The following is a 57,671-nucleotide window of genomic DNA, read 5'->3' on the forward strand; positions in this document are numbered from 1 at the left end:
GGGTGGCACGGTCGACGTCCTGGAGGGCCGGGTAGCCGTTCCAGTCGCTCTTGGTGCGCCACACGATCCAGGCGACGTAGGCCGCCAGCATGAACAACACCGGGATGCGGAGGAGGAGTTTGCGCGACTCGAAGCGGGCCAGGGCGAAGATCGCCGACCATGACTCGCGGGCGGGTGCCGTGTGTGTCTCGGCGGGGGTCTGGGTCAGTACGGTGCTCATGCCGTCGCCTCCGCGTGCATACCGTCGAGGGTGAGCAAGTAGCCGTCCTCCAGGGTGGGTTCGACGAGTTCGGCGCCGGGCGGCGGGTCGCCCACGTTACGGAAGACGCCCAGGCCGGTGCGCCAGCCCGCCTTCGCGTTCGGGTCCCGTTCCGAGCTGCTCCAGACGCGGCCCGCGGCCCGTGCGGTGAGTTCGGCCGGGGTGCCGTCGAAGCGGACGCGGCCGGCGGCCATGACGACGACGCGGTGGCAGAGCATCGCCACGTCCTCGGTCTGGTGGGTGGACAGGAGAACCGTTCGCCCCTCCCCTGCGCGGGCGATCAACTCCCTGAAGCGCATACGCTGTTCGGGGTCGAGGCCGACCGTCGGCTCGTCCAGGACCAGGAAGCCGGGGTCGCCCACCAGCGCCGCCGCGAGCGCGACCCGCTGGCGCATACCGCCGGACAGCTTCTTGATGCGCTTGCCGCGTACGTCCGACAGGTCGACCTCGGCGAGCACCCGCCGTACCTCGTTGTGGCGGGCGGTGCGGTCGGTCAACTCCTTGAGGATCGCGACGTAGTCGACGAAGTCGAAGGCCGAGAAGTCCGGGTGGAAGCCCGGCGTCTGCGGGAGGTAGCCGAGCACGCGCCGGGTCTCCTGGCGGCCCGCGGGCGTGCGGGGGTCGTGGCCGAGGACGGTGAACGTGCCCTCGTCGGCGGGGACCGCGGTGGCCAGCACCCTCAACAGGGTTGTCTTTCCGGCCCCGTTGGGGCCGAGCAGGCCGGTGACACCTTCGGTGAGCCGCAGCGACACGTCGTCGAGGGCGGTCGTCAGGCCGTAGCGCAGGCTGAGCCCGGCCGCGGAGACGGTGGTGGTCATGACGTACTCCAGTCGGAAAATGGCATGAAGTGGCGTTGAGCCGGGTGAAGTTGCTTTTGGTGGCGTGAAGTCGCGTGAAAAGTCAGGTAGTTGGGTGGAAACCCGGGGTCTTGGTGTCGAAGCGGTCGCGGGCCAGGTAGAGGAGGCCCGCGGCGAGGACCGCCACCGCCGCTGCCACCGTCTGGCCGGTCGCGGTGAACGGGGCGAGCGTGCCGCCGTGGATCGCCCGCTCGTGGGCCGTCACCAGCAGGGCCGTCCAGGCCCCGCCGACCACACCCGGCGCGAGGACCGGGCCCAGGCGCGGGGTCAGCGCGAGGCTTGTCGCGGTGAGGGCGAGCGCGGGGAGCAGCCAGGCCAGGGCGGCGAGGCCGTATCCGGGCAGGGCCAGGGTCGCGATGCCGTTGAGGCCGAGTCCCGCGACCAGTACGGCGGTTGTGCGGATCATGAGGAGCTTGAAGCCGTGCATGGGGGACACGACGGTCATCTCGTAGGTCGGGTCGAGCACCGGGCCGTACGCCATCGCCACGCCCACGAGCGGCAGCAGCGGGGCGAGGGCGAGGAAGACGTTGGGTGTCGCGACGTTCGACGCGTCGGTCACCAGGACCGTCATCACGAGCAGCAGGGCCACCGCGCCGAACCACGAGCGGCGCAGTACCGGCGTCGCCGCCAGCAGCCGTGCCGTGTGGTCGGCCACGCCGATCCGGACGAGCAGGGATTCCACCAACCCCCTTCTGGGGGCGTCGAGTTCGGCGTCGAGGCGTTCCCAGCCCGCGTCCAGCGCCACCGGGTCGGTGACGGACGCCAGCAGGGCCCGGCACTCGGCGCACTGGGCGAGGTGGGTGTCGGCGGACCAGAGCATGGGCGGTGCCAACTCGCCCCGCGCATAGGCGCGTACGTCGTCTTCGGCCACATGCCAGGTCATGCCAGCTCCTCCCGCAGTTGCTTACGGGCCCGCATGGCCCGTGTCTTGACCGTGCCGGCCGGGATGCCCAGCAGCACGGCGGCCTCCCGGGTGGTCAGCCCGTCGATCACGGTGGCCTGGAGGACCGCCCGCAGCTCCGGCGAGAGCCGGACCAGCGCGCCCGCGAGGTCCCCGTGCTCGACTCCCGCGAGCACGCGTTCCTCCGCCGATGCCTCGTCCCGGTGCCGCAGCCGCGCCAGCGCCTGCCGCATCCGGCCGCGCGCCCCGTCGCCGCGCAGCACGTCGATCAGCCGCCGCGACCCGATCCGCCACAGCCACCCGGCCACGTCGCCGTCCTCGCGGTAGCGGGCGCTGCCCCGCCACACCGCGAGAAACGTCTCCTGTACGACGTCGTCGACCATCCCGGCGTCGGCGCACCGGCCGCGCAGCCGCGCGGTCAGCCAGGGCGCGTACCGCCGGTACAGCTCCTCGAACGCGCGCCGGTCGCCGTCCGCCGCGATGGCCCGCAGCAGCTCCCCGTCGCTTCCCGTATCGCTCACATCTCCTCATCGGACGAGCCCCGCCGATCGGTTCACGGACCGGCACACCGATCTCGATCGATCTCAATCAATCTCGATCGATCTCACTTGACTTTCTCAGGCCCCTTGCACCACCCTTTCACTACTCAATTAGTGAAAGGGTGGTGGAACCCCAGTGGTCGAGTACCGCATCGACCGGCACAGCGGCGTGGCCACCTATGTCCAGATCGTCCAGCAGACCAAGCAGGCCCTGCACCTGGGAATGCTGGAGCCCGGCGACAAGCTGCCCACGGCCCGCGAGGTCGTCGAGGCCACCGCCATCAACCCGAACACCGTCCTGAAGGCCTACCGCGAGCTGGAGCGCGAAGGGCTGGTCGAGGCCCGCCGCGGACTCGGCACCTTCATCCGCAAGGGGCTGAGCATCACGCCCGCCGACTCGCCCCTCCGCTTAGAGCTCGACGACTGGGCCGCGCGGGCCCGGGAGGCCGGCCTGGGCCGGGACGACGTCGCCGCGCTCTTCACCGCCGTACTCGACAAGCACTTCCAAGGAGAAGACTGATGACAGGCACCGCCGCGATAGAGGCCGCCGCTCTCGGCAAGCGGTTCGGTCGGCGGGGAGGGTGGGCCCTGCGGGACTGCGCCTTCCGGCTGCCCGCCGGGCGCGTCTGCGCGGTCGTGGGGCCGAACGGCGCGGGCAAGTCCACGCTCCTCGCCCTGGCCGCCGGGCTGCTCGCGCCGACCGAGGGTGCGATATCCGTCCTCGGCACGGTGCCGGGCGCGGCCCGCGAGCGGGTCGCCTACGTCGCGCAGGACAAACCCCTCTACCCGCAGCTCACCGTCGCCGAGACGCTGCGCATGGGCGCCGACCTGAACACCGACCGCTGGGACGCCTCCGTCGCCCAACGCATCGTGTCCGACGGTGACTTGAACCCGAAGTCCCGCATCCGCACGCTCTCCGGCGGCCAGTGCACCCGCGTCGCCCTCGCCCTCGCGCTGGCCAAGCGACCCGAGCTGCTGCTCCTGGACGAGCCGATGGCCGACCTGGACCCGCTGGCCCGGCACGAGATGATGGGCCTCCTCATGGCGCAGGCCGCCGAGTCCGGCACCACGATCGTGATGTCCTCGCACGTCGTGGCCGAACTGGAGGACTCCTGCGACCACTTGCTGCTGATCGGCGGCGGCCGGGTCCGGCTCGCCGGTGAGATCGACGAGCTGCTCGCCGCGCACGTCCATGTGTCCGCGCCCGCGCACGCGGTCCTCGCCCCGCACACGGTCGTCGAGTCCCGCACCACCGGCCGCCAACTCAGCGCCCTGGTCCGCCCGTCGAGCACCCTCGACACCGACTGGCGTACCAGCACCCCGTCGTTGGAGGAGCTGGTCCTCTCCTATCTGCGCAACCCCGAGGCCGGCAGCGCGCCCGCCGCCAAGACCGAGGAGACCGCCGTATGACCGCCCTCGCCACACCGCCGGTCACCGGGCGCCCGGCCGGCTCCTCGCCGCATCTGCTCCGCTGGCTGCTGCGCCTGCACCGCCCGGCCCTGCTGGCCTGGACCGTGTTCGTGCTCGTCCTCGCCGGACTCCTGCTGTGGGTGGGCGGGCCGCTCACCGACGGGGCGGTCGAGGGCTGGAGGCAGTACAACGCCTGCGAGTCGGGCGGTTGCGTGTACGACCCGAGCGCGGTCGGCCGCTACAAGGACTGGTACACCTACACGACCCTCGCCGTCCTCGCCGCCCCGTTCCTGGTCGCCGCCTGGGCGGGCGCCACGCTGACCAGCCGCGAACTGGAGCACGGGACCGCGCAGTTGGCCTGGACCCAGTCGGTCTCCCCGGCCCGCTGGCTGGCCGCCAAGCTCGCCGTTCCGGCCGTCCTCGTCGCCGTCGGCTCCGGGCTGCTGGTGGGGCTGCACCACTGGGCCTGGTCGACGGGCCAGGGCCGGATCGACTCGGCCAAGGACTGGTTCGACATCGGCACCTACGCGGCCAACGGCCCGGCCACCGCCGCCATGGCCCTGGCCGGCCTGGTGATCGGCGCCCTGTTCGGCCTGCTCAAGCGCAACTCCCTTGCCTCGCTGGTCGGTTCGCTGTTCGCCACGGTGTTCCTGTGGAGCGTGATGGCCCTCGCCACGCCCTATCTCTGGCCGACCGTCACCAAGGTCAGCAGCCTCAAGAACACCGTCCCGGCCGGCTCCGGCATCGTCGTCGACCAGGGCCTGCTCACCGCCACCGGCGCCCACCTCACCAACCCGCACTGCGCGAGCACCGACTGGGCGCAGTGCCAGACCCTCTACACCAAGCTCGGCGCCGTCGGCTACTACAACGACTACCACCCCCAATCCCACTACTGGCCCCTCCAGTTGACCGCGACCGCGATCATCCTCGCCGTCACCGCGCTCCTGGCCCTGGCCGCGTTCCGACTCCTCGAGCGCCAGACCGGTCCGTCGGCGCCCGCACGTAAGGCAGCCGCCGTATGACCGCCCTGGCCCTGAGCCCCACCACCCAGCCGCAACGTGCCGTACTGCGCCTGCACCGACCGGCGTTGACCGTCTGGGGCGCGTTCCTGCTGCTCGCCGTGGGCGCGCTGCTCTGGGTGCATCTGTTCCGGGCACCCGCCGAACGGCACCCGGTCGACCAGTACTTCGTCCTCACCGACGTCAACAACGTCATGAACTTCCTCGGCGAGGTGCTCAGTTACGTCTCCATAGCCGTGGCCGCCTGGGCGGGCGCCGCCCTCGTCGGCCGCGAGCTGGAGACCGGCACCGCCCGCCTCGCCTGGACCCAGTCCGTCACCCCGGTCCGCTGGCTCACCGCCCAACTCGGCGCGGCGGCCCTGCCGTTGACCGCCGGCACCACCGTGCTGGGCCTGGTCTACGCCTGGGTCTGGACCGGCGACCAGGACGTCCTGGTCACCGACTGGTCCTACGACCGCGTCCTCGTCCCGGCGGGCCCGCTCTCCGTGGCCCTGGTCCTCTTCGCCCTGGCCGCCGGCACCCTCGCCGGAGTCGCCCTCGGCCGCGCGCTGCCCGCCCTCGCGGTGGCCGCCGGGGTCACCTACGCGGCGCGGTACTTCTTCGGCCGCGAGTGGGACGACATCTGGCCCTCCCGCCACTTCTGGCCGGTCCAGCTCACGGCGACCGCCGTGCTCCTCGCCCTCACCGCCCTCGCCCTCGCGGCCGCGTACGCGCTGCTCGGCCGCCGTACGAACATCAAGGGAGCCGCCGTATGACCGCCCTCGCCGTGGACCCGACGGTCCGCCCGAGACCGGCCCGCATGTGGCGCACCGTGCTGCGCCTGCACCGGGCCGCCCTGATCGGCTGGGCGGTGCTCGTCGCCGCCGTCTCCGGGGCCCTGCTGTGGGCCTATGGCCCCGGGGCGAGCGCCGCGCGGGCCGACTGGCAGCGCAGGTGCACCGCCCACGGCTGCGACTGGAGCAGCGCGATCAGCCTCTACCACACGGCGTACACCGCCGCCGAGGCCATGATCGGCTGGGTCCCCTACCTCGTCGCCGCCTGGGCGGGCGCCGTCCTCGCCCGCGAACTGGAGCGCGGCACCACACGCCTCGCCTGGACCCAGGGCGTCTCCCCGACCCGCTGGCTGGCCACCACCCTCGCCCTGCCCGCCGTCCTGGTCACCGCGGGCAGCACGGTGATGGTCCTGCTGCACCGGCTGCTCTTCGACGCCCACAAGGTGCCGATGAGCTGGAACTGGTGGAACGACGAGACCTTCACCGCCAACGGCACCCTCGCCGTCGTCTACCCCCTCCTCGGCTTCGCCGTCGGCGCCCTCGCGGGCCAGCTCCAGCGCCACACCCTGACCGCGGCCGGCCTCGCGATCGCCGTCATGGGCCTCGCCCGCACCACCCTCGCCTTCGCCCGCCCGTACCTGTGGCCCTGGGCGACCAGCACCGGCGCCGACTACGAGACACCGCGGAACGTCCTCTACGGCGAGGGGGGTGCCGTCACCTCCACCGGTGCCCACATCGCCGACCCGATGTGCCGCGACAGCACGGCGTGCCTGAAGGCCCACGACGTCACCGGCTTCTACAGCGAGTACCACCCGGCCTCCCACTTCTGGCCCCTCCAGCTCGTGGAGACCGGCATCACCCTGGCCCTCACCGCCCTGGTTCTCGCCGCCGCCTTCACCCTGCTGCGCCGCCGCACGGCCTGACCGGTTCCCCCCTGCCCGCGGCTCCCAGGCATCCGATACGTTCGTTTCCGTGCCGTAGACGTCCGGGAGCCGCCCCCCGATATCCCGCACGCCATGTCGCCGTAACCAACGGTTCAGACGGGCTTGCGAGGCTCGGCGAATGAAGCCCGTCGTGCCAGAGCCTTCGCCGCCTCCCGAGGTGAACGGGAGCAACGGAGCCGTCCTCCCGCTCCTTCCGGCGCTGTCCGACGCGCCCGTATCGCCGGTGGCGCGGAACAATGGGCACATGAGCAGCCAGCCCAACGCCCAGGCCCAGGTCCAGCACGCGCAGCCCTCCGTGGGCTCCATAGCCGCCCACCGCCCGCACACCGTGTCGGCGGCGGTCTCCGATCTGGAACCCGACATCGACGCCGACCTCGACGAGTACGAGGAGTCGCCGTACGACGGGCCCCAGCTTCCGCAGGGCCGTTTCCTGGACCGGGAGCGCAGCTGGCTCGCGTTCAACGAACGGGTCCTGGAGCTGGCCGAGGACCCGAACACACCCCTCCTGGAGCGGGCGAACTTCCTCGCGATCTTCGCCAGCAACCTGGACGAGTTCTTCATGGTCCGGGTGGCCGGCCTCAAGCGCCGTATCGCCACCGGTGTCGCCACCCGCTCCGCGTCCGGCCTGCAGCCGCGCGAGGTGCTGGAGATGATCTGGGCCCGCTCGCGCGAGCTCATGGCCCGGCACGCCGCCTGCTACCACGAGGACATCGCCCCGGCGCTGGCGGAGGAGGGTATCCACCTGGTCCGCTGGAACGAGCTGACGGAGAAGGAGCAGGCCCGCCTCTTCACGCTGTTCCGGCACCAGATCTTCCCGGTGCTGACCCCGCTGGCCGTCGACCCCGCGCACCCCTTCCCGTACATCTCGGGACTCTCGCTGAACCTCGCGGTCGTCGTACGGAACCCGGTCACCGGACACCGCCACTTCGCGCGCGTCAAGGTGCCGCCGCTGCTGTCCCGCTTCCTGGAGTCCTCGCCGGGCCGGTACGTCCCCCTGGAGGACGTCATCGCCGCCCATCTGGAGGAACTCTTCCCGGGCATGGAGATCCTGGAGCACCACGCGTTCCGGCTGACCCGCAACGAGGACCTCGAAGTCGAGGAGGACGACGCCGAGAACCTGCTCCAGGCCCTGGAGAAGGAGCTCATGCGGCGCCGCTTCGGGCCGCCGGTGCGCCTGGAGGTCGAGGAGTCCATCGACCGCGAGGTGCTCGACCTGCTGGTGCGCGAGCTGAAGATCAGCGAGGCCGAGGTGTACCCGCTGCCGGGTCCGCTCGACCTGACCGGCCTGTTCCGCATCGGCTCGCTGGACCGGCCGGAACTGAAGTACCCGAAGTTCATCGCGGGCACCCACCGCGACCTCGCCGAGGTCGAGTCCGCGTCCGCGCCCGACATCTTCGCCGCGCTGCGCAACCGGGACGTGCTGCTGCACCACCCGTACGACTCGTTCTCCACGTCCGTCCAGCGGTTCCTGGAACAGGCGGCGAACGACGACGACGTCCTCGCGATCAAGCAGACCCTGTACCGCACCTCGGGCGACTCCCCGATCGTCGACGCGCTGATAGAGGCGGCCGAGGCCGGCAAGCAGGTCCTCGTCCTGGTCGAGATCAAGGCCCGCTTCGACGAGCACGCCAACATCAAGTGGGCGCGCAAGCTGGAGGAGGCGGGCTGCCATGTCGTCTACGGCCTGGTCGGTCTCAAGACCCACTGCAAGCTGTCCCTCGTGGTCCGCCAGGAGGGCGACCTGCTGCGCCGCTACAGCCATGTCGGCACCGGCAACTACCACCCGAAGACGGCCCGCCTGTACGAGGATCTCGGCCTGCTGACGGCGGACCCGCAGGTCGGCGCCGACCTCTCGGACCTCTTCAACCGGCTGTCCGGCTACTCGCGCCGCGAGACCTACCGCCGCCTGCTGGTCGCCCCCAAGTCCCTGCGCGACGGCCTGATCGCCCGGATCAACAAGGAGGTCCAGCACCACCGCGCCGGGCGTCCCGCGTTCATCCGCATCAAGGTCAACTCGATGGTGGACGAGGCGATCATCGACTCGCTCTACCGCGCGTCCCAGGCGGGCGTCCCGGTCGACGTGTGGGTGCGCGGCATCTGCGCGGTACGGCCCGGTGTCCCCGGCCTGTCCGAGAACATCCGCGTACGGTCCATCCTCGGCCGCTTCCTCGAACACTCCCGCGTCTTCGGCTTCGGCAACGGAGGCGAGCCCGAGGTGTGGATCGGCAGCGCCGACATGATGCACCGCAACCTCGACCGACGGATCGAGGCCCTCGTCAGGGTCACCGACCCGGCCCACCGCGCCACGATCAGCCGGCTGCTGGAAACCGGCATGTCGGACACCACGTCCTCCTGGCACCTGGGCCCGGACGGCGAGTGGACCCGGCACGCGACCGACGCGGAAGGCCAACCCCTGCGCAACGTCCAGGAGATGCTCATAGACGCCCGGAGGCGCCGGCGTGGCACAGCAACACCTTGACCCGACGGATCCCACGGCCAGGGCCGTGCCAGGTGACGCCCTCGCGCGCTACCTGCGCGGACAGGCCACGGAGTTCCTCCGCGCCCTGCGGCTGCACCGGGAGACCGGCAGTGGCAGCGGGCAGAACGGCATGGAGGATTCCGTCGACGCGGCGCGCGCCCTGCGCCACTCGGCCCGCCGGATCAGCGGCAGCCTGCACACCTTCCGTCCACTGCTGGACGCCGACTGGTCCGAGGAGATGCGCCCCGAACTGGCGTGGCTGTCCGGCACGTTGGCCCTTGAGCACGCCTGCGCGGCCCGCCTGGAGCGGCTGCTGCTCGCCCTGCACCGGCTGTCGGGCTCGGCGGCGTTCCCCGCCCAGTCGGCGGCCTCGGCGGTGGGCGGCCGGGTCACCGGCGCGGGCCGGGGCGTCCCGGGACCCGGCACGGCCGGCGGCGCCCGGGGACCGGCCACGCCCACCGCCGATCGCGGCAACCTCACCGTCGGCGCGGCCAAGGCGGGCGCCCTGCTGGAGCGCCAGCTCACCCTGGCCCGGACCCGGGCCCACTCCACGGCCCTCCAGGCCCTCGGCTCCTCCCGCTTCCACGCCGTCGCCGACAAGGTCGCCGTACTGGCCAGCGAGGTCCCACTGACCCCGGCCGCCGCCATGGCCGACCTGCGCCCGCTGGCCGCCGCCGCCGGGGAGCGCCTCACCGACGCGGTCACCGCACTGCCGCTGATCACCGCCGGGCACCCGTACAACGCGGAGGCGCTGATCCACGGCCTCTCCCCCGACCCCGCCCCGCACCCCCAGGACGGCCCCTGGCACCAGGTCCGCCTGCTGCTGCGCCTGCACCGCTACGCCGGCGAGGTCCTGCACGGGAACGGCGCGCCCTTGGACGTACGCCTTCTCACGGCGGGCCAGGCCCTCAACCTCCACCGGGACGCCTCCGAGGCAGCGGCGGCGGCGGCCTCGGCGGCCCGCACCCCCCGCATCGCCCCGGCGACCGCGTACGCGCTCGGAGTGCTGCACGCCGACCAGCGCCACGAGGTGGAGGCGGCCCGCTTCGCCTTCCAGCAGTCCTGGCAGAAACAGGCGGTGGGCACGCTCTGACGCCCCGCACCACCCCCACGCAGAGGAGACGGTGAACGACCAGTGACTTCCTCCACGCACGACACCACCGTCCAGGCGGCGGGCTGCGTCCTGTGGCGCCACCGGCCCGCCGGAGGGCTCGAACTGGCGCTGGTCCACCGGCCCAAGTGGGACGACTGGTCGTGGCCCAAGGGCAAGCTCAAGCGCGGCGAGACCTTCGAGGACGCGGCCCGCCGCGAGGTCCTGGAGGAAACCGGCTACACGTGCCGGCTGGGGACGAGACTCCCGTCGGCCCACTACATCGACCATCACGGGCGGCCCAAAGAGGTCCGCTACTGGGCGGCCGAGGCGACCGGCGGAGCCTTCGCGCCCAACGACGAGGTGAACACGCTGCGCTGGCTCCGGCCGGCCGAGGCCCACCGCCGACTCACCCACGAGCGGGACCGCGACCTGATCTCCCTCGTCCTCATCGCGGTCGGCACGGACGAGGACCCTCTCGACTGAGGCTCGGCTCGACTAGGGGGTGTCCTCGCGGCTTTCCGCCGTGCCGACGACAACGAGCTCTCCGCTCTCCAGCAGCTCCGCGAGTACCCGCGGCGCGCGCTTGAAGTGGCAGTGGTCCCGCTGTGCGCGGCCGATCACCCAGTCCGGGTGTCCGAGCGCCCCCAGCACGTCCCAGTGCAGGCCCTGCGCCCAGACGTACCCCGGCTCCCCGTCGACGTCCATGTCCCTCTCGTCGAGTGGGGTGTCCGCGAGCGCGCAGGCCAGCCGGTACCCGTCCACGGGCCCGGCGGCGAAGTCCAGGAACGCGGCGGGGTCCGCGTCCGCGGGTGTGCCGTCGGCGGGCTCGTCGTCCTGGACGCCCGGCCAGGAGTCGTAGCGGTAGGCGCGGACGCCGTCCCGCCAGACCTCCAGCTCCAGCCGGTCGCCGTCGTACTGGAAGGCGGCCAGCACCGGAACGCCCAAGGCGGCGCTGACCGGCCCGGCGACCGAGAAGGCACCGTTGCCGTCGATGAACCGGTCCGGATGGACGAGGCAGAATCCCGGCCCGGCGGGCGCCGCGTAGGCGGACACGCAGACCTCGCGCAGAACGGGGGCCGCCCGGTCGAGCGGCAGGGGAATCAACAACGTGCCGTACGTGGCCACGGCCTCACCTCCAGGAACGCCGTGAACCTACGTGCCCATGACACCGCGAGGCCACCGAAATACGCCCGCTGGTCCGCGGGTGCCGTACCGCCCACCTCGCGTTACGTTGCGAACGAGGGGCCGGAGCAGGTCCCTCACCCGGCCGGGGGACCGCCCCCTCGTGGACCCGCTGAAGACCGCTCCACACCTGGCATAGTCCGGAATCAGCCCGTGTCCTCGACGTGAGCGTTCCGTGACCTAACCGCACCGCCCACAGGGGTTCACCCTCCGTTCACTTATGCCCATAGGCGCCTTCACCTGATCTGCCTACTTTCGGCCTTACGCGATGCGAGCCGCGACCTGGGGGTCGCACCCGCGTCACCCACGTCTTCGCACGCCGCCGTAATTCAGGACGGCGGCTCTCGGAAGGAACACTTTCAAGTGAAGCTTCAGCGCATGAACCGGCGGGCCCTCACCCTCGGTGCTCTCGCCGTCTCCGGCGCCCTGGCCCTCACGGCGTGCGGCTCGGACGACAACGGCGGCACGACGACCGGCACCAGCTCCTCGTCGGCCAACGCCAGCTCGATCAAGTGCGACAACGCCAAGGGTCAGCTGCTCGCCGACGGCTCGTCCGCGCAGAAGAACGCGATCGACGCGTGGGTCAAGGCGTTCAGCCAGGCCTGTGGCGTCCAGATCAACTACAAGGGTGGCGGCTCCGGCGCCGGTGTCACCTCCTTCAACCAGGGTCAGCTGGCCTTCGCCGGTTCCGACTCCGCGCTGAAGCCCGAAGAGGTCACCGCCTCCAAGCAGGTCTGCTCCGGCGGCCAGGGCATCGACCTCCCGATGGTCGGCGGCCCGATCGCGCTCGGCTACAACGTCCCGGGTGTCGACAACCTGGTCCTGGACGCCCCGACGCTCGCCAAGATCTTCGACAGCAAGATCACCAAGTGGAACGACGCGGCGATCAAGAAGCTGAACCCGTCCGCCACGCTGCCCGACCTCAAGATCCAGGCGTTCCACCGCTCGGACGAGTCCGGCACCACGGACAACTTCACCAAGTACCTGATCGCCACCACCCCGGCCAACTGGAAGTACTCCGGCGGCAAGGCCTGGCAGGCCAAGGGCGGCCAGTCCGCGGCCGGCTCCGCCGGCGTGGCCGCGGGGGTCAAGCAGACCTCCGGCGCCATCGGCTACTTCGAGCTCTCCTACGTCGGTGACGGCGTCAAGGCCGTCAGCATCAACACCGGCGCCGCGGCCCCGGTCGCGCCCAGCACCGACAGCGCCACCAAGGACATCGCCGCCGCCCAGGTCGTCGGCACCGGCTCGGACCTGACGCTGAAGCTGGACTACAACACCAAGGCCGAGGGCGCGTACCCGATCACCCTGGTGACGTACGAGATCGTCTGCGACAAGGGCAACAAGGCCGCCACGCTGCCCGCCACGAAGGCGTTCCTCACCTACATCGCCAGCGAGGACGGCCAGAAGCTGCTCAGCACCATCGACTACGCGCCGATCCCCGACGCGATCATCACCAAGGTCCGCAGCACCATCGCGGGCCTGAGCTAGTCCGAGTGTGCGGCCGGGTCCCGAACCAGGGACCCGGCCGCACCGTCCGGTGCACCGCCGCCACGGACCGCACACAGCACGTGTGGACCCGCAGACCGGAGAATCCTGATGGATATATCGACCAAGAACCCTGAAGAGGCACCGCCTCCCACCCCCGAGCCCTCCGCCGCCGCGCAGCAGCGCACCGCACGCGGCGCCACCCGACCCGGTGACCGGATCTTCCTCGGTCTCTCCCGCGGGTCGGGCATCCTGCTGTTGGTGATCATGGCCGCGATCGCGGTCTTCCTCACCTATCGCGCCTCGCTCGCGATCAGCAAGGACCACGCGAACTTCCTCACCACCTTCGAGTGGAACACCAACCTGCTCCCGCCCAAGTTCGGCATCGCCGTCCTGGCGTTCGGCACGGTGGTGTCCTCGATCATCGCCATGGTCATCGCGGTCCCGATCGCGGTCGCCATCGCCCTCTTCACCACGCACTACGCCCCGCGCAAGCTCCGCGGCCCGGTCTCGTACGTCATCGACCTGCTGGCCGCCGTACCGTCCATCGTGTACGGCCTGTGGGGCGCCCTGATCCTGGTCCCGCACATGGTCGGCCTCTTCGGCTGGCTCAACGACTTCTTCGGCTGGACCGGGATCTTCTCCTGGGACCAGGGCGCGCCCCGCTCGATGCTCACCGTCGGCATCCTGCTCGCGATCATGATCCTGCCGATCATCACCAACGTGAGCCGTGAGGTCTTCCGCCAGGCCCCGCAGATGATCGAAGAGGCGGCCCTCGCCCTCGGCGCCACCCGCTGGGAGGTCATCCGCATGGCGGTGATCCCCTTCGGCCGCTCCGGCGTGATCTCCGCCTCGATGCTCGGCCTCGGCCGCGCGCTCGGCGAGACGATGGCCGTCGCCACCGTGCTCTCCCCGGACTTCATCATCCACGCCAGCCTGCTCAACCCGGGTGGCGGCACCTTCGCCCAGAACATCGCCAGCAAGTTCAGCGAGGCGACTCCGGACGGCCGTGACGCGCTGATCGCCTCCGGTCTGGTCCTGTTCGTCATCACCTTGCTGGTCAACGGCGCGGCCCGGCTCATCATCGCCCGCCGCGCGGAGTACTCGGGGGCCAACGCATGAGCAACGCAGTCGCAGCCGAGAAGCCCGCGAGCACCCTCCAGGGCGCCACCCTCCCCAGCTGGTCGCCGTACGCGATCGCCGGCGGCTCCGTCGTCCTGGCCGTCCTCATCGGCCTGGTCGGCAGCCTCGACAGCAAGATCCAGTGGGGCCTGATCGCGGCGATCCTCTTCGTCGTCGGTACGTACGTCATCGCGGCGCGCGTCGAGGGCAGCCGCCAGGCCAAGGACCGCATCGCGACCAGCCTGGTCTGGGTCGCCTTCCTCCTCGCCGTCGTCCCGCTCGTCTCGCTCCTCTGGACGACGATCTCGCGCGGCGTGAAGGTCCTCGACATCTACTTCCTGAGCCACTCGATGGGCGTGGTCGGCGACACCGAGCCCGGCGGCGGTATCTACCACGCGATCATCGGCAGCCTGGAGCAGGTCGGCCTCGCCACCCTGATCGGCGCCCCGATCGGTGTGCTCACCGCGATCTACCTGGTCGAGTACGGATCGGGCGCGCTGTCGAAGTCGGTCACGTTCTTCGTCGACGTCATGACCGGTATCCCGTCGATCGTCGCGGGTCTGTTCATCCTGTCCCTGATGCTCATGTGGGACCTGGGACCCTCCGGCTTCGCCGGTTCCTGCGCCCTGGCCATCCTGATGATGCCGGTCGTGGTCCGCTCCACCGAGGAGATGCTGAAACTCGTCCCGAACGAGCTGCGCGAGGCCTCCCTCGCCCTCGGCATCCCGAAGTGGCGCACGATCCTCAAGGTCGTCCTCCCGACCGCGATCGGCGGCATCACCACCGGCATCATGCTGTCGGTGGCACGTATCGCCGGTGAGACCGCGCCCGTACTGCTGCTGGTGTTCGGCAACCCGTTCATCAACAACGACCCGTTCTCGGGTGCGCAGGCGTCGCTGCCGCTGTACATCTACCAGCAGTTCGCGCAGAGCGCGGGTTCCGGTGCGGCCTACGACCGTGCCTGGGCCGCGTCCCTCACGCTGATCGCCTTCGTGATGATCCTCAACCTGGTGGCCCGCGGCATCGCCCGCTGGAAGGCCCCCAAGACCGGTCGCTGACCGCGACCTCCTCAGCGACCGTTCTGAAGTCTGGAAGTGAAGTAGACATGTCCAAGCGAATCGACGTCAGTGGGCTCACCGCCTACTACGGCTCACACAAGGCAATCGAAGACATCTCGATGACGGTCGAGCCCCGCTCGGTGACGGCCTTCATCGGCCCCTCCGGCTGCGGCAAGTCGACGTTCCTGCGCACGCTCAACCGTATGCACGAGGTGACGACCGGCGGCCGCGTCGAGGGCAAGGTGCTCCTGGACGACGAGGACCTCTACGGCCACGGCATCGACCCGGTGTCGGTACGCCGCGAGATCGGCATGGTCTTCCAGCGCCCGAACCCGTTCCCCACGATGTCGATCTTCGACAACGTGGCGGCGGGGCTGCGGCTGGCCGGCTCGTACAAGAAGAGCGAGCTGAACGACGTAGTGGAGAAGTCGTTGAAGGGCGCGAACCTCTGGAACGAGGTCAAGGACCGCCTGAACAAGCCGGGTTCGGGCCTGTCGGGCGGCCAGCAGCAGCGCCTGTGCATCGCGCGGGCGATCGCGGTGGAACCGAAGGTCCTGCTCATGGACGAGCCCTGCTCGGCCCTGGACCCCATCTCCACGCTCGCGATCGAGGACCTGATCGGCGAGCTGAAGGAACGGTTCACGATCGTCATCGTGACGCACAACATGCAGCAGGCGGCGCGCGTCTCGGACCGTACGGCCTTCTTCAACCTCGCGGCGGTCGGCCAGCCCGGCCGGCTGATCGAGATCGACGACACGGAACGCATCTTCTCCAACCCGTCGGTCCAGGCCACCGAGGACTACATCTCGGGCCGCTTCGGCTAGACCCCGGCCGCCTCAAGAACCCCTCGCGGTGCTGCATGGCGGTGCCACCGCGAGGACGAAAAGGGCCCGCCCCCGGCTCCCGGGGGCGGGCCCGTTCGTTTGTTTGTTTGCCCACCCGCCCACCCGCCCACCCGACTCGGTCGGTCGAGAGGTGGCCCACGGGGGGCTCGTTTCTGCGGGTGAGTGGGGGTGCGCGTTCCTGCTCTCCCACCCACCCACCCACCCGTTTACGGTCGGCCGAGAGGTGAAGCGCTCAGGAGCCCCGGGCCCATCCGTTCTGCTTCTACGGCACCTTCTCGGCCGACCGCAAACGGGTGGGTGGGTGGGAAGCGGGGGGCCAGGGGGCGCAGCCCCCGGCATACAGCGTCTACAGGAACGCCAGATCCACAACCCAGAACGAGCACGCAGCCACCACCGCCGCCGCCGGCATCGTGATGAACCACCCCAGCACGATGTTCTTGGCAACACCCCACCGCACGGCCTTCACCCGCTTCGTCGCCCCGACACCCATGATCGCCGAGGTGATGACATGCGTGGTCGAGACCGGCGCCTTGAAGAGATACGCGGTGGTGAACATGATCGCCGCACCGGTCGTCTCCGCCGCGAACCCCTGCGGCGGATCCAGCTCGATGATCTTCCGCCCCAGCGTCCGCATGATCCGCCAACCGCCCGCGTACGTCCCCAGCGACAGCATCAACGCGCAGACGATCTTCACCCAGACCGGGATCGGATCGCCGTAGGTCGAATGTCCGGAGATCACCAGGGCCATCACCACGATGCCCATGGTCTTCTGCGCGTCCTGGAGACCGTGCCCGAGAGCCATACCGGCCGCGGAGACGGTCTGCGCGATCCGGAACCCCCGCTTGGCCTTGTGCGGATTGGCCCGCCGGAAGATCCACATGATCGCCGTCATCACCAGATAGCCGCCGACCAGACCGACGACCGGCGACACGAACATCGGCACGACGACCTTGTCGACGACCCCGTGCCAGATGACATCCGTACCGCCCGCGAGCGCGGCCCCCACCATGCCGCCGAACAACGCGTGCGAGGACGACGAAGGCAGCCCGAAGTACCAGGTGACCAGGTTCCAGGTGATCGCGCCGATCAGCGCGGCGAAGAGGATGCCCATCCCCTTCGACCCCTCGGGCGTCTCGATCAGCCCCTCACTCACCGTCTTGGCGACCCCGGAACCGAGAAACGCACCGGCGAGATTCATGACGGCGGCCATCGCGAGCGCCGCGCGCGGAGTCAGCGCCCGCGTCGAGACGGACGTGGCGATGGCGTTCGCAGAGTCGTGAAAACCGTTCGTGTACGTGAAAAAGAGCGCGACCAGAATGGTCACGACCAGAGCGAAGGTGTCCATGGAGAGGTCAGGACTCCTTGACGGCGATGGTCTCCACCGTGTTCGCCACGTGCTCGAACGCGTCCGCCGCTTCCTCCAGCACATCCACGATCTGCTTGAGCTTCAGCACCTCGATGGCCTCGTACTTGCCGTTGAAGAGCATGGCCAGCAGCTTGCGGTGGATCTGGTCGGCCTGGTTCTCCAGCCGGTTGACCTCGATCCAGTACTCGGTGAGGTTGTCCATCGTGCGCAGGTTCGGCATGGCCTCAGCGGTGAGCTCCGCGGCCCGTGCCAGCACCTCGATCTGCTGCTCGACGCCCTTGGGCAGTTCCTCCACGTTGTAGAGGACGACCAGGTCGACGGCCTCCTCCATGAAGTCCATGATGTCGTCGAGGCAGGAAGCGAGGTTGTAGATGTCCTCGCGGTCGAAGGGCGTGATGAAGGAGGAGTTCAGCTGATGGAAGATCGCGTGCGTGGCATCGTCACCGGCGTGTTCCGCGGCCCGCATACGCTCTGCGATCTCGGCCCGGCCGGCGGTGTCCGCCCCGAGCAGTTCCATGAGGAGTTTCGAGCCCGTGACGATGTTGTCCGCGGACGCGGCGAACATGTCGTAGAAGCTCGTCTCCCTGGGGGTCAGACGAAAGCGCACAAGGGGTCCTCGGGAAGCATGGGTTTCGGTCAGGCTGATGCTAAGTGCATCATCCGGCCACGGCTAATGGGCCGTCCCCCAGTGTCGCCCATCAGGCACAGTGATCCGCACGGGGGCGTACCAAGGGCCCTATACCCAGCAAAGTTCGTTACGATATACCCACTAGGGGTATACGTCTGGAGGACGCGATGGACGCCATGACGACCACCGAGGCCGGCGCGGCGGCGGCGCCCTCCGAACCGACGCGGGAGCCGGTCCAGGAATCGGCCCAGGAACCGGTCACGCACGGTTACCACCACCAGAAGGACGAGCACCTCAAACGCCTGCGCCGCATCGAGGGCCAGATCCGCGGACTTCAGCGCATGGTCGACGAGGACGTCTACTGCATCGACATACTCACCCAGGTGTCCGCCTCCACGAAGGCCCTGCAGTCGTTCGCGCTGCAACTTCTGGAGGAGCACCTGCGGCACTGCGTCGCCGACGCGGCGGTCAAGGGCGGCGAGGAGATCGACGCGAAGGTCGACGAGGCGACGAAGGCGATCGCCCGGCTGCTCCGCACCTGAGCCCAACCACTCACCCGGCTAACGGGGACCGCCGGAGACATCCCGTTCCTCGGCGACCTTCAGCACCTCGTCGATGCTCTCCAGGCTGAGCCGGTCCTCGGCGGCCGAGGCCGCGATGATCAGGTCTCCGCACAGCTCGATCTCGGCGAGGGCCACGTGGTCCTGAACTGCCGTACCGCCGACCGGAGCCACGTGCATCACCTCTTCTCTGCCGTCACCGACTTCCTAGAGTAGGGAGCGGTCTACACAACGCGCATGGCACGGACGGGCTAGTCCTCACCGCGCCGCACACCGATCGTTTCAGGTCACTTCTCGGCGATCTGCCCGGCGTAGATGTCCTTCGACGCCGGAAGCCGTACGTCCACGGGGGCCCCGAAGTCGTACAGCAACGTCGTCGAGGTGACCGCCACCGGGTTGTGCCGCTGCCCGTTGACGAAGCTGAACCGCTGCCCCAGCTTGCGGACGCGCCCCTGGTCGTCGAGGTAGACGTCGAAGGGCACCCGGGCGGTGGCGAACCCTTTCGCCGCCGCCCTCAGAGCCGCCTCGTTCCCCGCCGACGCGCTCCGCGCGGCGACGGCGAGATCGGCGACCCCCCGATAGTGACGCACGGAGGCCCCGGCCACCTCCGTCTTCCCGAGATACGTCGCGCCAGTCGTCCCGCGCAGCAACTCGGCGGCGGCGTACGGGTCGGTGGCCCCGCCGGTCACGAGGTTGCCGTCGGACAGCGTCCCGGTGTCGACCCGTACCCATTTGTCGGCGGGCACTCCGGCGCCCCGGTTCTTCATGAACAGGGCGCCGGGCGCGAGGAGTTCGGTGATCGGGCGGTGTTCGCTGGCACCGGCCGGGTCCTGCGGCAACTGCACCTTCAGTCGGCCGAGTTGGCGACGGAAGTCGTAGACGCCCTCGCCGCGGATGGTCACGCGGGTGCCGCCGGTGGCCATCTCCATGGACGTACGGGCCTGTGAACTCCCCGCCGCGACAAGGGTGTCGGCCGCGCGCCGCACCACCGCGGACACGTCCCCGGCGCCTCGCGCGTCCGCGGTGGCCGCCCCGTCACCACCGCCGCACCCACCGGTGCCGACACAGACCCCGACCATGAGTCCCGCCGCGGCGACCGCCCCGCCGGTCCGCCTGTGCTGCCGCTCCATAGCCTGCCGTACCCCCGTACGTCGTCACGGGCCCTGTCGTTCCGCTTAACGACGGGTAGATGGGCCCGTCACGCGCTGTCGCGGCCGTACAACCGCCCTATGACCGTCGCGCGACCGCCATACGAGCGCTTTACCCGGGCTCGGTACCTTGGTCGATGTGGCGCAGCAGGACGAACGACAGGCTCCCCCCGCACATCCCGAACATCGCACGACGACGGTCGAGCAGGGCCCTTTCTGCTTCGCCCGCTGCGTCTGTGGCTGGCGGGGCCCGGCGAGACGGGCGAGAAGCCAGGCCAGGACGGACGGCGCAGGACACCACCCGCCTGTTCCGAACCTGTGACATGCGCACGAGAACTTGTGGGGCCCGGGCCGTATCTCATTCCACGTAACCCCACAGGAGGCGAAATGGAACGGCGTTCGTTCATAGGTGGCGGCGTGGCCGCGATAGCGGCGGTCGCGACCACCGCGTGCAACGGCAAGAACACCGGCGGCGGTGACTCGTCCGCCACGGCGTCCAACGCCTCCACCTCGACGAGCACATCGGGTCTGCGCACCACCACCGCGGCCGCCGCGGCCAACTGGGCCGCCCTGGCCCGTGAGCTGGACGGCACCCTGGTCCGCCCCGGTGACGCCTCCTGGAAGACGGCCCACCAGCTCTACAACACCCGCTTCGACTCCCTGAAGCCGGCCGCGGTGGCGTACGTCGCGAACCCCGACGACATCCGCTCGGTCCTCTCCTACGCCCGCGCCCACAACATCCGCGTCGCGATCCGCAACGGCGGCCACTCCTACGCCGGCTACTCCTCCGGCGACGGCCGCCTGATCGTCGACGTGTCGAAGCTGAACAAGATCCGGGCGAGCGGCTCCTCCGCGGTCGTCGGCGCCGGCGCCAAGCTGATCGACGTGTACCGGGGTCTCGCCGCGAAGGGCGTGACCATCCCCGCCGGTTCCTGCCCGACGGTCGGCGTCTCCGGCCTCACCCTGGGCGGCGGCCACGGCGTGGTCTCCCGGGCCTACGGCCTGACCTGCGACAGCCTCACCCAGGCCACGCTGATCACCGCCGACGGCAAGCAGCTGGTCGCCAACTCCACCGAGAACAAAGACCTGTTCTGGGCGCTGCGCGGCGCCGGCAACGGCAACTTCGGCGTGGTGACGGAGCTTCAGTACAAGACCCACCCCGCACCCCAGGCCGTATCGGGCTATCTGACCTGGCCGTCGTCGATGGCGGCGGCCGTGGTGAAGGCCTGGCAGGAGTGGGGCCCGGACCAGCCCGACGAGATCTGGTCGTCCTGCCACCTCACGAACACACCGGGCGGCACCCCCAAGGTCTCGGTGGCCGCGTTCTCCCTGGGCACTTACACCGAACTCCAGAACGCGGTCGACAAGCTGGCCCACCTGGTCGGCGGCAACGCGACGAGCGTCTCGCTGAAGCGGCACACGTACGAGGAGTCGATGGAGGCGTACGCGGGCTGCACGTCGTTCTCGACGGACGCCCAGTGCCACCTGCCCGGCTCGACCCCGGGCCGCTCCCCGCAGGGCGCGCTGGCACGGGAGACCTACGTGGGCCGCTCCGACTTCTTCGACCGCTCGATCTCGGCCACGGGCATCCAGACGATGCTCAACCAGATGAAGGCGGTCCGCGGCAACGCGGGCGACATAGCCCTGACGGCCCTCGGCGGCGCGGTCAACCGCGTCTCCCCCACAGCAACGGCCTTCGTCCACCGCCGCTCCCGCATCCTGGCCCAGTACCTGGTCTCCTGGCCCTCCGGCACAGCCGGCACATCGGCCCAGTCCTGGCTGACGTCCTTCCACAACGCCATGAAGCCCTACGCCTCCGGCGCCGCCTACCAGAACTACACCGACCCGACCCTCACCAACTGGCGCAAGGCGTACTACGGCGACGCGGCGACCCGCCTGACGACTCTGAAGAAGCAGTACGACCCGAATCACTTCTTCACGTACCCGCAGGGGCTCTAATCAGCGGCGGTCCGGCAACACCGTAAGGGGCGCGGGACTGCATCCATCTGCGGCTCCACCGCGCGGGCACGACCACCCAGAGGCAACCAGCCAGCCACGGCCCGGCAACCCCCTAAGGGGCCCGGGACTGCATCCATCTGCGGCTCCACCGCACGGGCACGACCCCCAAGGGGCAACCAGCCAGCCACGGTCCGGCAACCCCCTAAGGGGCGCGGGACTGCATCCATCTGCGGCTCCACCGCACGGGCACGACCACCCAGAGGCAACCAGCCAGCCACGGCCCGGCAACCCCCTAAGGGGCGCGGGGAACTGCGCGACCAGCCACAACGGACCCGCAGCCGACGAACTAAGCCGCGAGGTCCCGCTCCTCCGTACCGGACGACTCAGCCCGCGCCCCCGGAATCAACGCATCCCGCCCCACCCGCCGAGCCCCGGCCGACCGAACCATCCACCCACCCCACGACGACCCCTCGACCGCCTTGAGCACCGGCGTAAGCAAAGCCATCGCAACCGGCGAGAGAAGCAGAGCCACAGCCGTACCCAGCGCGAACCCACCGACCACGTCGGTCGGATAGTGCACGCCCATATAGACCCGGCAGAACCCCTCCAGCAGCGCCACCCCGATCCCCACCAGCCCGAACCGCCGATCCGCGACGAACAACGCGACGCCCATCGCCATGGTGATGGTCGCGTGATCGCTGACGAACGAGTAGTCGGTCTTCCCGGAGATCAGCACATCCAGCCCGGTGTGGTCGAGGAACGGCCGGGGCCGCTCCACGAACCCACGAATGGGCACGTTCACAAGCACAGCGAGCGCGGCAGCGACCGGCGCCCACACCAGCGCGGCCACAGAGGACGCCGCATCCTCGTCCCCCCGCCGCCGCACGGACCACCAGCAGCACACCACCAGCAGCACCATCGCGACGAGCAACCCGTACTCACCGACGAACTCCATGCCCCGGTCGAACCAGTGCGGCGCGTCCTTGGCGAGTCCATTGATGTCATAGAGCAGATCGACGTCGGGATTCGACCCGGATTCGGCGAGTACAGCCATGGTGCTGCGGCTCCTTCGTCGTAGTTCCGGACGCACCTCTCGTGCGCATTACTGAACAGGAACGCACGGTCCCGCTTAATACGTTCCACCCTCTACCGAATGATCACTCAGACGTTATCGAAGAGAGACTCATCGCCGCAGCTCAGGGGGTGGGTTCACGCTCGGTTCACACCGTCGTGGGGAGCGCTTTCGCGCCATCTTCGGTGACCCGGGTGGCACCGAAGTAATCGGGGGTGTCAATGGGGTCGAACCGGATCACAGCACCCGTCCGGGGTGCGTCGATCATGTACCCGCCGCCGACATAAATCCCCACATGCCGGATGGCCCGTGAATTGGTCAGGTCGTCCGAGAAGAACACCAGATCTCCCGGCAGCAATTCGGCCCGCTGCGGATGGGGTCCCGCGTTGTACTGATCGTTCGCGACGCGCGGCAGCGTGATCCCCGCCTCGGCGAACGCGGCCTTGGTCAGCCCCGAGCAGTCGAAGCGCCCGCCCTGGTCGGCCGTACCGTTCCCGCCCCAGAGATACGGCGTACCGAGCTTGGTCTGGGCGTAGGTGATGGCGGTGGCGGCCTGCTCGGAGGGATCGACCCGGCTGACGGGCGCGGCAAAGCTCTGCGAGAGCGTCGTGATCGTCTTCACGTAGTTCTTGGTCTCGGAGTACGGCGGCACGCCCCCGTACTTGATGACCGCGTACGCCCCCGCGTTGTACGAGGCGAGCATGTTCGCGGTCACGTTCCCCGGCACGTCCTTCACATACGAGGCGAGCTCGCAGTCGTAGGTCGCGGCCGACGGAATCGCGTCATTCGGATCCCATACGTTGCGTACGCCGTCGCCGTTGCCGTCGATCCCGTGCGTGGCCCAGGTCCCGGGGATGAACTGCGCTATCCCCTCGGCCTTCGCCGGGCTCTTCGCGTTCGGGTTGAACCCGCTCTCCTGGTACAGCTGGGCGGCGAGCAGCGCGGGGTTGAGGGCGGGGCAGAGGTTGCCCCACTTCTGCACGAGCGCCGAATACGCCGCCGGCACCGCGCCCTTGGCGAGCGCGACGCTCCCGCCGCCGGCCCCGTTCACGAGGTTCCCGGCGACGAGGTAGACCCCGACGACGAGCAGCATCACAAAGCTGAGCCCCAGCCCAACCGCGACCCCACCGGCCACCCATACTTTTCGCACGGCTCAACCCTCCCCCATGTCAGCCCTGTTCAAGGCCATTTCGGGGCAGGGTGGCGGCATTTCGCCGTGCTTCCACCACATCTGACGCGTATGCAGCGCGTCGCCGGAGCCTCGCACCGCTCCTTATTACGGGTCAGTCGTCACGATTACGGGGCAGTCGACATGACTACAGGTCAGTCGCCACGATTACGGGTCACTCGTCGCGTCCTTGTACAACTCGGCCGCCTCTTTCCCGAACACGACGCTGTACGAGATGTCGGGCGTCAGTCCGCCCTGCTCGTGCCCGCCGATGACGCCCACGACCTGCTCGTCGCCGTTCACCCAGGGGCTGCCGCTGGTGCCGCCGGTGAAGCCGGGGCAGTCGATGCGCTGCTGGGTGCTGCTGTGCTGGGTGGGTTTGTTGGTGCAGCTGATGGGCTGGTCGGTGGCGGAGGGATACCCGGTGACGGTCACGGCCGTGGCCCCGGTCGCCATCCCGGTGGTGAACCGGTCGGCCCCGACGACGTCCTCGATATTCTTACCGCCCACCTCGACGACCGTGGCGAAGCCGATGTCGCTGTCCTCCGCCTGCCCCTTGGACCACCCGTCCGGCAGGAACCGCTGCTCGATCTTCCACACCCCGTACGGCGCCCTGCCGTCCCGGTATCCCGGCACGAACACGTCACCGGGGTCGCCGTCCAGGCAGTGGGCCGCGCTGACGATGAGGTCGTGCCCCGCGCTGTGCACCACGGACGCGGTGCAGTGGTGCCCGCCGGCCAGGCTGGTGGCATGGGCCGCCCCGAACAGGGCGCCCACCCGGGCGCTCTGCTTGCTCGCCACGGTCACGGTGGTCACACCGAAGGGCCCGGGACCGTCGTCGGCGGTCGCCACGGACGCGGAGGTCAGCGCCAGCGTCACCACGGCGACGAACAGCGCGTACCTACGGTTGCCCGCGAGGCGAGCGGAACGGGAGATGCCTGAGCTGCGCTTCATCGGCTCCCACTTTGTCCCACGAAGGTGAGAAAGGACGTCGACGTTTGCTGAGATTTCGCTGTGAACGGCTCATTCCATGGCACGCGCGATCGCACGTTCGGGGCTTCGTCCGGCGGTCAGACCACCGTACTGTCCCCCCGTCCCTCCCGCCTCTCCTGCGTCTCTCCTACGCGATACTCAAACCCCTTCCCGCACTCGACAAACCCATTCCCCACTCGCCGAAGGAATCCCCGTGTCTGACATCCCCCCCGACCTCACCTGGGAACGAGCCGCCCCGCCGGACGCCACCGGCCCCGGCCCCTGGATCGAGCTCGCCTTCGGTGAGGGAGACGACGGCGAGGCCCCGGTCTACATCCGCGAGACCAGCGACCCGGAGAACGTCGTCACCACCAACCGCCGCAAGTGGGACGCCTTCGTACTCGGCGTACAGGCAGGCGAGTTCGACCACTTCGTGGAGGGCGTGGAGGACGCGACGGACACAACAGCCGCGGAAATGACGAACACAACAGCCCCGGACATCACGGCAATCGAGCCGGATACGCCGGATGCACCGGATGCATAGAAGCCGCGTCTTCGCCCTCCTGATCGACACCCCCGGCCCGGAGGCCGCCGCAGCGGCTGCCTTCTGGTCGGCGGCACTCGGCACTCCCGCGGAACCGGTCCCCGGAGAGGAGCAGTTCACCACGCTCCACGAGGCAATCCCCGGCCTGGTCACGGCGGTTCAGTCCATCGACGACCCCAACCCGCGCTTCCACATCGACATCGAAACGGACGACGTGGAAGCGGAGACCGCCCGCCTCCTCACCCTCGGCGCGACCGAGACCGCCCGCTGGCTGGAGTGCCGGGTCCTGCGCGCCCCCGGCGGCCACCTGCTCTGCGTCCTGCCGGTGCACAGCGCCCCGGCCGTGTTCAACGCCCAGGCACGCACCTGGAGTTAGCTCGCGGCGCCCACGAGCGGGAACACCGCCCCGGTGAGCTCCTCCGAAGCCGTCCACAACCGCTCCGCCGCCGCCACATCACTCGCCGCCGTACTCCGCCCCACCAGCGTCGGCGCCCCGCGCATCTCCATCGGCCCGCTCGGGCCGACGAAACTCGCGCCCGGAAGATCCTGGGTCGCCGCGAAGAGCGTCGGCAGGGCGCCGCCCTTGTCGTCCTGGGCGACGACCTTGTTGCCGACGGCCATCAGCACGCGCGAGACCGGGTTCGCCGTATGGCTCTGGAGGTTGGTCGCCGCCCAGCCCGGGTGGGCCGCGAGGGAGCGGACGTGTGAGCCCGACTCCGTGAGCCTGCGCTGGAGTTCGAGGGTGAAGAGCAGGTTGGCGAGCTTGGACTGGGAGTACGCGCGCTGTGGGGCGTAGATGCCGTCCAGGTTCAGGTTCTCGAAGTGGATGAAGCCGTCGCCCATCCGGTGCGCGCCGGAGGAGACGGTCACCACCCGGTCGGTGATGTACGGCAGCAACAGGTTCGTGAGGGCGAAGTGGCCCAGGTGGTTCGTGCCGAACTGCATCTCGAAGCCGTCACGCGTCCGCCGCTCGGGGAGCAGCATCACGCCCGCGTTGTTGACGAGCAGGTCCAGCGGCCCGTCCCACCCCTCGGCGAACTCCCGCACGGACGCCAGATCCGCGAGGTCCAGCCGCCGCACCTCGGTACTCCCGCTCACCTTGGCCGCCGCGGCCCGCCCCCGCTCCAGGTCCCGTACGGCGAACACGACGTGCGCGCCCGCTCGGGCCAGCTCGGCGGCGGCCGCGAGACCGATCCCGCTGTTGGCACCGGTGACGACGGCGATACGCCCGGAGAGATCGGGAATCCGCCCCGCATCCCACTTGCCCTCGCTCTTCCTCTTGCCCTTACCCGTGCCGCTGATGGTCTTGTCCGTCTTGTCCATGCCTCCCAATGTAGGCAACGCCAACAATGCTGTCAATGACAACAATGGTGACGACGACAACAATGTCGGCATCGACAACATCGGGATACGATGGCTGGCATGCCTGTACGCCCCTATCACCACGGAGACCTGCGCCAAGCCCTCCTCGCGAGCGCGGAACGCACCCTGCTGGAGAAGGGGGTCGCGGCACTGTCCCTGCGCGAACTGGCCCGGGACGTAGGCGTCAGCCACGCCGCCCCCGGCCGCCACTTCAAGGACAAGCAGGCCCTGGTGGACGCCTTGGCCCTGACGGGCTTCGAGCGCATGGCGAGAGAACTGACCGCCGCGGACCACCCCGACCTCCCCCTCGAAGCCCGCCTCACCGAACTGGCCAGGACCTACGTCCACTTCGCGGTCTCGAACGCCGAGCTGCTGGAGGTCATGTACTCCCGCAAGCACGACCCGGACATCTCCGAGCAGCTCCGGGCGGCGGTGGACGGCACGACAACCCAGTTCGTACAGATCGTCATCGACGCCCAGGAGCGCGGCGAGATGATCCCCGGCGCTCCTTGGACCATCGCCTTCACCATCGGCGCCGCCCTCCACGGCACGGCATCCTTCGCGGCCCAGGGCACCCTCACCCCCGAGGCCGCGGTGGCCGACATCCCCGCCCTGGTCCACCACTTGCTGAGCGGCCTCAAGCCCCGCGAGAACGAGCAGTGAGCGACAACTACTTGACGCTCATTCCGACCGACCCGTACTGGCAACCCGGCCGGGCCGCCGCGCATCACGCCAAGGCCGCCCTGTCCGCCCTGCTCCCCGACGCCGACGCCCGCCGCGGCCTGGCAGCCAGGTGGCACGACACCGTCGAGGTGGTCCACTGCGGCACGAACCTGGAGACGATCCACTGCCCGCACTGCGGCACGGATTCCGACGCCTGGTGGGCCGACGCCGTCCAGGAGCGCTACGCCGAAGGCTTCTCCACCCTCCTGGTCACGCCCCCCTGCTGCGACACCGAGACATCACTCAACGACCTGACCTACGACTGGCCGATGGGCTTCGCAAGCTTCAGGATCGAGGCCCTGAACCCCAACCGAGACCGGCTCACCAAGCAGGAACTGACCTCCGTCACAGCGGCAGTCGGGCACCCCCTGCGCCAGATCCTCGCCCACTTCTAACGCCCCCACCCTCATGCCCTCAGGGGCGCGGGACCGTACCGACATGCGGCTCCGCCGCGCGGGCACACCCAGCCCCCACCCACCCGCACCCCGAACCCGGCCCCACCCCCAGTCAACGCGCGTCCCACTGTGGATTTCCCGTGGAGACAGTCAAGCCCGAGCCATCCCCACCCCATCCCGCAGCCACTGATCAGCAATCCCCCAACCCCCTTGAGTAACGCGGAAGTCAGAATTCCGGAACCCACCTTGTTGTCACGTACTCAACAAGAGATGGTCATCGCGGGCCGCCGCCCCCACCGGGAACCTCACCGGTGGACCCCCCACCCGCAGGCCTCTGCCCACCTCTCTCTGGAGGCTGTACGTTGCGTACGACACCCCCCAACTCCCCCCACATACGCGGCAACTGGCGCAGACTCGGCTCCGCCGCCACCGCGACCGCCGCACTCCTGCTCGCCGGACTCGGCACCGCGGCCCACGCGAGCGCCGCCACCACCCCCCACAAGGCGACCGCCAAGACGATCGCCGCACAGGTCGCCAAGGCCCATGTGCAGTACGAGAAGGCCGCCTGCGGCGCCACCCCGAAGAAGGGTTTCGCCGCCTGTAACGCCCTCCGTGTCACCGGCGGCACCACCGCCTTCATGGAGAAGCAGGCCGCGCTGAAGGGCATCGCGCCCAAGACCATCTCCCCGAAGGCCGCCTCGGACGACCCCACCGGCTACGGCCCCTCGGACATCCAGTCCGCCTACGGCCTGGCCGACGCGGCGGCCGACAACGGCTCCGGCGAGACCGTCGCGATCGTCGACGCCTACGACGACCCGAACGCCGCCGCCGACCTCGCCACCTACCGCTCGTACTACGGCCTTTCGGCCTGCACGGTCGCCAACGGCTGCTTCACCAAGGTCAGCCAGACCGGCTCGACGACCTCCCTCCCCACCGCCGACAGCGGCTGGGCCGGTGAGGAGTCCCTCGACCTCGACATGGTCAGCGCGACCTGCCCGAACTGCAACATCCTCCTGGTCGAGGCCAAGTCGGCGAGCGACGCCAACCTCGGCACCGCGGTGAACGAGGCCGTCAAGCTGGGCGCGAAGTTCGTCTCCAACTCCTACGGCGGCTCGGAGTCCTCCTCCGACACGTCGTACGACACCTCGTACTACAAGCACGCGGGCGTCGCCATCACCGCCAGCGCGGGCGACGAGGCCTACGGCGCCGAGTACCCGGCCGGCTCCCGCTACGTCACCGCCGTCGGCGGCACGAAGCTCTCCACGTCCTCCAACTCCCGCGGCTGGACCGAGAGCGTCTGGAAGACCAGCAGCACCGAAGGCACCGGCTCCGGCTGCTCCGCGTACGACGCGAAGCCCACCTGGCAGACCGACACCGGCTGCACCAAGCGCATGATCTCCGACGTCTCCGCCGTCGCCGACCCCGCCACCGGCGTCTCGGTCTACGACACCTACGGCGACGACGGCACCGGCTGGGGCACCTACGGCGGCACCAGCGCCTCCTCCCCGATCATCGCGAGTGTCTACGCGCTGGCCGGCACCCCCGGCACCAGCGACTACCCGGCGTCGTACCCCTACGCCGCGGCCGGCACCTCCGCCCTGAACGACGTGACGAGCGGCAACAACGGCGCCTGCTCGACGAGTTACTTCTGCACCGCCGGCTCGGGCTACGACGGGCCGACCGGCTGGGGCACCCCGGAGGGCGTGTCCGCCTTCACCGGCTGACCGCACTCCACTCCGTAAGAACCTCCCCGTCGGGTCACGGGGAGCCGCCGGCAGAGGGGGACGTGGGGTCCCCTCGGCGGAGCAAATGGCAACGGGCCGCGGCAACCAGCCGCGGCCCGTTCGCCGTTCCGCAGCCCCGACTCCCATGAAAAACCTGTGGGTTTGGTAAAGGGCCAGACCCTGTTCGGTAAGCCGGAAGTCAGGATTCCAGCAGCCCCTTGTTGTCGCGTACTCAACAAGAGATGGTCATCGCGGGCCGCCCCCCACCGCCGGGGAAACCGCACCGGCGACACGCACCCGCACCGCCCCTGTTCCACCGACTCAGGAGGCTGCACCTTGCGTACCACGACCCCCAACTCCCCCCACACGCACGGTAGATGGCGCCGCATAGGGTCCGCCGCCGTAGCCACCGCCGCACTCGTCTTCACCGGCCTCGGCACCGCCGTACAGGCCGACGCGGCATCGAGCGCCACCACCTCCACCGCGGTGACCTACGCCGCGACCCCCTGTGCGACCCCCAAGCACACGGGCGACCTCACCTGCAAGTCCTACCGCGTCACCGGCGGCCTCACCGCCTTCCAGAAGATGCAGGCCGCGAAGACGGGCATCACCCCCAAGGCCGCGGACGCGACGACCCCGTCCGGCTACAGCCCGACCAACCTCCGGTCCGCCTACGGCCTGACCTCCGCCGCCGCCTCCAACGGCTCCGGCGAGACGATCGCGATCGTCGACGCGTACAACGACCCGAACGCCGAGGCCGACCTCGCCACCTACCGTTCGTACTACGGCCTTTCGGCCTGCACGACGGCCAACGGCTGCTTCAAGAAGGTCAGTCAGACCGGCTCCACGACCTCCCTCCCCACCAGCGACGCCGGTTGGTCCGAGGAGATCTCCCTCGACCTCGACATGGCGAGCGCGATCTGCCCGCTCTGCAACATCACCCTCGTCGAGGCCACCAGCGCCAGCTACGTCAACCTCGGCACGGCGGAGAACGAGGCCGTAACCCTGGGCGCCAAGTTCGTGTCGAACTCCTACGGCGGCTCGGAGTCCTCCTCCCAGACGTCGTACGACACCTCGTACTACAACCACGCGGGCGTGGCCATCACCGTCTCCTCCGGTGACAGCGCCTACGGCGCCGAGTACCCGGCGACCTCCCGGTACGTGACGGCCGTCGGCGGCACCAAGCTCTCCACCTCCTCCACCACCCGCGGCTGGACCGAGGCCGTCTGGCGCACCTCCAGCACCGAGGGCACCGGCTCCGGATGCTCCGCCTACGACGCCAAGCCCACCTGGCAGACCGACACCGGCTGCACCAAGCGCATGGAGTCCGACGTCTCCGCCGTCGCCGACCCGGCCACCGGCGTCTCGGTCTACGACTCCTACGGCGTCACCGCCGGCTGGTACACCTTCGGCGGCACCAGCGTCTCCGCCCCGATCATCGCCGGCGTCTACGCGCTGGCCGGCACCCCGGCCAGCGGCACCTACCCGGCGCAGTACCCCTACGACTACGCGGGCACCTCGTCCCTCAACGATGTGACCAGCGGCTACAACGGCTCCTGCTCGACGGCGTACTTCTGCACCGCCGAGACCGGCTACGACGGCCCGACCGGCTGGGGCACCCCGGAGGGCATCTCGGCCTTCGCCAACTGACGGTGACCTGCCCCCCACCCTGAGCTGATCCTCCGTCACATGACGTGCCACAGTGGGTCGTGGGGGCCACACCTGGCACGGGAGAACGGGCCGCGGCATCCAGCCGCGGCCCGTTCATCATGAGAACATCAAGGCGAACCCAATCCAGTAAACAGGGGCTAACGACCAAACCACGGACAGGTTCCGATCCGACTTCATTGCCCGGCGTTACCTACCGTGATACACAGAGTGACCGTACGGTGTATTCGTACGAAACCCGCCAATCAATGACGCCAAGTCGACATCCGACGGCGCCTTTGTCGGCGACAATGATGCCTGACCTCTGCGCACCTGCAGGGGATGCGGAACTACCCACCAGGGGCGGTGACTTACATGCTCTTCGCGGCCGACAAGGGAGACATCAACACCATCATCGGGGGGATCGCTCCGGACTGGGGCCCCTTCGGCAGCCTGGGTAACGAGGCGAAGGTGATGATCGAGGTCGTGATGGCGGTCGCCATCCTGCTCTGCCTCGGTATCGCCGTATGGGGTGCGGCCAAACAGCGCATCGGCGCGACGGCGCTCCGCGACACCTTCAGCGCGGAACAGGGCAAGGGACTCATCGTCGCCGGCCTGACCGGCGTCTTCATCATCGGCTCCCTCGGCACCCTCTTCACGATCGTGTACGGCATGGCCGTGTAGCCGTCCGACCGGAGCCCCCTCCTCGTCTCCCCACCCCTCCACTCCCCCGCCCGTCGTGCCCACCGGCTGAGGTTGCGTCTCCCTGATGTCGAGTCACCACTCCGCGCCCGCGCGGGAACCAGCACGGCTACCGTCGTACTTCCAGGTTTTTCTGGACGACGGCGAAGGGGCGTACCCGGCATGAGTCCCGGAGACGAACACGAGACCTCCGGCGGTTACGGCGGCACCGGCCAGACCCGCACCCGCCTCCCCCAGGGAACCGGCGGCGACATCTACGGCGGCGCCCGCCGCGGCACCAGATCGTCCTCCTCCAAAAGCCTGGTGACGGTCGTCGCAGTCGTCGTACTCCTCATTGCCGCAATCGCCTTCGCGAACCGCGGAGACGGCACTTCGTCCTCGAACGACAGCACCACGTCAAGCGGTTCGAAGCCGGACGCAGCGTCCACGGCAGCGAGCGGGACGAAGCCGGTGGAGACGAAGACCGGGGGGATTCCGTCGGGGTTCGCGCATACCGAACAAGGCGCGCAGTCGGCGGCGGCGAACTACTCCGTGTCGCTGGGCTCGACCGGCATGTTCCAGAAGGAGATCCGGCACTCGCTCGTGAACTCCCTCTACACGTCCGCTGCCGCGAGCAAACTGACGGGCCCGATGGATCAGGCCTACTCGGCCGACTTCCTCAGCAAGCTGGGCCTCGACGCCAACGGCAACGCACCGACCGGCAGCACGTTCGTCTCCCGCGTGATCCCGGTGGGCACGACGGTCCAGCAGTACAGCGACAACGCCGCGAAGGTCGCGGTCTGGTACGTGGGTCTCATCGGCATGTCCGGGCAGACCTCGACCGACCCCGTCACCACCTCGTGGAAGACCTGGACCTTCGACCTCCAGTGGTCCAACGGCGACTGGAAGATCGTCACGGACTCCCAGAAGGACGGCCCCGCCCCGGTACCCGGCGACGACACCGCCGCCACCTCGGACGAGATCAGCAAGGCCATCGACGAGTACGGAGGGTTCACTTATGCCCGGTAACCCGCAACGCGTACTCAGGCTCGCCGGAGCCGTGGCCGCCGTACAGACCTCGCTCGTGCTGCTGGCCACCCATGCCGTCGCCGCGACCCCCAGCCCGTCGCCCTCGGCGTCCAAGAGCTCCGACTCCTGCAAGCTCATCGTCGGCGAGGCCAAGAAGTACTGCGAACGCACCAACGAGAAGAGCACCACCACCCCCAGCACCACCGACACCCTCGACCCCCTCTCCTCCCTGGGAAAGGGCTGCGCCGAAGCCGCCTCCTGGACCATCGACAAACTCAGCGACGCCGTCAAAGAGACAGCGAACGTCGACTTCACGAACCCCAGGTTCCTTCAGCAGTACGCCGTCGTCTTCGCCGCGTCCACGATCCTCACCCTCCTCCTGTGGCTCCTCGCGGTAGCCAAGCGCGCGGTCCGAGGCGTCCCCCTCACCACCGCGATCTCCGAAGCCATCGGCTTCCTCTGGCTCACAGTCATCGCCTCCGCGTTCACCCCCCTGATCCTGTACACCGTCGTCTCCGCCACCGACGGCATCACAGAGGTCCTCGCCAAAACCACCGGCAACCAGACGGACACCTTCTTCGGCAACTTCTCCGGCGCCCTCGCCAAGGGAAACAACATCGGCGGCGGCCCGATCATGCTGATCGTCGTCTCCCTGGTCAGCATCCTCGCCGCCGGCATCCTCTGGCTGGAGCTCGTCATCCGCGCCGCCCTCCTCTACGTCGGCGCCCTCCTCGGCACCGTCGTCTACGCGGGCCTCGTCGACAAGAACCTCTGGGGCCACGTCCGCCGCTGGGCCGGCATCATGATCGCGGTGATCCTGGTCAAACCGGTCATCGTGATCGTGCTGGGCCTGGCCGGCGCGCTGTCCACCGCCGACGGCCCGGACTCGTTCTCCGCCGTCGTCTCCGGCCTCGCGATCATCCTGCTCGCCATCTTCGCCAGCGCGATGATCTACCGCTTCGTCCCCGGCTTCGGCGACGAGATCGCCGGCGGCCGCAGCAACCGCATCATGCAGGGCGCCGAGGGCAAGGCCGCCGCGGTCATCAGCTCCCCGGCCACCATGGTCGCCCAGGGCATCAAGACCCACAGCTCCCGCGCGAACGACGGCGGAGGCGGAGGCGGCCAGTCCTCGTCCGGCGGCGGCGCCCGCCCGTCCAACCCGATCTCCGGCGGCGTCGCGGCCCACAGCAGCCGCCCGTCGAGCGGCGGCGGCGGAGCAGTCCCCTCCGCCGCACCCCCGCCCCGCCAGAGCCCGACGAACACCCCCCACGCCAGCAACGCCCGCAACAACCGCACGGGAGGTGAAGGGCGTTGACGACAGAGTCCCACCTGTCCCATCCGATCACGCCCCGCCGGACATATCTCATCGGCCGAGCCCGGCCGAACGCGATCGTCGGCAAGAATCGCGAGACCGGCGAGATCGCGCTCATCATCCTGGGCGCCTTCCTCGGCATGATGAGCGGACTCCTCGTCCCCGTCCTGTCCCTGCGCATCGTGCTGCTGACGGGCTTCCCGATGCTCGCGCTGATGGCGGTCTACGTGCCGTACAAGCGCCGTACGTTCTACAAGTGGTTCGAGATCAACCGCAGTTACAAGCGAACCCTGCGCAACGGCACGACGTACCGCTCCTCCGTCATGGAGGCCGGCGTCCACCTCGACGGACGCGAGGTGGAGATCGGCCCGCCTCCGGGGATCGGCCGCATCAACTGGCTGGCCGCCCCCTTCGGGCCCGACGAGATCGCCGTACTGCTGCACGCCGACCGCCGTACGGTCACCGCGGCGATCGAGATCGAGGGCCCGGGCGTCGGCCTGCGCGACAGCGAGGACCAGGAGGCCCTCGTCGACCGCTTCGGCACGCTCCTCAAGCACGTGGCGAACGGCGACGGCTTCGTCACCCGCATCCAGATGCTCGCCCGCACGCTGCCCGCCGACCCGGACGCGCACGCCAAGGACGTGGCCCAGCGCGGCGACGAGAAGTCACTGAGCTGGCTCCAGCAGTCGTACGACCAACTCCAGTCGATGGTGTCCACCAGCAGCGAGCAGCACCGCGCCTACCTCGTCGCCTGTATGCACTTCACCCGCGAACTCTCCGCCGAGGCCCACGCGATGGCCCGCGCGTCCCGCCCCCACGCGGGCCGCAAGCTCGACCGCGACGCGGGCCTCGCCGTCGTCATGGCCCGTGAACTCACCGACATCTGCTCTCGGTTGCAGGAAGCGGACATCCGCGTACGACAGCCCCTGGGCCAAGGCCGTCTCGCCTCCCTCATCCACTCCATGTACGACCCGGACCACTCCATCGACCACCTCCAGGCGATGACGAAGCGCAACGCCTGGCCGGCCGAACTCGACGCCATGGAACCGACGTTCCTTCAGGCGAAGACCCGTGAGTCGTCGACCCGCGAGCCGTGGTGCCACGCCACGGCCTGGGTGAAGGAGTGGCCGATGACCCCCGTGGGCGTCAACTTCCTTGCCCCGCTCCTCGTCCACACCCCGGACGTCATCCGCACGGTCGCCGTCACCATGGACCTCGAACCCACCGAGGTCGCCATCGAGCGCATGCTGACCGAGAAGACGAACGACGAGGCCGACGCCTCCCGCGCCGCCAAGATGAACCGCACCGTCGACCCCCGCGACGTAGCCGCCCACGGCCGCATGGACCAGCGCGGCGAGGACCTGGCGAGCGGCGCGGCCGGCGTGAACCTGGTCGGCTACATCACCGTCTCCTCCCGCAATCCCGAAGCCCTCGCGCGCGACAAGCGCACGATAAGGGCGTCCGCCGGCAAGTCGTATCTGAAGCTGGAGTGGTGCGACCGCGAGCACCACCGCGCGTTTGTGAACACATTGCCGTTCGCCACCGGCATCCGGAGGTAGGGCTCAGATGCGGGATCCGCTGTCCGTCCTCACCGACGCCTTCACGTCCTTCCTCTTCGGAAAGATCGAGTCCACCCGCCTCCCCGTCCGCACGTCAACGGGCCAGGCCCAGGCGGTCTACCTGCCCACGGCCGCCCCCGGCCTCGGCGACTCGGGCGTCATCATCGGCCGCGAGGTCTACTCCGGCAAGGGCTACATCTACGACCCCTTCCAGCTCTACGGCCAGCAACTCCCGGCTCCCCACTGGCTGGTGCTCGGCGAGTCCGGCAACGGCAAGTCGGCCCTGGAGAAGACGTACGTCCTACGCCAACTGCGCTTCCGCGACCGCCAGGTGGTCGTCCTGGACGCCCAGGGCGAGGACGGCGTCGGCGAATGGAACCTGATCGCGGAGGAGTTGGGCATAACCCCCATCCGCCTGGACCCAACCGCCGCCCTGGACATGGGAATCCGCCTCAACCCGCTCGACCCGGCGATCACGACGACGGGCCAACTCGCCCTGCTCCGAACGATCATCGAGGTGGCGATGGGCCACGGCCTCGACGAACGCTCCGGCTTCGCGCTGAAGGTGGCGCACGCCTACGTCAACGAGACGATCGTCGAACGCCAGCCGGTCCTCATGGACATCGTCGAGCAACTACGGCACCCAGAACCGGAGTCGGCCGAGGCGATGAACGTCGCCATAGACGACGTGCGGGCCTGGGGCCTGGACGTCGCCCTCGTCATCGACCGCCTGGTCGACGGCGACCTCCGCGGCATGTTCGACGGCCCGACGACGGTGGGCATCGACCTCGACGCCCCCCTCATCGTCTTCGACCTGTCCCACATCGACCGCAACTCCATCGCCATGCCCATCCTGATGGCGATCGTCGGCGTCTGGCTGGAACACACCTGGATCCGCCCCGACCGGAAGAAGCGCATCTTCCTGGTCGAGGAGGCCTGGCACATCATCAACAGCCCCTTCGTGGCCCAACTCTTCCAGCGCCTGCTGAAGTTCGGCCGCCGCCTGGGCCTGTCGTTCGTGGCGGTGGTCCACCACCTGTCGGACGTAGTCGACGGAGCCGCGGCCAAGGAAGCCGCGGCGATCCTGAAAATGGCGTCGACGCGAACGATCTACGCCCAAAAAGCGGACGAAGCACGCGCCACGGGGCGGGTGTTGGGCCTGCCACGCTGGGCGGTGGAGATCATCCCCACCCTCACCCCCGGCATCGCGGTCTGGGACGTCAACGGCAACGTCCAGGTGGTCAAACACCTGATCACCGAGACGGAACGCCCCCTCGTCTTCACCGACCGCGCGATGACCCAGTCCTCGCGCGAACACGACCAGGAAGTGACGGACGACGCCCTGCGCGCCGCCGAGTTGGAGGCCGAGGAACGCGCGGCGGCCTTCATGGAACAACAGTTGAGCGATCTCGACGGCTCCTCCGAGTCCACGGTGGCGTGAACGGCGGTGGCATGACATGAGACCGGACGACGGTGGACGCGAGCGCCAAGGGGGCATCCCCGACGGCCTGTTGGTGGGCCTGCTCGCGTTCCTCATCGGCATGACGCTGCTGGTGTGGTCGGCCACCGGCCTGGCCGCCCTGTTCTCCAAGGGCGGCTGGCCGACCGGCGTGACCTTCGCCCGCACCCCGATGGCCATGCGCCACCTGATCGCCCAGCCCCACGACATCACCGGCGCCTGGCCCCAGTCCCCAGCCGCCGAGTTCTCCGGCTACGGCCTCTTCTGGGGCCTGTTCATCGGCGAGTTGATGATCCTGGTCGTCCTGACGGTGTTCGTGATGGGCACGCTGGCGAGATGGCGGGCGGTACGGGCGAGAACACGGGCGAAGGCCCTGGTGGTCCCGCCCCCACCGGAGCCCCAAGAGGTACCGATACAACGCCCGGAACCACAACAACAGCCGCAGCCGCAGCCGCAGCCGACGGTCGTCCTTGAACAGGCGCCCCCTGCACCGCACTTCGGGACCTCTCTGTCCAACGGCGAACGGGTGGGTGGGTGGGAAAAAGTCTTTCTGGCGACGGCGGAAACCCGCCAGACCACAGCCACCCAGGCCGTACGGGACGCGGAAGGCCCAGCCCTGGTAGTCACGTCAAACCCCGCCGTCTGGCAGGACACCAAGGACGCCAGAGCCAAACTGGGCCCAGTCCTCCTCTACGACCCCACCCACCTCTGCGACACCCCGGCCCGCCTCCACTGGTCCCCCACAACGGGCTGCGAGGACAAATCAACGGCGGTAAAACGAGCCGCCGCCCTCCTCACCCCGGTAAGACCCACAGCGAAGATCGACCAGGCGGTAGCGGACACAGCCGAAATACTCCTCCGCAGCTACCTGCACGCCGCCGCCATCGACGGCCGCACCATCCGCCACGTCCACCGCTGGTCCCAGGGCACCCAGATCCAGGACGCGGTACGAACCCTCCGCACGAACCCCAAGGCGGCCCCCGGCGCGGCCGGCGAACTGGAGGCGGCTCTCACGTCCCACCCCGAACGCCGGGACATCGCCCAGGAGTTGACGAGCCGCGCCCTGTCCGCCCTCTTCACGGTCAACATCCGCGAGGCGTGCACACCCAACAGAACTGACGCGCTCTCCTTGGATTCCTTCGCGAACGAAGGGGGCACGCTTTATCTGGTCGGTGAATCCATCGAGGACCCCCGTACGACCCCGGGCGCGATGCCTCTCCTCACCGCCCTCGCATCAAGCGTGGTCGAGCGCGGCCGGCACATGGCCGAACGGTCATCGGCCGGTCGCCTCGACCCACCAATGACCCTTGTCCTGGACGACATCGCGGCCGTGGCCCCGCTCCCCCAACTCCCGGAGCTCCTCGCCACAGGCGCGGACCGAGGCCTGCCGACCCTGGCCCTCCTCCGCTCCAGAGAACAGGCCAGGGCCCGCTGGCCCCACCACGAACTACCGGTCTAGCAAAGGGACTTACGGCATCAACGGCTACGGCCGCTCGACCGCCATCTCCACCTCACGCTCGTCCGGGTTACCGGCCAACGGCACGACGACGCCCGTAGGGACGAACCCGACCTTGCCGTAGAACCGCCGAGCCCGCTCGTTGTCCTCATGCACGATGAGCCGCACCCGCTCGACCCCACGTCCCCAGGCCCACTCCAGAGCCGCGTCGAAGAGCACCTCGGTCAGCCCGATACCCCTCGCTTCCGGCCGCACGAACACCCCGACGATGTGCCCCTGCTTCCGCTCGACGTCGAAGCCGGCCCAGTCGACCGCCCCGGCCTCCTCAAGCAGCACGGTCGCCGTACCGACCCACTCCCCCTCCGGCCCCTCGGCAATGACCTGCTGAGCCTTCTCAGCACCTTCAGCAGCCCCTACGGCCCGCTCCTGGTAGAAGGAGTCCGGCCTGGCCAGCGCTTCGTCATAGGTCTCAAAGAAGGCAAGGTGCGCGACAGGGTCCTGCAGGGCAACGAGCCGCAGCTCCCTCGCCGCGGCCCACTCGTCGGCGCGTATCGAACGGATCTTGTAGTTCATGGCAGCAACGGTAGCCTAAACGCAGAAAACCCCCGTACCGGATTAACGGTACGGGGGTTTTCGCAATATTTGTTCGGCGGCGTCCTACTCTCCCACAGGGTCCCCCCTGCAGTACCATCGGCGCTGTAAGGCTTAGCTTCCGGGTTCGGAATGTAACCGGGCGTTTCCCTCACGCTATGACCACCGAAACACTATGAAACAGACAACCGCACCACACCCGGTGGCCCCGGGCATGGGGTTGTTCGTGGTTTCAGAACCAACACAGTGGACGCGAGCAACTGAGGACAAGCCCTCGGCCTATTAGTACCGGTCACCTCCAGCGGTTACCCGCCTTCCAGATCCGGCCTATCAACCCAGTCGTCTACTGGGAGCCTTAACCCCTCAAGGGGGTGGGAACACTCATCTCGAAGCAGGCTTCCCGCTTAGATGCTTTCAGCGGTTATCCCTCCCGAACGTAGCCAACCAGCCATGCCCTTGGCAGAACAACTGGCACACCAGAGGTTCGTCCGTCCCGGTCCTCTCGTACTAGGGACAGCCCTTCTCAATGTTCCTGCGCGCGCAGCGGATAGGGACCGAACTGTCTCACGACGTTCTAAACCCAGCTCGCGTACCGCTTTAATGGGCGAACAGCCCAACCCTTGGGACCGACTCCAGCCCCAGGATGCGACGAGCCGACATCGAGGTGCCAAACCATCCCGTCGATATGGACTCTTGGGGAAGATCAGCCTGTTATCCCCGGGGTACCTTTTATCCGTTGAGCGACGGCGCTTCCACAAGCCACCGCCGGATCACTAGTCCCGACTTTCGTCCCTGCTCGACCCGTCGGTCTCACAGTCAAGCTCCCTTGTGCACTTACACTCAACACCTGATTGCCAACCAGGCTGAGGGAACCTTTGGGCGCCTCCGTTACTCTTTAGGAGGCAACCGCCCCAGTTAAACTACCCATCAGACACTGTCCCTGATCCGGATCACGGACCCAGGTTAGACATCCAGCACGACCAGACTGGTATTTCAACGACGACTCCACCTGAACTGGCGTCCAAGCTTCACAGTCTCCCAGCTATCCTACACAAGCCGAACCGAACACCAATATCAAACTGTAGTAAAGGTCCCGGGGTCTTTCCGTCCTGCTGCGCGAAACGAGCATCTTTACTCGTAGTGCAATTTCACCGGGCCTATGGTTGAGACAGTCGAGAAGTCGTTACGCCATTCGTGCAGGTCGGAACTTACCCGACAAGGAATTTCGCTACCTTAGGATGGTTATAGTTACCACCGCCGTTTACTGGCGCTTAAGTTCTCAGCTTCGCACACCCGAAAGTGCACTAACCGGTCCCCTTAACGTTCCAGCACCGGGCAGGCGTCAGTCCGTATACATCGCCTTACGGCTTCGCACGGACCTGTGTTTTTAGTAAACAGTCGCTTCTCGCTGGTCTCTGCGGCCACCCCCAGCTCACGGAGTAAATCCGATCACCGGTGATGGCCCCCCTTCTCCCGAAGTTACGGGGGCATTTTGCCGAGTTCCTTAACCATAGTTCACCCGAACGCCTCGGTATTCTCTACCTGACCACCTGAGTCGGTTTAGGGTACGGGCCGCCATGAAACTCGCTAGAGGCTTTTCTCGACAGCATAGGATCATCCACTTCACCACAATCGGCTCGGCATCAGGTCTCAGACTATGTGAGTGGCGGATTTGCCTACCACTCGTCCTACACCCTTACCCCGGGACAACCACCGCCCGGGATGGACTACCTTCCTGCGTCACCCCATCACTCACCTACTGCAGGTCTGGTCCGTCGGCTCCACCACTTTCCATTCCCCGAAGGGTCCGGAACGGCTTCACGGACTTAGCATCGCCTGGTTCAATGTTTGACGCTTCACAGCGGGTACCGGAATATCAACCGGTTATCCATCGACTACGCCTGTCGGCCTCGCCTTAGGTCCCGACTTACCCTGGGCAGATCAGCTTGACCCAGGAACCCTTAGTCAATCGGCGCACACGTTTCTCACGTGTGTATCGCTACTCATGCCTGCATTCTCACTCGTGAACCGTCCACCACTAGCTTCCGCTGCGGCTTCACCCGGCACACGACGCTCCCCTACCCATCCCAGCGGGCGTTGGCCCTATTGCTGAAATGACACGACTTCGGCGGTACGCTTGAGCCCCGCTACATTGTCGGCGCGGAATCACTAGACCAGTGAGCTATTACGCACTCTTTCAAGGGTGGCTGCTTCTAAGCCAACCTCCTGGTTGTCTCTGCGACTCCACATCCTTTCCCACTTAGCGTACGCTTAGGGGCCTTAGTCGATGCTCTGGGCTGTTTCCCTCTCGACCATGGAGCTTATCCCCCACAGTCTCACTGCCGTGCTCTCACTTACCGGCATTCGGAGTTTGGCTAAGGTCAGTAACCCGGTAGGGCCCATCGCCTATCCAGTGCTCTACCTCCGGCAAGAAACACACGACGCTGCACCTAAATGCATTTCGGGGAGAACCAGCTATCACGGAGTTTGATTGGCCTTTCACCCCTAACCACAGGTCATCCCCCAGGTTTTCAACCCTGGTGGGTTCGGTCCTCCACGAAGTCTTACCTCCGCTTCAACCTGCCCATGGCTAGATCACTCCGCTTCGGGTCTTGAGCGCGCTACTGAATCGCCCTATTCGGACTCGCTTTCGCTACGGCTTCCCCACACGGGTTAACCTCGCAACACACCGCAAACTCGCAGGCTCATTCTTCAAAAGGCACGCAGTCACGACGCATTGAGTAAACTCAATGCGCGACGCTCCCACGGCTTGTAGGCACACGGTTTCAGGTACTATTTCACTCCGCTCCCGCGGTACTTTTCACCATTCCCTCACGGTACTATCCGCTATCGGTCACCAGGGAATATTTAGGCTTAGCGGGTGGTCCCGCCAGATTCACACGGGATTTCTCGGGCCCCGTGCTACTTGGGTGTCTCTCAAACGAGCCGTTGATGTTTCGACTACGGGGGTCTTACCCTCTACGCCGGACCTTTCGCATGTCCTTCGCCTACATCAACGGTTTCTGACTCGTCCTGTCGCCGGCAGACGACAGAAGAGAGATCCCACAACCCCGTATACGCAACCCCTGCCGGGTCTCACACGCATACGGTTTGGCCTCATCCGGTTTCGCTCGCCACTACTCCCGGAATCACGGTTGTTTTCTCTTCCTGCGGGTACTGAGATGTTTCACTTCCCCGCGTTCCCTCCACATACCCTATGTGTTCAGGTATGGGTGACAGCCCATGACGACTGCCGGGTTTCCCCATTCGGAAACCCCCGGATCAAAGCCTGGTTGACGACTCCCCGGGGACTATCGTGGCCTCCCACGTCCTTCATCGGTTCCTGGTGCCAAGGCATCCACCGTGCGCCCTTAAAAACTTGGCCACAGATGCTCGCGTCCACTGTGCAGTTCTCAAACAACGACCAACCACCCGTCACACACCACTCACGCGATGTTTTACCGGGGTCGGCACTGAAGGCAGCTTGTTACAGCCGTGCCCTCAGACACCCAACAGCGTGCCCGGCACCGTCGTCACTCGAGGTCAGCTTTCCACGCTCCGAAGGAGCAGTACTTGCAGCCCGAGATGACGGACAGTGCCGAATAATCAACGTTCCACCCTTGAGCAACCACCGTCGAACGTGTGCCGACGTAATGGCCCTGGACCACTGAGCAAGCTCAGCGGCCTAGATGCTCCTTAGAAAGGAGGTGATCCAGCCGCACCTTCCGGTACGGCTACCTTGTTACGACTTCGTCCCAATCGCCAGTCCCACCTTCGACAGCTCCCTCCCCACAAGGGGGTTGGGCCACCGGCTTCGGGTGTTACCGACTTTCGTGACGTGACGGGCGGTGTGTACAAGGCCCGGGAACGTATTCACCGCAGCAATGCTGATCTGCGATTACTAGCAACTCCGACTTCATGGGGTCGAGTTGCAGACCCCAATCCGAACTGAGACCGGCTTTTTGAGATTCGCTCCACCTCACGGTATCGCAGCTCATTGTACCGGCCATTGTAGCACGTGTGCAGCCCAAGACATAAGGGGCATGATGACTTGACGTCGTCCCCACCTTCCTCCGAGTTGACCCCGGCGGTCTCCTGTGAGTCCCCGTCACCCCGAAGGGCACGCTGGCAACACAGGACAAGGGTTGCGCTCGTTGCGGGACTTAACCCAACATCTCACGACACGAGCTGACGACAGCCATGCACCACCTGTACACCGACCACAAGGGGGGCACTATCTCTAATGCTTTCCGGTGTATGTCAAGCCTTGGTAAGGTTCTTCGCGTTGCGTCGAATTAAGCCACATGCTCCGCTGCTTGTGCGGGCCCCCGTCAATTCCTTTGAGTTTTAGCCTTGCGGCCGTACTCCCCAGGCGGGGAACTTAATGCGTTAGCTGCGGCACCGACGACGTGGAATGTCGCCAACACCTAGTTCCCACCGTTTACGGCGTGGACTACCAGGGTATCTAATCCTGTTCGCTCCCCACGCTTTCGCTCCTCAGCGTCAGTAATGGCCCAGAGATCCGCCTTCGCCACCGGTGTTCCTCCTGATATCTGCGCATTTCACCGCTACACCAGGAATTCCGATCTCCCCTACCACACTCTAGCTAGCCCGTATCGAATGCAGACCCGGGGTTAAGCCCCGGGCTTTCACACCCGACGTGACAAGCCGCCTACGAGCTCTTTACGCCCAATAATTCCGGACAACGCTTGCGCCCTACGTATTACCGCGGCTGCTGGCACGTAGTTAGCCGGCGCTTCTTCTGCAGGTACCGTCACTTTCGCTTCTTCCCTGCTGAAAGAGGTTTACAACCCGAAGGCCGTCATCCCTCACGCGGCGTCGCTGCATCAGGCTTTCGCCCATTGTGCAATATTCCCCACTGCTGCCTCCCGTAGGAGTCTGGGCCGTGTCTCAGTCCCAGTGTGGCCGGTCGCCCTCTCAGGCCGGCTACCCGTCGTCGCCTTGGTGAGCCATTACCTCACCAACAAGCTGATAGGCCGCGGGCTCATCCTGCACCGCCGGAGCTTTCAACCCCCACACATGAGTGCAGGAGTATTATCCGGTATTAGACCCCGTTTCCAGGGCTTGTCCCAGAGTGCAGGGCAGATTGCCCACGTGTTACTCACCCGTTCGCCACTAATCCCCACCGAAATGGTTCATCGTTCGACTTGCATGTGTTAAGCACGCCGCCAGCGTTCGTCCTGAGCCAGGATCAAACTCTCCGTGAATGTTTTCCCGTAATCGGGACCACACACACGAGAGCGGAACAGTCAGGCGGAATAAGCCCGACCGTTCACAGCGTCCTCGCTGTATGTTTTCTTCAAAGGAACCTCGTCCCAACCATCAGATGATGACTGGAGACGGGGTATCAACATATCTGGCGTTGATTTTTGGCACGCTGTTGAGTTCTCAAGGAACGGACGCTTCCTTTGTACTCACCCTCTCGGGCTTTCCTCCGGGCTTTTCCCTTCGGTCTTGCGTTTCCGACTCTATCAGACCGTTTCCGGTTCCGATTTCCTCGGTGCTTTCCAGGTTTCCGCTTCCGCGTTTCCCTTTCCGGCGGTTCCGACTCTATCAGATCCTTTCGGGCCTGACTCCCAGTCAGAGTGGGCTGCCATCCCGGCCGTTGGGCCGTTCCGACGTCTCAAACCTTAGCCGATTCCCCCGGCGGAGTTCCAATCGAGGCCCAGTGACCTGATCGAACAACAGCCGAGCCCAAATCGAATTGAATTCGGGCACGCCGAAATCAATCCCGTTGGGAGATCGTGCGGTTGGTTTGGTTTGCCGCTGTCGCGGCGGAGGTGCTGCCGGAGAACCGTTACGGCTCGGCGGCAACCCGAAGAACTTTACGGATCGAGCAGGGGGATGTCAAGCACCCTCTGTCAAGATCTTTTATTCGAGGTCGCTGAGCCGACCGCCGGCATCCGGCTGGGCGTGCTCCACCCTACGCAGCAGGCGGGTCAGGACCTCTCCGAGGACCGTGCGCTCCACCGGGGAGAGGTCCTGGAGGAGGTCCTCCTCGAAGACCGCCGCCATGCGCATCGCCTCCAGCCACTTGCCGCGACCCTCGGGCGTCAGCTCCACGATCACGCGGACGCGGTTCGACTCGTCCCGCGCTCTGGTCACCAGGCCCTCCGCGACCATGCGATCGATCCGGTGGGTCATCGCGGCCGGCGTCAGGCCGAGGCGCTTGGCGAGGTCGCTCGGGCCCATCCGGTAAGGGGCGCCGGCGAGGACGAGGGCCTTGAGGACCTCCCAGTCGGCGCTGCTGATGCCGAGGTTCGCGGTCTGGCGGCCGTACGCGACGTTCATGCGGCGGTTCAGGCGGCCCAGGGCCGAGACGATCTTCTCGACCTGGGGGTCGAGGTCCTTGAACTCGCGCTGGTAGGCGGCGATCTGCTCGTCGAGTGTCGGTTCGCCCATGGACGGCAGTATCGCACGGGGTCGCTTGGCGTTGAAGTCCTTCTAGATGTACTGTTTAGCTTCGAAGTCTTCGGCACTAAGAAGTACCGATGGCGACCAACTACCTGATTGAGGTGACCGTGACCAGGGCGATGGGCGCAGCGATGCGCCGGATCCATGTGGGAAACGCACTCAGCGCGTTCGGGCTCGGCTTCACGGTCCCCTACCTGTACGTCTATGTGGCGCAGGTGCGGGGACTGGGGGCCATGACGGCGGGTCTCGTACTCGCCGTCTTCGCCGTGGCCGCGTTGATCGTGCTGCCGTTCGCCGGGCGGGCCATCGTCCGGCGCGGTCCCCGACCGGTTCTCATCGTCGCCCTGGTTCTGGCCGCCGTAGGGTCCATGAGTCTGGGGCTGGCGGGGAGTGCGACCGCTGTGTTGCTGTCGGCTGCCGCGCTCGGGGCCGGGCAGGCCGTGATGCAGCCGGCGCTCGCCACGATGATCGTGGACTGTTCTACGGCGGACACGCGCTCGCGTGCCTTTGCCATGCAGTTCTTTCTGCAGAACCTCGGGCTCGGTGTCGGCGGGCTCATCGGCGGTCATCTGGTCGACACGACCAGCGCGTCCTCGTTCACGCTGCTCTTCGGGATCGAGTCGGCGATGTTCCTGGTGCTCGCCGGGGTGATGGCGACCGTGCGGATGCCGCATTCGCCGGCCATCGGGGACGCTCCCGCGCAGTCGTCCGCCAAGGGTGCCTGGAAGCAGTTGCTCGGCAACCGGGCCATGGTGCAGCTGAGCGTGCTCGGCTTCGTGCTGTTCTTCGCCTGCTACGGGCAGTTCGAGTCGGGGCTGAGTGCGTATGGGGTTGAGGCCGCCGGTATCTCGACGTCCGCGCTCGGTACGGCGCTGGCCGCCAACACCGCGATGATCGTCGTCGCGCAGTTCGCGGTGCTGAAGTTCGTCGAGCGGCGTCGGCGCTCGCGGGTGATCGCGGCCGTGGGGATGATCTGGGCGCTGGCGTGGGTCACGGCCGGGTTCGCGGGGCTCGGGCATGGGAGTCAGGAGATGGCTACCGCTGCCTTTGTGTCGACGTATGCGCTGTTCGGGCTGGGGGAGGCGATGTTGTCGCCGACCGTCGCTCCCCTTGTCGCCGATCTGGCGCCGGAGGGGATGGCCGGGCAGTACAACTCGGCCTTCGCCCTCGTCAAGCAGCTCGCGTTGGCTGTTGGGCCCGCGGTGGGCGGGCCGCTCGGGGCTTCGCTGCCGGGGGCGTATGTCGTGACGTTCTTCTTGTTCTCGTTGGGGATCAGTCTGCTCGCGGTGAAGCTGGGGCGGCAGTTGACCGCCGTGCAGGATCAGCCTTGGCGGGCGAAGGGGAGTCTGGTCGTCGCTCGCGGGAGTGTCGAGCCGGTAGGAGTCGAGGCGTAGGTCACGCCGGGGCCGTCTTGGGGAGTACGAACTCGCACCAGACGGCCTTGCCGCCGCCCGGGGTGCGGCGGGAGCCCCAGTTCGAGGCGATGGTCGCCACGATCGCGATGCCTCTGCCCGACTCGTCGGCCGGTTCCGCTCGACGGCGGCGGGGGAGGTGGTCGTCGCCGTCCGTGACCTCGACGATGAGGCGGCGGTCGGTGCGGCGCAGGCGTAGGCGCATGGGTGGAGTGCCGTGCTGGAGGCTGTTGGCGACCAGCTCGCTTGCGGCCAGGACGCCGAGGTCGTGGAGTTCGGTCGGGAAGCGCCAGCTGGTGAGGACGCCTGAGGCGAACGCACGCGCGCGTGGGGCCGCTTCCACTCCGCCGAGCAGCTCTAGGGCCGCGTTGCGGAAGAGGTCGCCGGCCGGGCCGGTGCGGGCCGGGTGCTGGAGGACCAGGACGGCGACGTCGTCATCGTGGTCCGCGGTGACGCCGAGGGAGCGGACCAGGCGGTCGCAGACCACTTGGGGGGTGCCGGTGGCGCCGGCCAGGGCGCGCTCCAGGGAGGCGATTCCCTCGTCGAGGTCCTCGTCCCGGCGTTCCACCAGGCCGTCCGTGTAGAGGACCGCCGTAGAGCCGGGGCTGAGGGGGATCGAGCCCGAGGAGTGGATCCAGCCGCCGGTGCCGAGCGGGGGGCCGGTGGGTTCGTCGGCGCGTTGGACCGCGCCCGTCTCGTCGCGGACGAGGATCGGGAGGTGGCCTGCCGAGGCGTAGACCAGGCGGCCCTCGTTCGGGTCGAAGATGGCGTACACGCAGGTGGCGATCTGGTTGGCGTCGATCTCCGTGGCGAGACCGTCCAGGAGCTGGAGTACCTCGTGCGGGGGCAGGTCGAGGCGGGCGTACGCCCTTACCGCCGTGCGGAGTTGGCCCATGACGGCCGCCGCTCGGACGCCTCGGCCCATGACGTCGCCGATGACCAGGGCGGTGCGGCCGCCGCCGAGGGTGATCACGTCGTACCAGTCGCCGCCGACCGCTGCCTCGGTGCCGCCGGGCTGGTAGGTGGCGGCGATGCGGAGGTCGTCGGGTTCTTCGAGTTCCTGGGGGAGCAGGGAGCGCTGGAGCGTCACTGCTGTTTCGCGTTGGCGGCGTTCGCTGGCGCGGAGGCGTTCGGCGGCCTCGGCGTGGTCGGTGACGTCGGTGGCGAAGATCAGGACGCCGCCCTCGGCGCTGTCTGCGCTCTCGGCCACCGGGGTGCAGGTGAACGTGTACGAGCGGCCGCTGGGGGCCTTGCGGGACTTGAGGGTGCGGGGCTTGCCGCTGCGCAGGACCTGGTCGAGGAGCGGGAGCAGGCCGAGTTCGTCGAGCTCTGGGAGGGCCTCGCGGGCCGGTGCGCCCAGTAGGCGGGTGCCGAAGGCGGCGGCGTAGGCGTCGTTGACGTACGCGATGCGCTGGTCGGGGCCGTGCACGAGGGCGACGAGGGCCGGGACGCGGTCGAGGACCTCGCGGACGGGGAGGTCCTCGACGGCGGGGACCGGCGGCGGCTCGTCGGTGAGCTGCTCCGCGCGGGCCGCGGGTACGGAACCTTCTCCCCGCCGGTCCGGGGTGACCGTGTGGTCGGTCCGCGCTGCGGCGCGGCGCTGCGTTCCGGGGAGCCGGGCGCTCCAACGCGTGAAGTTCACGAATCCTTGCCTCGTGTAGATGTCGTCGGCCGGTTCCGGACCCTGCCGGGGGGCCGGGGCCGCGCGGCGGGAGCCGCATATCGGTCGCGGCCCCCGGGGTGCAGCACAGTGGGGAGAGCCTCTTGGGTGGGACGGGAGGGCACGGGCCCGCCCGACGTCGTGGACAAGTCCGGTCCGTGGACCAGTCTGGCAGTGTGGCGGACCCGGTCGATATTCGTCAGACGCCGGGGCCGCCGGTGGAGTTCCTCGGTCCGGTCAGTTCGACCCCTTCGGGTCGTGTGGAGGCTTTCCACCGGCCGCGAGTTCGAACTCCGCCCGTGGATGTTCGAGTGAACCGAGAGAAACGATCTCCCTCTTGAAGAGCCCCGCCAGCGTCCATTCGGCGAGCACACGGGCCTTGCGGTTGAAGGTGGGCACCCTGCTGAGGTGGTAGACGCGGTGCATGAACCAGGCAGGGTAGCCCTTCAGCTTCCGTCCGTAGACCTGCGCGACGCCTTTGTGCAGTCCCAGGGAGGCGACCGAGCCGACGTACTTGTGGGCGTACGTCTGGAGGGGCTCGCCGCGCAGGGAGTGCGCGATGTTGTCGCCGAGGATCTTGGCCTGGCGTACGGCGTGTTGGGCGTTGGGGGCGGTCAGAGTGCCGGGTTCGCCGGCCGTGACGTCGGGGACGGCTGCCGCGTCTCCCGCTGCCCACGCGTGCGTGGCGCCGTCGATCGTCAGCTCCGGGGTGCATTTGAGGCGGCCGTGCGCGTTGAGCGGGAGGTCGGTGGCGGCGAGGACGGGGTGGGGCTTCACGCCGGCCGTCCACACGAGCGTGCGGGTCGGGAAGCGCTGGCCGTCGCTGAGGACGGCGACGCGGTCGGCGCAGGATTCGAGGCGGGTCTCCAGAAGGACCTGGATGTTGCGGCGGCGCAGCTGGGTGACGGTGTAGGTGCCCATCTCCTCGCCGACCTCCGGGAGGATGCGGTTCGTGGCCTCTACGAGGATCCACTTCAGGTCGTCCGCGTCGACGTTGTGGTAGTAGCGCACGGCGTAGCGGGCCATGTCCTCCAGCTCGCCGAGCGCCTCGACACCGGCGTAACCGCCTCCTACGAAGACGAAGGTCAGCGCCGCGTCGCGGATCGCGGGGTCGCGGGTGGAGGAGGCGATGTCCATCTGCTCGATGACGTGGTTGCGCAGGCCGATGGCTTCCTCGACGGTCTTGAAGCCGACGCCGTGCTCGGCGAGACCGGGGATCGGGAGGGTGCGCGCGATCGAGCCGGGGGCCAGGACGAGTTCGTCGTACGCCAACTCCTCGGTGCCGGTGCCCTCTTCCTCGGTGGCGAGGGTGCTGAGGGTCGCGGTGCGCTTGCCGTGGTCGATGGCGGTGGCCTCGCCGATGACGACCCGGCAGCGGTCGAGGACGCGGCGCAGTGGGACGACGACATGGCGGGGGGAGATCGAACCGGCGGCGGCCTCGGGGAGAAACGGCTGATACGTCATGTAAGGGTCGGGGCTGACGACGGTGATCTCGACCTGCCCGCGCTTGATTTCACGTTTCAACTTCTTCTGAAGGCGCAGGGCTGTGTACATCCCGACGTAGCCGCCACCGACAACGAGAATGCGCGCGCGTTCCTTCACCATCCCATGACGCACCCGGCGCTGGAGTTTGTCCACAGCCTCGACAAATTGTGTGACCGGCGGCGGAGGGCGCGCGCGGGCGCCGGAATTGCCGTCGCGGCGAGCAGGTTCGCAGGTCAGTGGGGGTGATGGGGGTGGTGTCCCGGGGTGCAATCGGGGCGTATGCGACCCGTACTCCGATCGGGGGGCGCTCCGTGCGGAACCTGCCCCTTCTGAATTGACCCCCTCTCAACTATGTTCGTGTGTCGACGGGGTGAAGGGGGATGCGCTCAGCGGGTCCGCGAAGAGCGAGGCTCGCGAACCGGGCTTGTCTCACGATGCTCCGGCTGCCGATGGCGGGGAGTCTCCGGGGGGAGACGTCATTAACCGGGGGAACGTGTATGCATATTCAGGATTCGCATTGGACATCCGCGTCAGCCATCGCAACCGGCGGCGCGGTCGGAGCGGCGGGAAACGGACGCGGGGACTCCTCGCGGACGACGCCGTTGCGTGTGGACGCACAGCGCAATCTGGAACACGTGCTGCGGGCGGCGCGTGAGGTCTTCGGCGAGCTGGGTTACGGCGCGCCGATGGAGGACGTGGCGCGACGGGCGCGGGTCGGTGTCGGCACGGTGTACCGGCGCTTCCCGAGCAAGGACGTCCTGGTGCGCCGGATAGCCGAGGAGGAGACTTCCCGGCTGACCGACCAGGCACGTTCGGCGCTCGGCCAGGAGGACGAGCCGTGGTCGGCGCTGTCGCGCTTCCTGCGGACGTCGGTGGCCTCGGGCGCGGGGCGGCTGCTGCCGCCGCAGGTGCTGCGGGTTGGCGTCGCCGATGAGGGTGAGGGTGCTGCCCTCCTCGACGAGGCGCGGGTGCCGCAGCAGCGGACGCAGCCGGGTACGGGTGAACTGCGGCTGGTTCCGGAGGAGTCGGCGGGGTCTTTGGGCTCCGGGGACTACGACGCCGGGGCGACCGCGCTGCTGGAGGTCGTGGGGCAGCTGGTCGATCGGGCGCGGGCTGCGGGGCAGTTGCGGGCGGACGTGTCGGTGTCGGATGTGCTGCTGGTGATCGCTACGGCGGCGCCCTCGTTGCCGGATGCTGCGCAGCAGGCGGCGGCGTCGGCTCGGTTGCTGGATATTTTGTTGGAGGGGTTGCGGTCGCGGCCGTTGTGAGGGTGGCGGGGTGACTCGGCGGTAGGGCGGCGTGACGCGGCCCTCGGTGGTTCGGCGCCCGGTGTTGGTGTGGGCGTCTTCTGGGGGCTGCGCCCCCAGGCCCCCATCGGCCTGAACGGCCTCGTCCTCAAACGCCGGACGGGCTGATTGTGTGGGCCTGCGCCGAAAGGTGCCGGCCGCGCTGAATAATGCCGGCCTGCGTTGAGAGGCGCCGGACGGGCTGATGGCGTGGGCCTGCGGCGAAAAGGTGCCGGACGGGCTGAATTTGCTGGCCTGCGCTGAAAAGTTGCCGGACGGATAGACCGTTCCCGGTGACTCGAATAGGTGACTGTGGGGCGGGGGTGCCTTGGTGCCCCCGCCCCACATGACACCGGGGAACGTTCCGGGCATTTCAGTCATCGTCGTCAACTCCCGTTCCGGGCGCGACAGTTGAGCCTTCCCCGGAGGGGTGAACGCTAGTACTGCGGTGCGGGAAGTCCCCACGGATGAGTGGATGGTCCGTACGACGGGGTCCTGAACAAAAGCCAATATGGCTACGCTGACCCGGTGTTCGGGACTGGTTGGACTGGCTTGGCAGGCGGCGGGGGCTTTCCGCGATGAGCGTTGACGGGCGTGACGAGTCACTGGGTGACGGTGACCCGGAGGCCGGTGGGCTGACCTCACCACAGGTGCCGAGTCAGGGTGGACCCAGTGGTCTCCCCCCGGGTTTCGAACCCGGCGAGGGCAGCGTCCCGCCGCAGCGCGAGGGCAGTGTGCTGCCACCGCCGCTGCCGCCCCGGGAGATGCCGGCGGCCGACGCCTCGCTGATCGAGCGGATGCGTGCCGGTGACGACACGGCGTACGAGGAGTTGTACCGGCGCCATGCGGATGCCGTGCGCCGGTATGCCAGGACTTGTTGCCGGGACGGGCACACCGCCGACGATCTCACCGCCGAGGTCTTCGCCCGCATGTTGCAGGCGGTGCGCGGTGGATCCGGGCCCGAGCACGCCGTACGTGCCTATCTGCTGACCTCCGTCCGACGTGTCGCCGCGAACTGGACGAAGTCGGCGAAGCGGGAGCAACTCGTCGACGACTTCGCGGTGTTCGCCGCGCAGTCCGCGCGGGTGTCGGAAGTGTCGGACGACGACACCATTGACCTGGGCGCCGATGTCCGGGCCATGCACGTGGCCGAGCAGTCGATGGCGATGCAGGCCTTCCGGTCGCTGCCCGAGCGGTGGCAGGCCGTGCTGTGGCACACCGAGGTCGAGGACGAGTCGCCGAGCGAGGTCGCCACGCTCTTCGGGCTCGACGCCAACGGCACGCGCGTGCTGGCCAGTCGGGCCCGCGAGGGTCTCAAGCAGGCCTATCTCCAGGCACACGTCAGCGCCACCCTCACCGACGACGAGGAGTGCGCGCGCTACGCCGACCAGCTCGGCACCTACGCCCGCCGCCGGCTGCGCACGCGTGCCGAACGCGGGCTGCGCAAGCACCTGGAGGAGTGCGCCAAGTGCCGGCTGGCCGCGTTGCAGATCGAGGAGGTCGCCAGCGGTATCCCGGCGGTCGTCCCGATCGCGGTCATCGGCTGGTTCGGCGCCGCCGGGTACGCCAAGGCGGTCGCGCTCGTCGCCGGTGGCGCGGGAGCGGGTGCGGCCGGTGCCGCGGGTGCCGCCGCCGCTGCGAGCGGGAGTTCGTCCGGCGGGGCCGGTGCCGGTGGCGCGGCGGCCTCCGAGGGGCTCGGCGCCCCGGTGAAGGCGGGTATCGCGGCCGGTGTGGTCGCCACGGCGGCAGCGGCGGCGATCGCCCTCGCGCTGGCCGGCAGCACCCACACCCCCGCGAAGAAGCCCGAGGCCAAACCGGCGCCCTCGTCCTCCCCCATCGCCAAGCCCGAGTCGACGCCCCCGACGCCGCCGAAGAAGCAACCGGCCCCGGAACCGGCGGTGTTGAAGCCCGAGCCGACACCCACCCCGACCCCGACACCCACACCCACACCCCGGGCGACACCCACACCGACGCCCAAGTCCACCCCGACCCCGAAACCGACCCCCAGACCCACGCCGACACCCACCCCGACCCCGACGCCCCCACCCGCGCCGACGATCTTCCAGGTCAGCGAACTCTCCTACGACGTCAACGGCGATGGCACCGCCCCGGAGATCCAACTCGGCGAGAGCAGCTGGGTGTGGCAGCGCTACGGCGTCTCGATCGGCGGCACGCGCTACACCCACGGCGCGACCGTGCACGGCCGCTCCTCCGTCACCATCGACCTCAACCGCCAGTGCGTCTCCTACGACGCGACCGTCGGCGTCGACGACATGATGCTGGGGATCGGCAAGGTGTACTTCGCGGTGTACGCCGACGGGGTCCGGCTGTGGCGGTCCGGGGAGATCGACGGCGGGGACCCGGCGGTGCCCGTCCATGTGAACCTCGCCGGGCGCAAGACCGTACGGCTGGTGGTCGAACCGCACAGCTCCTTCGACGACTTGACGCTCGCGGACTGGGCGGAGTCGAAGTTCACGTGCAAGTAGGGCGCTGCGCCAGGGGTTGTGTCGGGTGTTGTGTCGGCAACGGCAGCTCGGCCAACACCTCCTCCATGGTGAGCGTTTCGCCTCGGGCGCGTTCGGCCGCGTAACGCTCGGGGCCCAGTTCGGTGCGGGCCGTGGTCTCGGTGTGCTCGACCCGGGCGCGCTCCGGCATGGGGCGCGGATGGCCGCCGCGTCCATGGTCGGCCGCGGCCAACAGGCGTACCGCGCGCGGTAGTTCGCCGAGTTCCGCGGAGAGCAGCGCCGTCTGGTCCACCAGCATCGCGATCAGCGCGTCGGCGCAGCGCTGCTCCACGGCCTCGCGCAGGGTGGCGGTCATCATGGCCAGCCCGCGCTCCGGGCCGGACTCGGCGGCGATGATCAGGGCGGCGACCGCGTTCAGGCCGGCCCTGAACTGCGGTGGGGGCGTGCCCTTCTCGCTCTCCGCCGAGGCCTGGTCGCTCAACTCCCGTGCGCGGGCGATCTCCCCGCCCTCCAGGGCGATGTGCGCGCGCAACATCAGGACGAACGCGCGGGCGTCCGCCACGCCGTGCCGATCGGACTCCACGGTCGCCTCGTCCAGGCCGGCGAGGGCAGCGTCCCGGTCGCCCTCGCGGAAGGCGAGTTCGGCGAGGCGGGCGATGAGGAACGGGGTCTCGGTGTTGGCGCCGACCTCGTAGGCAAGCTCCAGCGCCTCCTCGTACGCCGTCCTCGCCTCCTCGAAGCGGCCGCGGACCATGGCGGCCTCGCCGACCGCGCTGGACACCTGGGCGCGCACCCAGCGGTCGCCGACGCGTCGGCACAGTGCCTGCAGCGCCTTCAGGTCCTCGTCGATGCCCGCCATGCCGCCCGGCGAGTCGACGAGCAGGTGGGTGCGGAACATCAGCATGACGGCGTTCTCCCAGTCGCCGCCGTGGGCACGGGCGTTGACGACCGCCGCCTCCATCGCGGGCCGGATGTCCATCGACTCGGTGAGGAAGTAGGCGGTGAGCGGCCAGATGAGTCCCGGCATACGGGCCGACTGTGGGCCACCTGCGGCGAAGTAGCCCTGGATCAGGTTCATGTACTGCCGCATGCGCTCGTCCAGCAGGCCGTCCGCCGTCCGGCCCAGGAGCTCGGACTCGGCCCTGAGGAAGAGGTTCAGGAGCCGGAGGTCCATCCGCCGGGTGTGCAGGGGGTGTCGGGCGTCCGCCTCCGGGTCGGCGACGTAGGCCTCGTACGGATCCTGGGCGGATCCGGCCGGTGTGGCCAGGGCGAGGACGCGGATCACCCATTCCGCGCCCTCGGTGCGGTAGTTGCGCAGCCACCAGAACCAGCCGACGGCCAGGGCCAGGGCGCCCGCCTCCGCCTCGTCGCGCGCGGCGACGGAACGGGCCAGGGCCGCCCGGATGTTGTCGAGCTCGGTCTCCAGGCGGGCGATCCACGGGAGTTGGTCCCCGGAGCGGAGCAGCGGCTCGGCCCGCTCGACGAGGGCGAGCACCCACGCGCGGTGCCGGCGCTCGGCCGCGGCGCGCAGTTCGGGGGTCTCGGCCGCGCGCTCCACGGCGTACTCGTGGATGGTCTCCAGCGTGCGGTAGCGCATGCCCCCGTCCGTGTCCCCCGGGGTGGCCACGATCAGGGACTTGTCGACCAGGGAGCCGATGAGGTGGGCCGCGGGGCCGGTGCACACGGCCTCGGCTGCCGCGAGGTCCCAGCCGCCGGCGAACACGGAGACCTCGCGCAGCACCGTCCGCTCCGGCTCGTCGAGCAGCTCCCAGGACCAGTCGACGACGGCACGCAGGGTCTGCTGGCGGGGCAGGACCGTGCGGCTTCCGGAGGTGAGGAGGCGGAAGCGGTCGTCGAGGCGGTCGGCGATCTGGCGCGGGGTGAGCAACCGGAGCCGGGCGGCGGCCAGTTCGATGGCCAGGGGCAGGCCGTCCAGGCGGCGGCAGATCTCCGCGACCGCCTCCGTGTCCTGGAGCACGGTCTTCGCGTCGGGGCGGACGGCGGTGGCGCGCTCCGTGAACAGGCGGTGCGCCTGGTCGGGGACGAGGGGCTCGACCGGGCGCACGGACTCGCCGGGGACGCCCAGGGGTTCACGGCTGGTGGCGAGGATCGTGAGCCCCGGGCAGCGGGTCAGGAGGGTTTCGGCGAGGTCGGCCACCGCGCCGATGACATGTTCGCAGTTGTCAAGGATCAGGAGTCGGCCGCGCGAGGCGCAGTACTCCACCAGCAGGGCGACCGGGTCGTCCTGCGTGGTCATCAACTCGGTGGTCACGAACGCGGTCTCGCGCAGACCGAGGGCACTGACCACCGCGCCCGGCACCGCCTCCGGCCGATCGAGCCGGGCCAGCTCGACCAGCCACGCCTGCGGGAGCCCGGCGGCGGCTTCCTCGGCGAGACGGGTCTTTCCGGAGCCGCCCGGTCCGGTGAGCGTGACCAGGCGGGCCCTGTGCAATTCGGAACGGATGGCGGCGATCTCGGGTTCCCGGCCCACGAAAGAGGTAAGCCGTGGACGCAGGTTGCCGTTGCGTTCGAGCCGCCCGGGGGCAGCGGGCGCCGTGCTCGCCGGTGCCGTCGAGGTGAGCAACTCCGCGTGCAGGGCGCGGAGTTCCGGCCCCGGGTCGGTGCCCAGTCCCTCGGCGAGTGCGCGCCGGGCGGCGTCGTACGCGGCGAGGGCGTCGGCCCCGCGGCCCGCATCGCGCAGGGCGCGGATGAGGAGCGCGTGCAGCGGTTCGTCGTAGGGGTGCGCCGCGGTCAGTTCCTTCAGTTCCGGTACGGCGTCGGTGGCGCGGCCGAGCAGCAGGTCGGCCTCGATCCGCGCGCGGGTCGCCTCCTGGCGCAGCGCGTCCGGGCGGGCGGCGGCGGATCGGTCGGGGAGGTCGGCGAGTGCGGGGCCGCGCCACAGGGCGAGCGCGTCGGCGAGGTCGCGGGCGGCGGTGGTCGCGTCGCCCCGGTCGAGGGCGGCCGTGCCCCTGCGGGTGAGGTGTTCGAAGACGAACAGGTCCACGTCGTCCCGGGTCGCCGTGAGGCGGTAGCCGCCGGGGTCGGAGGCGATCGCCTCTTTACCGAGGGTGCGGCGGAGGCGGCCGACCAGGGCCTGGAGGGCGGCCGGGGCGTCCTGGGGAGGTTCCTCCGCCCACACCTCGTCGATCAGGGTGCCGGAGGGGACGACCCGGCCCGGGTGCAGGGCTAGCGCGGCGAGCAGGGCGCGGATGCGCGCACCGCCGAGGGGTACGCCGGTGCCGTGTTCGTCTTCCGCCCGGGTGTTGCCCAGGATTTTGTACCGCACCGGGTCATTGTCGCCGGGTGGGTGGGGTGGGGGCACGGGGTTTCGCGGCGGGGCGGGCGGTTGGGGTGGTTGGGGGGTGTGCTGAAGGGGGCGGTTCGGGGTGTGCACGGCGTCGACGGGCGATTGGAGCCCCAGGGATCCTGAACTGGCGGACAGGTTGTTGGTCGGCTGCGGCTGCGTCGTGGCTGGTCGCGCAGTTCCCCGCGCCCCTTTAGGGCGCTCACGCCTGCGTAGATCTGCCATCCTCGCCGCCCGTTCCCGCTCGCGATGGTCCCCGCCGGAACCTCCGGAGCCCCCGGGCTCAGCGTGCCCCGCTCACGC

The 57,671-nt window shown here is 68.7% G+C and carries 48 protein-coding genes and 3 rRNA genes (1 of these 51 cut by a window edge); 30 read left to right on the forward strand and 21 right to left on the reverse strand.

The window, feature by feature from the left end; translation table 11 throughout:
* From OG588_RS23415 to OG588_RS23430, 4 genes are all read right to left on the reverse strand, one after another.
* Positions 1 to 220: the start of an ABC transporter permease gene (locus OG588_RS23415; RefSeq protein WP_405949016.1), read on the reverse strand. Its footprint begins 1,313 nt before the window's first position; 220 of the gene's 1,533 nt are visible here — the first part of the coding sequence; it begins with the start codon at positions 218 to 220; its stop codon lies off the left edge, out of view.
* Positions 217 to 1,077 carry an ABC transporter ATP-binding protein gene (locus OG588_RS23420; protein WP_019064516.1) on the reverse strand — a complete coding sequence of 287 codons (861 nt, stop codon included), beginning with the start codon at positions 1,075 to 1,077 and terminating at the stop codon, positions 217 to 219. The genes OG588_RS23415 and OG588_RS23420 overlap by 4 nt, the downstream gene beginning before the upstream one ends.
* Positions 1,078 to 1,159: 82 nt before the next feature.
* The gene (locus tag OG588_RS23425; RefSeq protein WP_405949017.1) at positions 1,160 to 1,999 is read right to left on the reverse strand and encodes a zf-HC2 domain-containing protein; all 840 of its coding nucleotides are present in this window, start codon (positions 1,997 to 1,999) and stop codon (positions 1,160 to 1,162) included.
* The gene (locus OG588_RS23430; protein WP_019064514.1) at positions 1,996 to 2,538 is read right to left on the reverse strand and encodes an RNA polymerase sigma factor; all 543 of its coding nucleotides are present in this window, start codon (positions 2,536 to 2,538) and stop codon (positions 1,996 to 1,998) included. Before OG588_RS23430 ends, OG588_RS23425 begins: the two co-directional genes overlap by 4 nt.
* A 154-nt stretch (positions 2,539 to 2,692) precedes the next feature.
* Here OG588_RS23430 and OG588_RS23435 point away from each other — a divergent pair, with 154 nt between their 5' ends.
* The 8 genes from OG588_RS23435 to OG588_RS23470 all read left to right on the forward strand — a co-directional run bounded on the left by OG588_RS23435 (position 2,693) and on the right by OG588_RS23470 (position 10,757).
* Positions 2,693 to 3,076 carry a GntR family transcriptional regulator gene (locus tag OG588_RS23435; protein ID WP_317776018.1) on the forward strand — a complete coding sequence of 128 codons (384 nt, stop codon included), beginning with the start codon at positions 2,693 to 2,695 and terminating at the stop codon, positions 3,074 to 3,076.
* A complete protein-coding gene (locus tag OG588_RS23440) occupies positions 3,076 to 3,966 on the forward strand; it encodes an ABC transporter ATP-binding protein (RefSeq protein WP_405949018.1) in 891 nt (296 codons plus the stop codon). The genes OG588_RS23435 and OG588_RS23440 overlap by 1 nt, the downstream gene beginning before the upstream one ends.
* Complete coding sequence (locus tag OG588_RS23445; protein WP_405949019.1) at positions 3,963 to 4,988, forward strand: ABC transporter permease; 1,026 nt, start codon at positions 3,963 to 3,965, stop codon at positions 4,986 to 4,988. Before OG588_RS23440 ends, OG588_RS23445 begins: the two co-directional genes overlap by 4 nt.
* Positions 4,985 to 5,740 carry a hypothetical protein gene (locus tag OG588_RS23450; RefSeq protein WP_405949020.1) on the forward strand — a complete coding sequence of 252 codons (756 nt, stop codon included), beginning with the start codon at positions 4,985 to 4,987 and terminating at the stop codon, positions 5,738 to 5,740. The genes OG588_RS23445 and OG588_RS23450 overlap by 4 nt, the downstream gene beginning before the upstream one ends.
* A complete protein-coding gene (locus OG588_RS23455) occupies positions 5,737 to 6,681 on the forward strand; it encodes a hypothetical protein (RefSeq protein ID WP_405949021.1) in 945 nt (314 codons plus the stop codon). Before OG588_RS23450 ends, OG588_RS23455 begins: the two co-directional genes overlap by 4 nt.
* Positions 6,682 to 6,820: 139 nt before the next feature.
* Positions 6,821 to 9,181, forward strand: a complete 2,361-nt coding sequence (locus tag OG588_RS23460; protein ID WP_405949022.1) for an RNA degradosome polyphosphate kinase — start codon at positions 6,821 to 6,823, stop codon at positions 9,179 to 9,181.
* Positions 9,162 to 10,274, forward strand: a complete 1,113-nt coding sequence (locus tag OG588_RS23465) for a CHAD domain-containing protein (RefSeq protein WP_405949023.1) — start codon at positions 9,162 to 9,164, stop codon at positions 10,272 to 10,274. Before OG588_RS23460 ends, OG588_RS23465 begins: the two co-directional genes overlap by 20 nt.
* Before the next feature lie 42 nt (positions 10,275 to 10,316).
* On the forward strand, positions 10,317 to 10,757 hold the full coding sequence (locus OG588_RS23470; RefSeq protein ID WP_405949024.1) for an NUDIX hydrolase: 441 nt from the start codon (positions 10,317 to 10,319) through the stop codon (positions 10,755 to 10,757).
* Positions 10,758 to 10,769: 12 nt separating this feature from the next.
* Here OG588_RS23470 and OG588_RS23475 read toward each other — a convergent pair whose 3' ends face one another.
* The gene (locus OG588_RS23475; protein WP_405949025.1) at positions 10,770 to 11,399 is read right to left on the reverse strand and encodes a hypothetical protein; all 630 of its coding nucleotides are present in this window, start codon (positions 11,397 to 11,399) and stop codon (positions 10,770 to 10,772) included.
* A 420-nt stretch (positions 11,400 to 11,819) separates the two neighbouring features.
* Between OG588_RS23475 and pstS the strand changes: the two genes are divergently transcribed.
* The 4 genes from pstS (at position 11,820) to pstB (ending at position 15,945) form a co-directional block, all read left to right on the forward strand.
* Positions 11,820 to 12,944, forward strand: a complete 1,125-nt coding sequence (pstS, locus tag OG588_RS23480; protein WP_366093063.1) for a phosphate ABC transporter substrate-binding protein PstS — start codon at positions 11,820 to 11,822, stop codon at positions 12,942 to 12,944.
* Positions 12,945 to 13,052: 108 nt separating this feature from the next.
* Positions 13,053 to 14,063 (forward strand): phosphate ABC transporter permease subunit PstC, encoded by a 1,011-nt coding sequence (gene pstC / locus OG588_RS23485; RefSeq protein WP_405949026.1) that lies wholly within the window; start codon positions 13,053 to 13,055, stop codon positions 14,061 to 14,063.
* Complete coding sequence (gene pstA, locus OG588_RS23490) at positions 14,060 to 15,121, forward strand: phosphate ABC transporter permease PstA (protein WP_405949027.1); 1,062 nt, start codon at positions 14,060 to 14,062, stop codon at positions 15,119 to 15,121. Before pstC ends, pstA begins: the two co-directional genes overlap by 4 nt.
* Positions 15,122 to 15,168: 47 nt before the next feature.
* On the forward strand, positions 15,169 to 15,945 hold the full coding sequence (gene pstB / locus OG588_RS23495) for a phosphate ABC transporter ATP-binding protein PstB (protein WP_019064501.1): 777 nt from the start codon (positions 15,169 to 15,171) through the stop codon (positions 15,943 to 15,945).
* A 367-nt stretch (positions 15,946 to 16,312) separates the two neighbouring features.
* Here the strand turns inward: pstB and OG588_RS23500 are convergent, their stop codons facing one another.
* Both OG588_RS23500 and OG588_RS23505 read right to left on the reverse strand, forming a co-directional pair.
* A complete protein-coding gene (locus tag OG588_RS23500; protein ID WP_405949028.1) occupies positions 16,313 to 17,311 on the reverse strand; it encodes an anion permease in 999 nt (332 codons plus the stop codon).
* A 7-nt stretch (positions 17,312 to 17,318) separates the two neighbouring features.
* Positions 17,319 to 17,939: a DUF47 domain-containing protein gene (locus OG588_RS23505; RefSeq protein WP_026151758.1), complete on the reverse strand. Its 621-nt coding sequence runs from the start codon at positions 17,937 to 17,939 to the stop codon at positions 17,319 to 17,321.
* Between the two features lie 197 nt (positions 17,940 to 18,136).
* Between OG588_RS23505 and OG588_RS23510 the strand changes: the two genes are divergently transcribed.
* Positions 18,137 to 18,502: a metal-sensitive transcriptional regulator gene (locus tag OG588_RS23510; protein WP_405953191.1), complete on the forward strand. Its 366-nt coding sequence runs from the start codon at positions 18,137 to 18,139 to the stop codon at positions 18,500 to 18,502.
* An 18-nt stretch (positions 18,503 to 18,520) separates the two neighbouring features.
* On the opposite strand, the gene OG588_RS23515 is transcribed toward OG588_RS23510, so the two are convergent.
* Both OG588_RS23515 and OG588_RS23520 read right to left on the reverse strand, forming a co-directional pair.
* On the reverse strand, positions 18,521 to 18,700 hold the full coding sequence (locus OG588_RS23515) for a hypothetical protein (protein ID WP_405949029.1): 180 nt from the start codon (positions 18,698 to 18,700) through the stop codon (positions 18,521 to 18,523).
* Positions 18,701 to 18,807: 107 nt separating this feature from the next.
* Positions 18,808 to 19,650, reverse strand: coding sequence for a hypothetical protein (locus OG588_RS23520; protein ID WP_405949030.1), 843 nt, complete (start codon positions 19,648 to 19,650; stop codon positions 18,808 to 18,810).
* Positions 19,651 to 19,807: 157 nt separating this feature from the next.
* Between OG588_RS23520 and OG588_RS23525 the strand changes: the two genes are divergently transcribed.
* On the forward strand, positions 19,808 to 19,990 hold the full coding sequence (locus OG588_RS23525; RefSeq protein ID WP_078623315.1) for a hypothetical protein: 183 nt from the start codon (positions 19,808 to 19,810) through the stop codon (positions 19,988 to 19,990).
* A gap of 65 nt (positions 19,991 to 20,055) precedes the next feature.
* Positions 20,056 to 21,627: an FAD-binding oxidoreductase gene (locus tag OG588_RS23530; protein WP_405949031.1), complete on the forward strand. Its 1,572-nt coding sequence runs from the start codon at positions 20,056 to 20,058 to the stop codon at positions 21,625 to 21,627.
* Positions 21,628 to 21,973: 346 nt separating this feature from the next.
* Here OG588_RS23530 and OG588_RS23535 read toward each other — a convergent pair whose 3' ends face one another.
* The 3 genes from OG588_RS23535 to OG588_RS23545 all read right to left on the reverse strand — a co-directional run bounded on the left by OG588_RS23535 (position 21,974) and on the right by OG588_RS23545 (position 24,821).
* Positions 21,974 to 22,681: a phosphatase PAP2 family protein gene (locus OG588_RS23535; RefSeq protein WP_405949032.1), complete on the reverse strand. Its 708-nt coding sequence runs from the start codon at positions 22,679 to 22,681 to the stop codon at positions 21,974 to 21,976.
* A gap of 166 nt (positions 22,682 to 22,847) precedes the next feature.
* A complete protein-coding gene (locus tag OG588_RS23540) occupies positions 22,848 to 23,792 on the reverse strand; it encodes an NlpC/P60 family protein (RefSeq protein WP_405953192.1) in 945 nt (314 codons plus the stop codon).
* Between the two features lie 243 nt (positions 23,793 to 24,035).
* Positions 24,036 to 24,821 carry a trypsin-like serine peptidase gene (locus tag OG588_RS23545; RefSeq protein WP_405949033.1) on the reverse strand — a complete coding sequence of 262 codons (786 nt, stop codon included), beginning with the start codon at positions 24,819 to 24,821 and terminating at the stop codon, positions 24,036 to 24,038.
* Between the two features lie 232 nt (positions 24,822 to 25,053).
* On the opposite strand from OG588_RS23545, the gene OG588_RS23550 reads away from it, so the two are divergent.
* Both OG588_RS23550 and OG588_RS23555 read left to right on the forward strand, forming a co-directional pair.
* Positions 25,054 to 25,383, forward strand: a complete 330-nt coding sequence (locus OG588_RS23550; protein WP_405949034.1) for a DUF397 domain-containing protein — start codon at positions 25,054 to 25,056, stop codon at positions 25,381 to 25,383.
* Positions 25,376 to 25,759 (forward strand): VOC family protein, encoded by a 384-nt coding sequence (locus tag OG588_RS23555; RefSeq protein ID WP_405949035.1) that lies wholly within the window; start codon positions 25,376 to 25,378, stop codon positions 25,757 to 25,759. The genes OG588_RS23550 and OG588_RS23555 overlap by 8 nt, the downstream gene beginning before the upstream one ends.
* Here OG588_RS23555 and OG588_RS23560 read toward each other — a convergent pair.
* The gene (locus OG588_RS23560) at positions 25,756 to 26,706 is read right to left on the reverse strand and encodes an oxidoreductase (RefSeq protein ID WP_405949036.1); all 951 of its coding nucleotides are present in this window, start codon (positions 26,704 to 26,706) and stop codon (positions 25,756 to 25,758) included. The two genes, OG588_RS23555 and OG588_RS23560, sit on opposite strands and share 4 nt — an antisense overlap.
* A gap of 99 nt (positions 26,707 to 26,805) precedes the next feature.
* On the opposite strand from OG588_RS23560, the gene OG588_RS23565 reads away from it, so the two are divergent.
* From OG588_RS23565 to OG588_RS23610, 10 genes are all read left to right on the forward strand, one after another.
* The gene (locus OG588_RS23565) at positions 26,806 to 27,408 is read left to right on the forward strand and encodes a TetR/AcrR family transcriptional regulator (protein ID WP_405949037.1); all 603 of its coding nucleotides are present in this window, start codon (positions 26,806 to 26,808) and stop codon (positions 27,406 to 27,408) included.
* Positions 27,405 to 27,863 (forward strand): hypothetical protein, encoded by a 459-nt coding sequence (locus OG588_RS23570; protein WP_405949038.1) that lies wholly within the window; start codon positions 27,405 to 27,407, stop codon positions 27,861 to 27,863. Before OG588_RS23565 ends, OG588_RS23570 begins: the two co-directional genes overlap by 4 nt.
* A gap of 362 nt (positions 27,864 to 28,225) precedes the next feature.
* Positions 28,226 to 29,587: a peptidase S8 gene (locus tag OG588_RS23575; protein ID WP_405949039.1), complete on the forward strand. Its 1,362-nt coding sequence runs from the start codon at positions 28,226 to 28,228 to the stop codon at positions 29,585 to 29,587.
* 336 nt (positions 29,588 to 29,923) lie between these two features.
* On the forward strand, positions 29,924 to 31,237 hold the full coding sequence (locus OG588_RS23580; RefSeq protein ID WP_405949040.1) for a peptidase S8: 1,314 nt from the start codon (positions 29,924 to 29,926) through the stop codon (positions 31,235 to 31,237).
* A gap of 372 nt (positions 31,238 to 31,609) precedes the next feature.
* Positions 31,610 to 31,918: a hypothetical protein gene (locus OG588_RS23585; RefSeq protein WP_019065418.1), complete on the forward strand. Its 309-nt coding sequence runs from the start codon at positions 31,610 to 31,612 to the stop codon at positions 31,916 to 31,918.
* A 180-nt stretch (positions 31,919 to 32,098) separates the two neighbouring features.
* Positions 32,099 to 32,944, forward strand: coding sequence for a hypothetical protein (locus tag OG588_RS23590; protein ID WP_405949041.1), 846 nt, complete (start codon positions 32,099 to 32,101; stop codon positions 32,942 to 32,944).
* On the forward strand, positions 32,934 to 34,259 hold the full coding sequence (locus OG588_RS23595) for a hypothetical protein (RefSeq protein ID WP_405949042.1): 1,326 nt from the start codon (positions 32,934 to 32,936) through the stop codon (positions 34,257 to 34,259). The genes OG588_RS23590 and OG588_RS23595 overlap by 11 nt, the downstream gene beginning before the upstream one ends.
* The gene (locus OG588_RS23600; protein WP_019065415.1) at positions 34,256 to 35,815 is read left to right on the forward strand and encodes an SCO6880 family protein; all 1,560 of its coding nucleotides are present in this window, start codon (positions 34,256 to 34,258) and stop codon (positions 35,813 to 35,815) included. Before OG588_RS23595 ends, OG588_RS23600 begins: the two co-directional genes overlap by 4 nt.
* A 7-nt stretch (positions 35,816 to 35,822) precedes the next feature.
* Positions 35,823 to 37,256 carry an ATP-binding protein gene (locus OG588_RS23605; protein ID WP_019065414.1) on the forward strand — a complete coding sequence of 478 codons (1,434 nt, stop codon included), beginning with the start codon at positions 35,823 to 35,825 and terminating at the stop codon, positions 37,254 to 37,256.
* Positions 37,257 to 37,272: 16 nt separating this feature from the next.
* Positions 37,273 to 38,733, forward strand: coding sequence for a type IV secretory system conjugative DNA transfer family protein (locus OG588_RS23610; protein WP_405949043.1), 1,461 nt, complete (start codon positions 37,273 to 37,275; stop codon positions 38,731 to 38,733).
* Between the two features lie 24 nt (positions 38,734 to 38,757).
* Here OG588_RS23610 and OG588_RS23615 read toward each other — a convergent pair whose 3' ends face one another.
* The 5 genes from OG588_RS23615 to OG588_RS23635 form a co-directional block, all read right to left on the reverse strand.
* Positions 38,758 to 39,303, reverse strand: coding sequence for a GNAT family N-acetyltransferase (locus OG588_RS23615; protein WP_405949044.1), 546 nt, complete (start codon positions 39,301 to 39,303; stop codon positions 38,758 to 38,760).
* 71 nt (positions 39,304 to 39,374) lie between these two features.
* Positions 39,375 to 39,491: ribosomal RNA gene (gene rrf, locus OG588_RS23620) — 5S ribosomal RNA — on the reverse strand.
* Positions 39,492 to 39,583: 92 nt separating this feature from the next.
* Positions 39,584 to 42,706 (reverse strand): 23S ribosomal RNA (locus OG588_RS23625).
* 315 nt (positions 42,707 to 43,021) lie between these two features.
* Positions 43,022 to 44,549, reverse strand: a 16S ribosomal RNA gene (locus OG588_RS23630).
* Together the 16S, 23S and 5S rRNA genes form the textbook arrangement of a ribosomal RNA operon.
* A 664-nt stretch (positions 44,550 to 45,213) precedes the next feature.
* A complete protein-coding gene (locus tag OG588_RS23635; protein WP_405949045.1) occupies positions 45,214 to 45,744 on the reverse strand; it encodes a MarR family winged helix-turn-helix transcriptional regulator in 531 nt (176 codons plus the stop codon).
* A gap of 89 nt (positions 45,745 to 45,833) precedes the next feature.
* On the opposite strand from OG588_RS23635, the gene OG588_RS23640 reads away from it, so the two are divergent.
* Complete coding sequence (locus tag OG588_RS23640) at positions 45,834 to 47,150, forward strand: MFS transporter (protein WP_405949046.1); 1,317 nt, start codon at positions 45,834 to 45,836, stop codon at positions 47,148 to 47,150.
* Between the two features lies 1 nt (position 47,151).
* Here the strand turns inward: OG588_RS23640 and OG588_RS23645 are convergent, their stop codons facing one another.
* The gene (locus tag OG588_RS23645) at positions 47,152 to 48,810 is read right to left on the reverse strand and encodes a SpoIIE family protein phosphatase (protein WP_405949047.1); all 1,659 of its coding nucleotides are present in this window, start codon (positions 48,808 to 48,810) and stop codon (positions 47,152 to 47,154) included.
* 255 nt (positions 48,811 to 49,065) lie between these two features.
* On the reverse strand, positions 49,066 to 50,433 hold the full coding sequence (locus tag OG588_RS23650; protein WP_405949048.1) for an NAD(P)/FAD-dependent oxidoreductase: 1,368 nt from the start codon (positions 50,431 to 50,433) through the stop codon (positions 49,066 to 49,068).
* 377 nt (positions 50,434 to 50,810) lie between these two features.
* On the opposite strand from OG588_RS23650, the gene OG588_RS23655 reads away from it, so the two are divergent.
* The gene (locus OG588_RS23655; RefSeq protein WP_405949049.1) at positions 50,811 to 51,581 is read left to right on the forward strand and encodes a TetR/AcrR family transcriptional regulator; all 771 of its coding nucleotides are present in this window, start codon (positions 50,811 to 50,813) and stop codon (positions 51,579 to 51,581) included.
* A gap of 596 nt (positions 51,582 to 52,177) precedes the next feature.
* The gene (locus tag OG588_RS23660; RefSeq protein ID WP_405949050.1) at positions 52,178 to 54,085 is read left to right on the forward strand and encodes a sigma-70 family RNA polymerase sigma factor; all 1,908 of its coding nucleotides are present in this window, start codon (positions 52,178 to 52,180) and stop codon (positions 54,083 to 54,085) included.
* Here the strand turns inward: OG588_RS23660 and OG588_RS23665 are convergent.
* Positions 54,072 to 57,350: a BTAD domain-containing putative transcriptional regulator gene (locus OG588_RS23665; RefSeq protein WP_405949051.1), complete on the reverse strand. Its 3,279-nt coding sequence runs from the start codon at positions 57,348 to 57,350 to the stop codon at positions 54,072 to 54,074. The genes OG588_RS23660 and OG588_RS23665 overlap by 14 nt on opposite strands.
* Between the last annotated feature and the right edge of the window lie 321 nt (positions 57,351 to 57,671).

Source organism: Streptomyces prunicolor (assembly GCF_045162825.1).
Classification (GTDB): Bacteria; Actinomycetota; Actinomycetes; order Streptomycetales; family Streptomycetaceae; genus Streptomyces; species Streptomyces prunicolor.

Bases quoted from the DNA above. Each gene is read 5' to 3' on its own strand.
- OG588_RS23500 (WP_405949028.1), bottom strand. From the start codon at position 17,311: ATGGACACCTTCGCTCTGGTCGTGACCATTCTGGTCGCGCTCTTTTTC.
- OG588_RS23515 (WP_405949029.1), bottom strand. From the start codon at position 18,700: ATGCACGTGGCTCCGGTCGGCGGTACGGCAGTTCAGGACCACGTGGCC.
- OG588_RS23655 (WP_405949049.1), top strand. From the start codon at position 50,811: ATGCATATTCAGGATTCGCATTGGACATCCGCGTCAGCCATCGCAACC.
- OG588_RS23615 (WP_405949044.1), bottom strand. From the start codon at position 39,303: ATGAACTACAAGATCCGTTCGATACGCGCCGACGAGTGGGCCGCGGCG.
- OG588_RS23610 (WP_405949043.1), top strand. From the start codon at position 37,273: ATGAGACCGGACGACGGTGGACGCGAGCGCCAAGGGGGCATCCCCGAC.
- OG588_RS23450 (WP_405949020.1), top strand. From the start codon at position 4,985: ATGACCGCCCTGGCCCTGAGCCCCACCACCCAGCCGCAACGTGCCGTA.
- pstA (WP_405949027.1), top strand. From the start codon at position 14,060: ATGAGCAACGCAGTCGCAGCCGAGAAGCCCGCGAGCACCCTCCAGGGC.
- OG588_RS23540 (WP_405953192.1), bottom strand. From the start codon at position 23,792: ATGCTGCTCGTCGTCGGGGTCTACCTCGTCGCCGGGAACCTCGTGAAC.
- OG588_RS23650 (WP_405949048.1), bottom strand. From the start codon at position 50,433: ATGGTGAAGGAACGCGCGCGCATTCTCGTTGTCGGTGGCGGCTACGTC.
- OG588_RS23595 (WP_405949042.1), top strand. From the start codon at position 32,934: ATGCCCGGTAACCCGCAACGCGTACTCAGGCTCGCCGGAGCCGTGGCC.
- OG588_RS23420 (WP_019064516.1), bottom strand. From the start codon at position 1,077: ATGACCACCACCGTCTCCGCGGCCGGGCTCAGCCTGCGCTACGGCCTG.
- OG588_RS23635 (WP_405949045.1), bottom strand. From the start codon at position 45,744: ATGGGCGAACCGACACTCGACGAGCAGATCGCCGCCTACCAGCGCGAG.
- OG588_RS23555 (WP_405949035.1), top strand. From the start codon at position 25,376: ATGCATAGAAGCCGCGTCTTCGCCCTCCTGATCGACACCCCCGGCCCG.
- OG588_RS23440 (WP_405949018.1), top strand. From the start codon at position 3,076: ATGACAGGCACCGCCGCGATAGAGGCCGCCGCTCTCGGCAAGCGGTTC.
- OG588_RS23425 (WP_405949017.1), bottom strand. From the start codon at position 1,999: ATGACCTGGCATGTGGCCGAAGACGACGTACGCGCCTATGCGCGGGGC.
- OG588_RS23510 (WP_405953191.1), top strand. From the start codon at position 18,137: ATGACGACCACCGAGGCCGGCGCGGCGGCGGCGCCCTCCGAACCGACG.
- OG588_RS23455 (WP_405949021.1), top strand. From the start codon at position 5,737: ATGACCGCCCTCGCCGTGGACCCGACGGTCCGCCCGAGACCGGCCCGC.
- OG588_RS23445 (WP_405949019.1), top strand. From the start codon at position 3,963: ATGACCGCCCTCGCCACACCGCCGGTCACCGGGCGCCCGGCCGGCTCC.
- OG588_RS23605 (WP_019065414.1), top strand. From the start codon at position 35,823: ATGCGGGATCCGCTGTCCGTCCTCACCGACGCCTTCACGTCCTTCCTC.
- OG588_RS23560 (WP_405949036.1), bottom strand. From the start codon at position 26,706: ATGGACAAGACGGACAAGACCATCAGCGGCACGGGTAAGGGCAAGAGG.
- OG588_RS23660 (WP_405949050.1), top strand. From the start codon at position 52,178: ATGAGCGTTGACGGGCGTGACGAGTCACTGGGTGACGGTGACCCGGAG.
- pstB (WP_019064501.1), top strand. From the start codon at position 15,169: ATGTCCAAGCGAATCGACGTCAGTGGGCTCACCGCCTACTACGGCTCA.
- OG588_RS23460 (WP_405949022.1), top strand. From the start codon at position 6,821: ATGAAGCCCGTCGTGCCAGAGCCTTCGCCGCCTCCCGAGGTGAACGGG.
- OG588_RS23545 (WP_405949033.1), bottom strand. From the start codon at position 24,821: ATGAAGCGCAGCTCAGGCATCTCCCGTTCCGCTCGCCTCGCGGGCAAC.
- OG588_RS23520 (WP_405949030.1), bottom strand. From the start codon at position 19,650: ATGGAGCGGCAGCACAGGCGGACCGGCGGGGCGGTCGCCGCGGCGGGA.
- OG588_RS23565 (WP_405949037.1), top strand. From the start codon at position 26,806: ATGCCTGTACGCCCCTATCACCACGGAGACCTGCGCCAAGCCCTCCTC.
- OG588_RS23640 (WP_405949046.1), top strand. From the start codon at position 45,834: ATGGCGACCAACTACCTGATTGAGGTGACCGTGACCAGGGCGATGGGC.
- OG588_RS23585 (WP_019065418.1), top strand. From the start codon at position 31,610: ATGCTCTTCGCGGCCGACAAGGGAGACATCAACACCATCATCGGGGGG.
- OG588_RS23590 (WP_405949041.1), top strand. From the start codon at position 32,099: ATGAGTCCCGGAGACGAACACGAGACCTCCGGCGGTTACGGCGGCACC.
- pstC (WP_405949026.1), top strand. From the start codon at position 13,053: ATGGATATATCGACCAAGAACCCTGAAGAGGCACCGCCTCCCACCCCC.
- OG588_RS23535 (WP_405949032.1), bottom strand. From the start codon at position 22,681: ATGGCTGTACTCGCCGAATCCGGGTCGAATCCCGACGTCGATCTGCTC.
- OG588_RS23530 (WP_405949031.1), top strand. From the start codon at position 20,056: ATGGAACGGCGTTCGTTCATAGGTGGCGGCGTGGCCGCGATAGCGGCG.